This is a genomic window from Aquabacterium fontiphilum, assembly GCF_009909205.1.
Lineage (GTDB): Bacteria > Pseudomonadota > Gammaproteobacteria > Burkholderiales > Burkholderiaceae_C > Aquabacterium > Aquabacterium fontiphilum.
This window is the reverse complement of the sequence record NZ_JAAAPN010000009.1, coordinates 113,398-168,543: the sequence shown is the minus strand read 5'-3', so window position 1 is coordinate 168,543 and position 55,146 is coordinate 113,398. Positions and strand designations below refer to the sequence as shown.

The 55,146-nt window shown below is 67.0% G+C and carries 54 protein-coding genes and 1 pseudogene (2 of these 55 cut by a window edge); 22 read left to right on the top strand and 33 right to left on the bottom strand.

The genetic code is table 11. From position 1 onward, the window contains the following. Both GTZ97_RS12275 and GTZ97_RS12270 read left to right on the top strand, forming a co-directional pair. Window positions 1-1,883 carry the 3' portion of an NADPH-dependent 2,4-dienoyl-CoA reductase gene (locus tag GTZ97_RS12275; protein ID WP_161650927.1) on the top strand. Its footprint begins 139 nt before the window's first position, so 1,883 of the gene's 2,022 nt are visible here — the last part of the coding sequence; its start codon lies beyond the left edge, outside the window; it ends in the stop codon at window positions 1,881-1,883. A 29-nt stretch (window positions 1,884-1,912) separates the two neighbouring features. Next, window positions 1,913-2,755 (top strand): crotonase/enoyl-CoA hydratase family protein, encoded by an 843-nt coding sequence (locus GTZ97_RS12270; RefSeq protein ID WP_201748272.1) that lies wholly within the window; start codon window positions 1,913-1,915, stop codon window positions 2,753-2,755. Between the two features lie 14 nt (window positions 2,756-2,769). Here the strand turns inward: GTZ97_RS12270 and GTZ97_RS12265 are convergent, their stop codons facing one another. After that, window positions 2,770-3,813: an AraC family transcriptional regulator gene (locus GTZ97_RS12265; protein ID WP_161650926.1), complete on the bottom strand. Its 1,044-nt coding sequence runs from the start codon at window positions 3,811-3,813 to the stop codon at window positions 2,770-2,772. Between the two features lie 137 nt (window positions 3,814-3,950). Between GTZ97_RS12265 and GTZ97_RS12260 the strand changes: the two genes are divergently transcribed. Next, window positions 3,951-5,450 (top strand): cytochrome P450, encoded by a 1,500-nt coding sequence (locus GTZ97_RS12260; protein ID WP_161650925.1) that lies wholly within the window; start codon window positions 3,951-3,953, stop codon window positions 5,448-5,450. 7 nt (window positions 5,451-5,457) lie between these two features. Here GTZ97_RS12260 and GTZ97_RS12255 read toward each other — a convergent pair whose 3' ends face one another. Then, window positions 5,458-6,075 (bottom strand): histidine phosphatase family protein, encoded by a 618-nt coding sequence (locus GTZ97_RS12255; protein ID WP_330863606.1) that lies wholly within the window; start codon window positions 6,073-6,075, stop codon window positions 5,458-5,460. A gap of 107 nt (window positions 6,076-6,182) precedes the next feature. Here GTZ97_RS12255 and GTZ97_RS12250 point away from each other — a divergent pair, with 107 nt between their 5' ends. Beyond that, window positions 6,183-7,295: a metal-dependent hydrolase gene (locus GTZ97_RS12250; protein ID WP_161650923.1), complete on the top strand. Its 1,113-nt coding sequence runs from the start codon at window positions 6,183-6,185 to the stop codon at window positions 7,293-7,295. A 41-nt stretch (window positions 7,296-7,336) separates the two neighbouring features. Here the strand turns inward: GTZ97_RS12250 and GTZ97_RS12245 are convergent, their stop codons facing one another. The 19 genes from GTZ97_RS12245 to flgB all read right to left on the bottom strand — a co-directional run bounded on the left by GTZ97_RS12245 (window position 7,337) and on the right by flgB (window position 25,979). Further along, the gene (locus GTZ97_RS12245) at window positions 7,337-7,975 is read right to left on the bottom strand and encodes a class I SAM-dependent methyltransferase (RefSeq protein WP_161650922.1); all 639 of its coding nucleotides are present in this window, start codon (window positions 7,973-7,975) and stop codon (window positions 7,337-7,339) included. A gap of 24 nt (window positions 7,976-7,999) precedes the next feature. Beyond that, a complete protein-coding gene (locus GTZ97_RS12240) occupies window positions 8,000-8,542 on the bottom strand; it encodes an OsmC family protein (protein ID WP_161650921.1) in 543 nt (180 codons plus the stop codon). A gap of 65 nt (window positions 8,543-8,607) precedes the next feature. Then, window positions 8,608-9,954 carry a CmpA/NrtA family ABC transporter substrate-binding protein gene (locus GTZ97_RS12235; RefSeq protein WP_161650920.1) on the bottom strand — a complete coding sequence of 449 codons (1,347 nt, stop codon included), beginning with the start codon at window positions 9,952-9,954 and terminating at the stop codon, window positions 8,608-8,610. A gap of 43 nt (window positions 9,955-9,997) precedes the next feature. Further along, window positions 9,998-11,155 (bottom strand): acyl-CoA dehydrogenase family protein, encoded by a 1,158-nt coding sequence (locus tag GTZ97_RS12230; RefSeq protein WP_201748271.1) that lies wholly within the window; start codon window positions 11,153-11,155, stop codon window positions 9,998-10,000. A 124-nt stretch (window positions 11,156-11,279) separates the two neighbouring features. Beyond that, window positions 11,280-12,917, bottom strand: coding sequence for a sigma-54 interaction domain-containing protein (locus GTZ97_RS12225; RefSeq protein ID WP_161650918.1), 1,638 nt, complete (start codon window positions 12,915-12,917; stop codon window positions 11,280-11,282). A gap of 67 nt (window positions 12,918-12,984) precedes the next feature. After that, on the bottom strand, window positions 12,985-13,434 hold the full coding sequence (locus GTZ97_RS17000) for a flagellar basal body-associated FliL family protein (protein ID WP_161650917.1): 450 nt from the start codon (window positions 13,432-13,434) through the stop codon (window positions 12,985-12,987). A 118-nt stretch (window positions 13,435-13,552) separates the two neighbouring features. Then, window positions 13,553-14,581, bottom strand: a complete 1,029-nt coding sequence (locus tag GTZ97_RS12215; protein WP_161650916.1) for a serine/threonine protein kinase — start codon at window positions 14,579-14,581, stop codon at window positions 13,553-13,555. A gap of 23 nt (window positions 14,582-14,604) precedes the next feature. After that, entirely contained in the window at window positions 14,605-15,813 is a 1,209-nt protein-coding gene (locus tag GTZ97_RS12210; RefSeq protein ID WP_161650915.1) for an EAL and HDOD domain-containing protein, read from the bottom strand. A 20-nt stretch (window positions 15,814-15,833) separates the two neighbouring features. Continuing rightward, window positions 15,834-17,078, bottom strand: coding sequence for a flagellar hook-associated protein FlgL (flgL, locus tag GTZ97_RS12205; protein WP_161650914.1), 1,245 nt, complete (start codon window positions 17,076-17,078; stop codon window positions 15,834-15,836). Window positions 17,079-17,095: 17 nt separating this feature from the next. After that, window positions 17,096-18,802, bottom strand: a complete 1,707-nt coding sequence (gene flgK / locus GTZ97_RS12200; protein WP_161650913.1) for a flagellar hook-associated protein FlgK — start codon at window positions 18,800-18,802, stop codon at window positions 17,096-17,098. A 23-nt stretch (window positions 18,803-18,825) separates the two neighbouring features. After that, window positions 18,826-19,719, bottom strand: a complete 894-nt coding sequence (gene flgJ, locus GTZ97_RS12195) for a flagellar assembly peptidoglycan hydrolase FlgJ (protein ID WP_161650912.1) — start codon at window positions 19,717-19,719, stop codon at window positions 18,826-18,828. Further along, a complete protein-coding gene (locus GTZ97_RS12190; protein WP_161650911.1) occupies window positions 19,719-20,849 on the bottom strand; it encodes a flagellar basal body P-ring protein FlgI in 1,131 nt (376 codons plus the stop codon). Before GTZ97_RS12190 ends, flgJ begins: the two co-directional genes overlap by 1 nt. A 41-nt stretch (window positions 20,850-20,890) precedes the next feature. Continuing rightward, window positions 20,891-21,577, bottom strand: a complete 687-nt coding sequence (locus tag GTZ97_RS12185; protein WP_161650910.1) for a flagellar basal body L-ring protein FlgH — start codon at window positions 21,575-21,577, stop codon at window positions 20,891-20,893. After that, complete coding sequence (gene flgG / locus GTZ97_RS12180) at window positions 21,577-22,359, bottom strand: flagellar basal-body rod protein FlgG (RefSeq protein ID WP_161650909.1); 783 nt, start codon at window positions 22,357-22,359, stop codon at window positions 21,577-21,579. Before flgG ends, GTZ97_RS12185 begins: the two co-directional genes overlap by 1 nt. 36 nt (window positions 22,360-22,395) lie before the next feature. Then, window positions 22,396-23,127, bottom strand: coding sequence for a flagellar basal-body rod protein FlgF (gene flgF / locus GTZ97_RS12175; protein ID WP_161650908.1), 732 nt, complete (start codon window positions 23,125-23,127; stop codon window positions 22,396-22,398). Between the two features lie 34 nt (window positions 23,128-23,161). Further along, window positions 23,162-24,424 (bottom strand): flagellar hook protein FlgE, encoded by a 1,263-nt coding sequence (flgE, locus tag GTZ97_RS12170; RefSeq protein ID WP_161650907.1) that lies wholly within the window; start codon window positions 24,422-24,424, stop codon window positions 23,162-23,164. A 33-nt stretch (window positions 24,425-24,457) separates the two neighbouring features. After that, window positions 24,458-25,102, bottom strand: a complete 645-nt coding sequence (locus tag GTZ97_RS12165) for a flagellar hook assembly protein FlgD (protein WP_161650906.1) — start codon at window positions 25,100-25,102, stop codon at window positions 24,458-24,460. Between the two features lie 11 nt (window positions 25,103-25,113). Further along, entirely contained in the window at window positions 25,114-25,524 is a 411-nt protein-coding gene (gene flgC, locus GTZ97_RS12160) for a flagellar basal body rod protein FlgC (RefSeq protein ID WP_161650905.1), read from the bottom strand. Between the two features lie 20 nt (window positions 25,525-25,544). Continuing rightward, complete coding sequence (gene flgB / locus GTZ97_RS12155; RefSeq protein ID WP_161650904.1) at window positions 25,545-25,979, bottom strand: flagellar basal body rod protein FlgB; 435 nt, start codon at window positions 25,977-25,979, stop codon at window positions 25,545-25,547. A gap of 125 nt (window positions 25,980-26,104) precedes the next feature. Here flgB and flgA point away from each other — a divergent pair, with 125 nt between their 5' ends. The 3 genes from flgA (at window position 26,105) to GTZ97_RS12140 (ending at window position 27,632) form a co-directional block, all read left to right on the top strand. Next, window positions 26,105-26,815 (top strand): flagellar basal body P-ring formation chaperone FlgA, encoded by a 711-nt coding sequence (gene flgA / locus GTZ97_RS12150; protein WP_236651181.1) that lies wholly within the window; start codon window positions 26,105-26,107, stop codon window positions 26,813-26,815. Between the two features lie 129 nt (window positions 26,816-26,944). Further along, window positions 26,945-27,250 (top strand): flagellar biosynthesis anti-sigma factor FlgM, encoded by a 306-nt coding sequence (gene flgM, locus GTZ97_RS12145; RefSeq protein ID WP_161650903.1) that lies wholly within the window; start codon window positions 26,945-26,947, stop codon window positions 27,248-27,250. A 7-nt stretch (window positions 27,251-27,257) separates the two neighbouring features. Then, window positions 27,258-27,632, top strand: a complete 375-nt coding sequence (locus GTZ97_RS12140) for a hypothetical protein (protein ID WP_161650902.1) — start codon at window positions 27,258-27,260, stop codon at window positions 27,630-27,632. 48 nt (window positions 27,633-27,680) lie between these two features. Here GTZ97_RS12140 and recJ read toward each other — a convergent pair whose 3' ends face one another. Together recJ and GTZ97_RS12130 are read right to left on the bottom strand one after the other, a co-directional pair. Then, entirely contained in the window at window positions 27,681-29,399 is a 1,719-nt protein-coding gene (gene recJ / locus GTZ97_RS12135) for a single-stranded-DNA-specific exonuclease RecJ (protein WP_161650901.1), read from the bottom strand. Window positions 29,400-29,440: 41 nt separating this feature from the next. Next, complete coding sequence (locus GTZ97_RS12130; RefSeq protein WP_161650900.1) at window positions 29,441-30,493, bottom strand: hypothetical protein; 1,053 nt, start codon at window positions 30,491-30,493, stop codon at window positions 29,441-29,443. A gap of 36 nt (window positions 30,494-30,529) precedes the next feature. On the opposite strand from GTZ97_RS12130, the gene GTZ97_RS12125 reads away from it, so the two are divergent. The 5 genes from GTZ97_RS12125 to GTZ97_RS12105 are packed head-to-tail and all read left to right on the top strand — an operon-like array spanning window position 30,530 to window position 34,346. Then, a complete protein-coding gene (locus GTZ97_RS12125) occupies window positions 30,530-31,783 on the top strand; it encodes a lipoprotein-releasing ABC transporter permease subunit (RefSeq protein ID WP_161650899.1) in 1,254 nt (417 codons plus the stop codon). After that, window positions 31,776-32,543: a DUF2189 domain-containing protein gene (locus GTZ97_RS12120; RefSeq protein ID WP_161650898.1), complete on the top strand. Its 768-nt coding sequence runs from the start codon at window positions 31,776-31,778 to the stop codon at window positions 32,541-32,543. The genes GTZ97_RS12125 and GTZ97_RS12120 overlap by 8 nt, the downstream gene beginning before the upstream one ends. Before the next feature lies 1 nt (window position 32,544). Then, entirely contained in the window at window positions 32,545-32,754 is a 210-nt protein-coding gene (locus GTZ97_RS12115) for a DUF2788 domain-containing protein (protein ID WP_161650897.1), read from the top strand. 13 nt (window positions 32,755-32,767) lie between these two features. Further along, entirely contained in the window at window positions 32,768-33,448 is a 681-nt protein-coding gene (locus tag GTZ97_RS12110) for an ABC transporter ATP-binding protein (RefSeq protein ID WP_161650896.1), read from the top strand. Window positions 33,449-33,476: 28 nt separating this feature from the next. Beyond that, the gene (locus GTZ97_RS12105; protein WP_161650895.1) at window positions 33,477-34,346 is read left to right on the top strand and encodes a TatD family hydrolase; all 870 of its coding nucleotides are present in this window, start codon (window positions 33,477-33,479) and stop codon (window positions 34,344-34,346) included. Here GTZ97_RS12105 and GTZ97_RS12100 read toward each other — a convergent pair. From GTZ97_RS12100 to GTZ97_RS12090, 3 genes are read right to left on the bottom strand one after another with little or no spacing between them, the layout of a single operon-like run. Next, the gene (locus tag GTZ97_RS12100; RefSeq protein WP_161650894.1) at window positions 34,318-34,701 is read right to left on the bottom strand and encodes a diacylglycerol kinase; all 384 of its coding nucleotides are present in this window, start codon (window positions 34,699-34,701) and stop codon (window positions 34,318-34,320) included. The genes GTZ97_RS12105 and GTZ97_RS12100 overlap by 29 nt on opposite strands. Then, window positions 34,698-35,372, bottom strand: a complete 675-nt coding sequence (locus GTZ97_RS12095; RefSeq protein WP_161650893.1) for a phosphatase PAP2 family protein — start codon at window positions 35,370-35,372, stop codon at window positions 34,698-34,700. Before GTZ97_RS12095 ends, GTZ97_RS12100 begins: the two co-directional genes overlap by 4 nt. Then, the gene (locus GTZ97_RS12090; protein WP_161650892.1) at window positions 35,372-35,941 is read right to left on the bottom strand and encodes a DNA-deoxyinosine glycosylase; all 570 of its coding nucleotides are present in this window, start codon (window positions 35,939-35,941) and stop codon (window positions 35,372-35,374) included. Before GTZ97_RS12090 ends, GTZ97_RS12095 begins: the two co-directional genes overlap by 1 nt. Before the next feature lie 47 nt (window positions 35,942-35,988). On the opposite strand from GTZ97_RS12090, the gene GTZ97_RS12085 reads away from it, so the two are divergent. Together GTZ97_RS12085 and tfpB are read left to right on the top strand one after the other, a co-directional pair. Next, window positions 35,989-36,783: a spermine/spermidine synthase domain-containing protein gene (locus tag GTZ97_RS12085; protein ID WP_161650891.1), complete on the top strand. Its 795-nt coding sequence runs from the start codon at window positions 35,989-35,991 to the stop codon at window positions 36,781-36,783. After that, on the top strand, window positions 36,780-38,603 hold the full coding sequence (gene tfpB / locus GTZ97_RS12080; RefSeq protein ID WP_161650890.1) for a type IV pilus assembly ATPase TfpB: 1,824 nt from the start codon (window positions 36,780-36,782) through the stop codon (window positions 38,601-38,603). Before GTZ97_RS12085 ends, tfpB begins: the two co-directional genes overlap by 4 nt. On the opposite strand, the gene GTZ97_RS12075 is transcribed toward tfpB, so the two are convergent. Both GTZ97_RS12075 and GTZ97_RS12070 read right to left on the bottom strand, forming a co-directional pair. Continuing rightward, window positions 38,588-40,816, bottom strand: coding sequence for a sensor histidine kinase (locus tag GTZ97_RS12075; RefSeq protein ID WP_161650889.1), 2,229 nt, complete (start codon window positions 40,814-40,816; stop codon window positions 38,588-38,590). The two genes, tfpB and GTZ97_RS12075, sit on opposite strands and share 16 nt — an antisense overlap. Window positions 40,817-40,840: 24 nt before the next feature. Continuing rightward, window positions 40,841-41,542, bottom strand: coding sequence for a response regulator transcription factor (locus tag GTZ97_RS12070; RefSeq protein WP_161650888.1), 702 nt, complete (start codon window positions 41,540-41,542; stop codon window positions 40,841-40,843). Between the two features lie 175 nt (window positions 41,543-41,717). Between GTZ97_RS12070 and surE the strand changes: the two genes are divergently transcribed. The 4 genes from surE to rlmD are packed head-to-tail and all read left to right on the top strand — an operon-like array spanning window position 41,718 to window position 45,735. Continuing rightward, window positions 41,718-42,467, top strand: coding sequence for a 5'/3'-nucleotidase SurE (surE, locus tag GTZ97_RS12065; protein WP_161650887.1), 750 nt, complete (start codon window positions 41,718-41,720; stop codon window positions 42,465-42,467). Continuing rightward, entirely contained in the window at window positions 42,464-43,306 is an 843-nt protein-coding gene (locus tag GTZ97_RS12060; protein WP_161650886.1) for a protein-L-isoaspartate O-methyltransferase family protein, read from the top strand. The genes surE and GTZ97_RS12060 overlap by 4 nt, the downstream gene beginning before the upstream one ends. Window positions 43,307-43,347: 41 nt before the next feature. Beyond that, window positions 43,348-44,250: a peptidoglycan DD-metalloendopeptidase family protein gene (locus GTZ97_RS12055; protein WP_161650885.1), complete on the top strand. Its 903-nt coding sequence runs from the start codon at window positions 43,348-43,350 to the stop codon at window positions 44,248-44,250. 30 nt (window positions 44,251-44,280) lie between these two features. Beyond that, complete coding sequence (rlmD, locus tag GTZ97_RS12050; protein ID WP_161650884.1) at window positions 44,281-45,735, top strand: 23S rRNA (uracil(1939)-C(5))-methyltransferase RlmD; 1,455 nt, start codon at window positions 44,281-44,283, stop codon at window positions 45,733-45,735. Here the strand turns inward: rlmD and GTZ97_RS12045 are convergent. From GTZ97_RS12045 to GTZ97_RS12030, 4 genes are all read right to left on the bottom strand, one after another. Beyond that, window positions 45,723-47,009 carry a GGDEF domain-containing protein gene (locus GTZ97_RS12045; protein ID WP_161650883.1) on the bottom strand — a complete coding sequence of 429 codons (1,287 nt, stop codon included), beginning with the start codon at window positions 47,007-47,009 and terminating at the stop codon, window positions 45,723-45,725. The genes rlmD and GTZ97_RS12045 overlap by 13 nt on opposite strands. A gap of 181 nt (window positions 47,010-47,190) precedes the next feature. Then, the gene (locus tag GTZ97_RS12040) at window positions 47,191-48,936 is read right to left on the bottom strand and encodes a PhoH family protein (RefSeq protein WP_161650882.1); all 1,746 of its coding nucleotides are present in this window, start codon (window positions 48,934-48,936) and stop codon (window positions 47,191-47,193) included. Between the two features lie 281 nt (window positions 48,937-49,217). Next, window positions 49,218-49,697, bottom strand: a complete 480-nt coding sequence (locus tag GTZ97_RS12035; RefSeq protein ID WP_161650881.1) for a peroxiredoxin — start codon at window positions 49,695-49,697, stop codon at window positions 49,218-49,220. A 94-nt stretch (window positions 49,698-49,791) separates the two neighbouring features. Then, the gene (locus GTZ97_RS12030) at window positions 49,792-50,169 is read right to left on the bottom strand and encodes an Mth938-like domain-containing protein (RefSeq protein ID WP_161650880.1); all 378 of its coding nucleotides are present in this window, start codon (window positions 50,167-50,169) and stop codon (window positions 49,792-49,794) included. A 104-nt stretch (window positions 50,170-50,273) separates the two neighbouring features. Between GTZ97_RS12030 and GTZ97_RS12025 the strand changes: the two genes are divergently transcribed. From GTZ97_RS12025 to GTZ97_RS12010, 4 genes and pseudogenes are all read left to right on the top strand, one after another. Beyond that, on the top strand, window positions 50,274-51,497 hold the full coding sequence (locus GTZ97_RS12025; RefSeq protein ID WP_161650879.1) for a pyridoxal phosphate-dependent aminotransferase: 1,224 nt from the start codon (window positions 50,274-50,276) through the stop codon (window positions 51,495-51,497). Between the two features lie 136 nt (window positions 51,498-51,633). Beyond that, window positions 51,634-52,950 carry a homoserine dehydrogenase gene (locus GTZ97_RS12020; RefSeq protein ID WP_161650945.1) on the top strand — a complete coding sequence of 439 codons (1,317 nt, stop codon included), beginning with the start codon at window positions 51,634-51,636 and terminating at the stop codon, window positions 52,948-52,950. Beyond that, window positions 52,947-54,368, top strand: a complete 1,422-nt coding sequence (thrC, locus tag GTZ97_RS12015; RefSeq protein WP_161650878.1) for a threonine synthase — start codon at window positions 52,947-52,949, stop codon at window positions 54,366-54,368. The genes GTZ97_RS12020 and thrC overlap by 4 nt, the downstream gene beginning before the upstream one ends. Window positions 54,369-54,477: 109 nt before the next feature. Beyond that, a pseudogene (locus GTZ97_RS12010) lies at window positions 54,478-54,912 on the top strand (putative zinc-binding protein). A 15-nt stretch (window positions 54,913-54,927) separates the two neighbouring features. Here GTZ97_RS12010 and ytfE read toward each other — a convergent pair. Further along, window positions 54,928-55,146, bottom strand: partial view of an iron-sulfur cluster repair protein YtfE gene (ytfE, locus tag GTZ97_RS12005; protein ID WP_161650877.1) — the 3' portion only. Its footprint extends 435 nt past the window's final position; only the last 219 of its 654 coding nucleotides appear in the window; its start codon lies off the right edge, out of view; it ends in the stop codon at window positions 54,928-54,930.

Below are 55,146 nucleotides of genomic sequence, written 5' to 3'. Positions count from 1 at the left end.
AACGGGCCCGGGGTGGCGTGGCGTTGATGGTGACGGGTGGCATCGCCCCCAACGATGCAGGCCGGCCCTACCCGGGCGGTGCGCGCATGGCCACCGAAGAAGAGGCCGCCCAGCACAAGGTGGTGACGGATGCCGTGCACGCCGCCGGCGGCAAGATCGCCATGCAGATCCTGCATTTTGGCCGTTACGCCTATCACCCTGGCCTGGTGGGCCCCAGCCCGATCAAGGCACCGATCGCCCCCATGCCCCCGCGTGAGTTGACGACTGAAGAGGTGTGGCAGACGGTGGAAGACTATGCCCACTGCGCGGCCATGGCCCAGAAGGCCGGCTATGACGGCGTGGAGATCATGGGCTCGGAAGGCTACCTGATCAACGAGTTCATCGCAGCCCGCACCAACCAGCGTACCGACGAGTGGGGTGGTTCGTACGAGAACCGCATGCGCTTCCCGGTCGAGATCGTCAAGCGAGTGCGTGAGCGCGTGGGCCCGAACTTCATCATCATCTACCGCCTGTCCATGCTGGACCTGGTGGAAGGTGGCTCCAGCTTTGAGGAGGTGGTGCAGTTGGGCCAGGCCGTCGAGGCCGTGGGCGCCACGATGATCAACACCGGCATCGGCTGGCACGAGGCCCGCATCCCCACCATCGCCACCAGCGTGCCGCGCGCGGCCTTCGCCTGGGTGACGCAAAAGATGAAGGGCCAGGTCAAGATCCCGCTGATCACGACCAACCGCATCAACACGCCTGAGGTGGGTGAGCAGATCCTGGCCTCCGGTCAGGCCGACATGGTGTCCATGGCCCGCCCGCTGCTGGCCGACCCGGACTTTGTCAACAAGGCCGCCGCTGGCCAGGCCGACCGCATCAACACCTGCATCGGCTGCAACCAGGCCTGTCTGGATCACACCTTCAGCGGCAAGATCACCTCGTGCCTGGTGAACCCGCGCGCCTGCCATGAAACCATTTTGAAGATCGAACCGGCCACCGCGAAGAAGCGCGTGGCGATCGTGGGTGCCGGCCCGGCCGGTCTGGCCGCGGCCACCACCGCCGCCACGCGGGGCCATGACGTGACCCTGTTCGATGCGGCCGACGATGTGGGCGGACAGTTCAACATCGCCAAGCAGATCCCGGGCAAGGAAGAGTTTTACGAGACGCTGCGCTACTTCCGCAACGAGTTGAAGGCCACGGGGGTGACCACGCGCTTCAACACGCGGGTGACCGCCGATGACCTGATCAAGCAGGGCTTTGACGAGGTCATCCTGGCCACCGGTGTGACGCCCCGCACGCCCGCCATCGAGGGCGTGGACCATCCCAAGGTGCTGAGCTACCTGGACGTGCTGCGCGACAAGAAGCCCGTGGGCAAGACCGTGGCCGTGATTGGCGCAGGTGGCATTGGCTTTGACGTGTCGGAGTACCTGACCCACGAAGGCGAGAGCCCCTCGCTGAACCTGGCCAAGTTCAACGAAGAGTGGGGCATTGATTCGGACTACACCGAGCGTGGTGGTATCAAGGCGCCGCACCTGCCTAAGCCCCCGCGTCAGATCTACCTGCTGCAGCGCAAGACCAGCAAGGTGGGCGATGGCCTGGGCAAGACCACTGGCTGGATCCACCGCACGTCGCTGAAGAACCGCAACGTGGAGATGATCGCCGGCGCCACGTACAACAAGATCGACGATGCGGGCCTGCACATCACCGTGGCGGGCAAGGACGTGGTGCTGCCCGTGGACAACGTGGTGTTGTGCGCCGGTCAGGAGCCTTTCCGCGAGCTGCAGGCTGGCCTGGAAGCGGCGGGTATGAAGGTGACCTTGATCGGTGGTGCCGATGTGGCCGCCGAGCTGGACGCCAAGCGCGCCATCAAGCAAGGCACCGAAGTGGCTGCCGCGCTGTGATGGTGACCCCCACCCATTCAGGAGACACCATGAGTACCGTTGCTGACACGAACATTCCGCAGCTGGAGACGCTGAAGATCGACCTGGCTGGCAAGGTGGCCACGGTCACGCTGAACCGCCCGGACAAGGCCAACGCCATGAATTGGGCGATGTGGCAGGACATCCGCAGTGCGATGCAGTGGGCCGACCGCACGCCCGAAGCCCGCGTGGTGGTGCTGCAGGGCGAAGGCAAGCACTTCACCTCGGGCATTGACCTGCAGATGATGATGGGCTTGCAGGCCCAGATCAAGGACGACTGCGATGGCCGCAGCCGTGAAAAGCTGCGCCAGCTGGTGCTGGAGCTGCAAGACACCTTGAGCAGCATCGAGCGCTGCCGCAAGCCTGTGCTGGCCGCCATCCACGGTGGCTGTGTGGGCGGCGGGGTGGACCTCATCAGCTGCACCGACATGCGCTATTGCTCGGCCGATGCCTACTTCACCATCAAGGAGATCGACATCGGCATGGTGGCCGACGTGGGCACGCTGCAGCGCTTGCCCAAGCTGATCGGCAACCAGGGCATCGTGCGCGAGATGGCCTTCACGGGTCGCAAGGTGCTGGCCGACGAGGCTCAGCGCATCGGTCTGGTCAACCAGGTGTTTGACAGCCGTGAGGCGTTGTATGCCGGCGTGCGTGAACTGGCCGAGCTGGTGGCGGCCAAGTCGCCGCTGTCCATCCGCGGCACCAAGGAGATGTTGAACTACACCCGCGACCACTCGGTGGCCGATGGGCTGAACTACATCGCCACCTGGAACGCGGCCATGCTGATGTCAGGCGACCTGATGACGGCCATGATGGCCAACATGAGCAAGCAGACGCCCGAGTTCAAGGACTGATCATCACAGCCTGATCAGCCCACGGCCCCCTGGCGCACCGCCAGGGGCGTCAGGCCCGTCCAGCGCCGCACGGCGCGGTGCATGGAGCTGGGCTCGGCATAGGCCGCGCGGGCGGCCACCTCAGCCAGTGGCAGGCTGGTGTGGCGCAGCTCGTGCAGGACCTGTTCGCGCCGCACCTGTTCGACCAGATCCTTGAAGCTGAGTCGGTGCTCGGCCAGGCGGCGTTGCAGCTGACGCAGCGAGCAGCCCAGGTCGGCTTCCAGGTCGGGCGCAAGGTCTTCGAGCAGCGGCACGCAGCCCGCCTGCAGCCGCGCCGCAATGTGCTGGCGCAACACGGCACCCAGTCGGTGACCATCCTGCGCCAGGCGCGACCATTGCTGGTCGGTCATGGCGCTCATCAGCCTGTGCAGTTGGGCATCGGCATGCGGGTTGGGCAGCGCCAGCCAAGCCGCCGGCCCCTGTTCGCTGGCGTGGGGTGCATCAAAGTGAACCGGACAGCCATACCAGGCGCGCAGCGGCGCGGCATCGCTCGGGGCGGGGCAGGGCAGCCACACGGCATCGGGCACGAGTTGCCTGCCGGCCACCCAGCGCGCAAACGCCAGGCGCGAGGCCATCGTGAAGGTCCACAGCAGGGTGTCGCGCGGCACCTCGCCGAGCGTTTCGAGCCGGCTGACGATGCGATCGCCCTTGAGTTGGTGCACGGCGCGCAGTTGGGTGCACACCAGCGTCTGAAGCCGTTCGAACAATGCCAGACCGTCCTCGAAGCCGGTGCAACTGATCAGCGTATAGCCCAGCGGGCCCATGTTGGCAGGGCGCACGTCCTGGGCAATCTGCAAGGCGGTGTGCGGGTCGTTGCACACCGCGGTGGCCGCGTGCAGCGCGTCGCACAGGCGGGTGGCCGGCACCCAGTGGCCCGCGAGGTCGCCCGCCAGATCCGCTTCACTCAGGCCAAGGGCAGCCAGCACAGGCTGATGGGGCAGGTCGCGCGCGCGCACATGGTCGACCACCAGTCGGGCGTAGCTGGCGGCGAATCCCAGGGAAACGGCAGGGGTGTTCACGGTGGCGATGGTAGGGCATGTTGCCGCGTGGGCGGGGGGCGCGCGGTTCGTGTGCAAGCTGGGCGCTGGCATGCACGGGCAACGTGCTGGCGTCGCGTGTCAATGACGGCCAGCCCTGGCCCGTGCAGCATGCCTGCATGGAACATGCAGCCCCTACCGCTCGCGCATCGTCGCTGTCACCTGCCTCCCCCGCCTCGCCGGGGCTGAGGCGTCTTCGCGAGTTGCCCGGGCCGCGCGGCTGGCCCCTGGTGGGCAACAGCCTGCAAGTGAGGCTGCACCGCATGCACCAGGACCTGGCGGCCTGGGCCGAGCAATACGGCCCGCTGTTCCGGGTGCGCCTGGGCGGCTTCAGGCTGCTGGTGGTGAGCGATGCCGATCTGATCGGCCGCTTGCTGCGCGAGCGCCCCGACACCTTCCGGCGGCCATCGCGCATGCAGGCCATCATGCGCGAGATGGGCATCCACGATGGCGTGTTCATGGCCGAGGGGGAGACGTGGGCGCGCCAGCGGCGCATGGTGATGGCCAGCTTTGCGCCGCAGCAGGTGCGGGCGTATTTTCCCGCGTTGCTGCGGGTGGCGCATGGGCTGCAGGCACGGTGGGACAAGGCTGCCGCAGCCCAGGCCGCTGGCGGCGAGCCGATCGACCTGCAGGCCGATCTGATGCGCTTCACGGTCGACGCGGTGGCCGGCCTGGCCTTCGGCAGCGAAGTCAACACACTGAGCCACGATGGCGACGTGATCCAGCAGCATCTGGACAAGATCTTTCCAGCCATCTGGCGACGCGCCCACGCGGTGTTGCCCTACTGGCAGGTGGTCAAGCTGCCCGCTGACCGCGCGCTGGACGACAGCGTCAAGGCCGTGAATGCCGCGATCCACCGCTTCATCGCCGAGGCGCGCGCGCGGTTGGTCGATCCCGTACGCCGAGCCGCGCCGCCCAATCTGCTGGAAGCCATGCTGGTGGCGGCCGACGAGCCAGGCAGTGGGATGACCGACGACGATGTGGCCGGCAATGTCTTCACCATGCTGCTGGCCGGCGAAGACACCACGGCCACCAGCCTGTCGTGGATGCTGGACCTGCTGTGGCGCCATCCGGCCGCCTTGCGTCGGGCGCGCGAAGAGGTCGATACCGTGCTGGGGCCGCGCGGCGCAATGTCCGACTGGACGCCAGACGACCTGGCCCAGCTCGACTGGCTGGAGGCCTGCATCCACGAGAGCATGCGGCTCAAGCCGGTGGGGCCGTTCAATGTGGTGGAGGCGCTGCGCGACACGGTGGTGGGCGATGTGGCCATCCGGGCACGCACACCGGTCTTGCTGCTCATGCGGCATGACTCCCTGCGCGATGACATCTTTCCCGAGGCGGCGGCGTTCCGGCCCGAGCGCTGGCTGCCGGAGGGTCAGGCGCTGGCGCCGGCTCAGGCCAAACGGGTGTCCATGCCGTTCGGCGGCGGCCCCCGCATCTGCCCGGGCCGTTTCCTGGCGCTGTTGGAGATCAAGCTGGCGGCGGCCATGCTGCTGCGTCACTTTGACATTCTGGGCGTGGACACGCCCGATGGCCTGCCCCCGCCGGAGCACATGGCGCTGACCATGGTGCCCCTGGGCCTGCGCCTGCGCCTGCAACCACGCACGGGCCAGGCGTGAGCGATCCTCAGCGGTGACGCTGTAGCCGCGCGATGACAACAGGCGCTGAGCCGGCGGAATCCGAGGCGGCGCGCAGCACCAGGCCCTCGCCCGATCCTGTGTGCTGCCCGGTCAGGTCCGCCTGGACGAACATGTGGCTCACCCAGACTTCCACGCCACCCGCTGCCGTGGCCGCCTCCAGCGCGTCGCGCAAGGCCTGCAGGGCGCTGACACGGGCCTGAGGGCTCAGGTGGATCGGGGAGCCCAGCGGGGGCCAGGCCTCGCTTTGCCCGAATGCCAGCGAGGCCGTGTCCATGCAGCGGCACCACGGGCTGCTGCGCACCCGCCGCACCGCGATGCCCTGGGTCGCGAACCAGCGCCCGATGGCGCGCGCCTCCTCGCGGCCGGTCTCACTGAGGTTGCGCTGGGTGCCGCAGTCTCCCAGCCGGAAGCCGGGGGGATCGAAGGTGCCAGGGGCTGTGGCGTGGCGCATCAGGATCACGACACCGCGACCCGGCGCCACGTCGTCCGCCCATGCCGGGTGCAGGGCACCATCCGCCGTGACCAGGCCAGCCGGCGCGGCGCGCGCCCAGGCGAGCGCCGGCAGGGCCGTCAGCGTGTCCAGCAAGATGCGGCGTCGGAGCATGGCCATACTGTGCCGCCGCTCGCCAGCGGCATGCATGCGTGACGCCGTTTTGACCCCATCAGGCCGGTGGCCGGCGGGGGCATCCGCCGGGCCGTATGCTTGGCGGCATGGACACCTTGACCCATGCCTTGTCTGGCGCGTTGCTGGCGCGGTTGATCCACACGCGGCCTGCCGCCGCTTCCGTGTCTGCGCCCGGCCGACCGGTCCTCTGGCAGGTGGTCACCGTGGGTGCTGTCGCCGGGGCCTTTCCGGATGTGGACGTGGTGGCCCGTTGGTGGGGCGATGTGGCCTATCTGCTGCATCACCGTGGCATCACGCACTCGCTGCTGCTGGCACCGGCATGGGCGGCTCTGGTCGCCTGGCTGATGGCCTGGGGCTTTGCGACAACGCGCGGACAGCCGGGGGCCTGGCGGCGCTTTTACGTCGTGGCGTTGGGCGGCGTCCTGATCCATGTGGCCGGTGACTGGATCACGCAGTTCGGCACGATGCTGCTCGCGCCGTGGTCGAACACGCGTTACGGTCTGGGCTCGGTGTTCATCATCGACCTGGTCGTCAGCGGCACCCTGGTCGCGGGCCTGTTGGTGGCGGCGTGGCTGCCTCGCCGGCGCTGGCCGGCTGCCTTGGGGCTGGGCCTGACGGTGGCGTGGGTGGGCGTGACCTGGGTGGGGCAGCAGGAAGCGCGCGAGGTGGGCCTGGCCCGTGCCCAGGCTCTGGGGTGGACCGATGCCACCGTGGTGGTCATGCCCCGCCCCGCATCGCCTTTCAACTGGACGGTGGCTGTGCAGCGCGCGGGCCAGTACGAGTTGGCCCATGTGAACACACGCCGCACCGAGCCCCTGCACGCACCGCCGGATGCCGGCTTCCTCACCCGATTGTCGGCCCCCTACCTGCCGGTGGCGCAAGCGCGCTGGCAGGCCCTGCCCCAGTGGGGCGACGCCGGCGATGCCGCCTGGGTTCGGGCCGCATGGGCGCGGCCCGAGTTCGCGTTCTATCGCTGGTTCGCGGAGGTGCCGGCGCTCACACACGCCGAGGTGCAGCGCGTGGCCGACGGCAGCGTGCAGCGCTGCGCCTGGTTTCGCGACCTGCGCTTCGGCTTCCCGGGGCGCGAGGCGGCGCCGTTTCAGTACGGCATCTGCCTGAAAGGCGACGACGTGGCGCGCGCCGCCGCGCAGGTCTTTCGGCTCGCGGCAGGCATCCGCGAGCCGGTCGCCTTGCCCTGATATCTCGCCCTGATGTTTCCCTCTGATGCGGCGATGGAGGGTCAGTCCGGCTGGTAGCGAAACAGCGCGTGGTTGAAGGCCTGCTCGGTGCCGAATGGGGTGGGGTGCAGCGCGCGCTGATGGGCCAGCAGCGTGAAGTCGTCGCCCAGGGTGGCCGCCAGCGCCGGCACGCTGTAGCGGGTCACCGGCAGGCCGCTGCAGCGTTCGGGGCCGTCTTCGGCAAAGGTGGCAATCACCACATGGCCGCCGGAGCGCAGCGCCGCTCGCAAGGCACGAAGGTAGGCGTTGCGGGCTGGCGGCGCGGTCATGAAGTGGAAGACGGCGCGGTCATGCCAGATGTCATACGCCTGCGCAGGCAGGGCCACATCGGTGATGTCGGCGGCCAGCCACTGCACCCCCTCCGCGCGGGGCCCCAGGCGTGCCTGGGAAACCGCGAGCGCGGCTTCGGACAGGTCAAGCACGGTGAGCGCACCCACCCCCTCGGCCAGCAAATCATCCACCAGCGTGGACGCCCCACCGCCGACGTCGATCACCGCCGAGGCGGGCCCCAGCCCCGCCTGGTGCATCAAGGCCAGCGACACAGTGGCATGGGGCGCATACCAGCTCACGCCATCGGGCGCCTTGGTGCGGTAGACCTGTTCCCAGTGGTCGCGGGCAGGGGGCGTGTGTTGCGGCTGCATGGGGCGCATGTGACGTGCCGGACGTCAGGCGTCCAGCAGCCCGATCTCGAACGGGATGGGATTGCGCATCGAGTTGGCCACGGGCGAGAAGTGGTTGGCCCGCTGGACGATGTCGTTGAGCTCTTCGCGTGAGGCCTCACCCTCGATGGCCACTTTCACGCGGATGGCCTGAAAGCCCATCTGGTGGGGCTCGCGTTCGGCGCCACCGGCGCCCCAGGCGGCGGTGTTGCCGATGTCGGCCTCCAGATGGATCTCGAGCTTGGACAGCTTGACCTGGCGCAGCGTGGCCACGGCCGTGATGCCCACGCCCAGGCAGCCGCCCAGCGCCGACAAGACGATCTCGCCCGGGGCCGGGGCCGTGTTCTCGCCAAACAGGTGGAGCGGCTCATCGACCACCACGGGGTTGTGGATGCCGACAAAGCTCCACGAACGGAACTGGCCCTGCATCACGGTCTTGACCTTGTTGGTGCCCTTGCGTTCCGGGTTCTCGCGGCCGGCTTCGGCAAACTTCAGCAGGCCATCGCGGTCAATGGGGCGCAGGTAGGTGGTGACGGTGTCGGTGCTCATGTCGGTGTCCTTGGTTGGGGGCTGAGAGTGAAGCAGAAAGCGTGGGGATGCGAAGGTGTGGCGGTTCAGGTGCGCCGGATGGCGAAGCTGTCGACGTAGGCGTCGGCGCGGGCGGGATCGAACTCCTTGCCCATGACCTTGAACTTGCGGCTGTTTTCTTTGGGTGGGTTCATGTCCAGTGCGGCCATGTGCTTGCGCGCATCGGTCAGCAGGTAGACGCGCTCGGCGATGTCCTTGTAGCGCACCTCGCCTTTGACGTAGCCCCAGCGCTTGAGCTGGCTGAGGATCCAATACGCCATCGAGTACCAGGGGAAGGGGTCGTAGTCGACCCGGCCGGGCTCGTTACGCACATTGCCCAGTCCATCGGCGAAGCGGCCGGTCAGCACCTGCTCGAGCACGGCACGTGGCTGGTTGAGGTATTTGGCCGGCGAGAGCACCTCGGCCATGATGGGCCGGTTCTTGGGGTCGCGCGCCATGGCGGCCGACTTCAGGATGGCGCGGTACAGCGCAGCAAAGGTGTTGGGGTTCTCGCGGATGAAGGTGTTCGGAATGGCAAACGAGCAGCAGGGGTGGCCGTTCCAGATCTCGCGCGACAGGATGTGGATGAAGCCGATCTCGTCGTACACAACCCGCTGGTTGATCGGGTCGGGGCCAAGAAAGCCGTCGATGTTGCCTGCGCGCAGGTTGGCCACCATCTCGGGCGGCGGCACGACGCGCAGCTGCACGTCGCGGTCCGGGTCGAGGCCATGCTCGGCCAGGTAGTAGCGCAGCAGCAGGTTATGGATGGAGTACTCGAAGGGAATGGCGAACTTGAAGCCCTTCCAGTTTTTTGGGTCGCGGTTGGTCTTGTGCTTGTTGGCCAACACGATGGCCTGACCGTTCACGTTCTGAATTGTCATGACATTGGTTTCCTGGGCGGTCGATCCCAGGCCCATCGACATGGCCAGCGGCATGGGCGCGAGCATGTGCGAGGCGTCATATTCCTTGTTGAGCACCTTGTCGCGGATCAGGGCCCAGCCAGCGGTCTTCATGACGCTGACATTCAGCCCTTCCTTGCGGTAAAAGCCCAGCGGTTCGGCCATGATCAGCGGGCTGGCGCAGGTGATGGGGATGAATCCGATCTTGAGGTCAGTCTTTTCCAGACTGCCCCGTTCCTGGGCCATCGCTTCGAGGCTGGCAAAGGGAATGACCGAGGCGATGGCCGCCCAGGCGGTCTGCACGCCCACCGCCGACAGAAAACGCCGTCGCTCGGCATCTTTCGGAAACAGCGCCCGCATCACCGTGGACTGAATCACCCGCTGGTTGAGCTGTTCTTCGGCCGCCAGATCATGGTCGGCTTGGCTGGCGTGATGGCCACAACTGCAGCCGTGGTGGAGCTGGCTGCGCGGGTCGAAGGGGTCTTGCAGTGACATGGGCGCCTTTCGGTTGCGGTTGGATGGAGACAGGGATGGGGCGTCAGGCCGGCTGGGTGTCGGTCTGCGCAGCGCTCAGCCGCGCAATCTCCTTGCGCAGGTGCTTGGTAGCCGGAGTGACGATGCCGACGAAGTAGGCTTCGCGCAGCCGACGCTGTGCGGGGCTGCGCATCAGATAGCCCTTGGCGCCAAGGTGCAGCAAGGCGGCGTGCGCGCTGCGCATGGCCAGCTCGCCGCCGGCCAGCCGCGTCTGCAGGACGGGCAGCACCACATCGGCCATCGGATCCGCATGCAGCGCGGCGGCGAGGGCCTGCGTGCGCGCTTGCGCTTCGGCAAGCAGCGGGGCGAGGTCGTCGACCTGATCGTCGAGGTAGCGGTTGACGTGGCCATGGGTGCGGTTGGCGTCGCGCATCAGCGCAAGGCAGGCCTCGGCCAGGCCCAGCCCCATGCCCATCTGGCCCAGAATCATTCCTGGCTTGATGCGGCGGACGTAGGCGCATGACTCGGCCGGGTGAGCCAGCACCATGTCGTCCGCAATGAAGACGTCCTTGAAGTGGCAGGCCATGGTGCGTGTGCCATCCAGCGCCATGAAGTGGGCGCATTCAACCAGCCGGAAGCCGGGTTGCGCGCAGTCGACGAGCACAAACACCGGCCCTTCGCCGGCCTGCGCGTTCACCACCGGGCAGCCGGTGGCAAAGAGGTGGTCGGCGCCCAGGTTGGAAACCCACGGCAGCACGCCGTTGATCTCGTAGCCCCCTTCGACGCGGCGCGCCGAGAGGCGATACGACTCGATCTGGTCGTACGACTTGATCGTGTTCGACAGCCCGGTGCCCACCAGCTGTTCGCCGCTGAGCACGCGGGGCAGCACACGGGCCTTGAGTGCGGTGTTGCTGGACTGGTCGATGTAGCGTGCGCACGCCGTCTGGCACCACACCAGAAAGCCTGTCGAGACGCATTCGCGCGAGACGGCCGTCATGGTGTCGATGACATGGGGCAGGCCCAGGCCGTTGCCGCCATGGTCCGCGGCGCCTGCGCCACGAAAGGCGCCAGCGCGGCCGAGTGCACGCATCACGTCCTCGGGGTACTGGGCCTGGGCATCGATGGCCGCCACCTGGGGGCGGAGCAATGTGCTGATGACCTGGTCGATGTCGCTCGGATGGTCGCAGGGGTTGGCTGGGGTGGCTTGCAGCACGGCGTTCATGGGCATCTCCATCGGGTGATGCGGGGTGTCACCGCAAGGGCTGTGCCAATGAAAAAGTCCTTTTGAATCAAGGGTTTGTGCAAATTGGCTGTCGCCGCATCTGCGCAAATTGTTGACAATTTGTCTACACTTTGTCTGTCCGCCGGGGTGAGGCAGCCTTGCCGTCCAGACCCAGCAGCTGCAGCCGGTAGTTCAGTTGGCGCAGCGTGAGCCCGAGCGCTTGCGCCGTGCGCGATTTGTTGCCTGCGTGGGCTTGCAGGGCTTGGCGGAGGGTGTCGCGCTCGTCTGCGCGCACATGCTCGTACGGGCGCACCACAGACGGCGCGCGCGGGCCGCGCCCCAGGCGGAGCGGGGCCCCGCCCGCGACGGTGGGCGGCTCGTCTGCGGGGGCGTGCGTGGCCTCGTCACGCAGCACCCAGTCGGCGGTGGCCAGATCTATGCGATCTTCGTGGCTGAGCAGCACCAGCCGCTCCACCACATTGAACAGCTGGCGGATGTTGCCAGGCCATGGATGGGCGACCAACCGGCTGAGCGCCTGCGGCGTGAGCAGGACATTGCGCTGATGGCGCTGGTTCAACTGCGACAGGAAATGCTGTAGCAGCAGCTTGATGTCGCCGCGGCGCTCGCGCAAGGCCGGCAGCCGGATGGGGATGACATTGAGCCGGTAGAACAGGTCGAGCCGGAAACGGCCGGCCTGAACCAGCGCCATCAGGTCGCGGTGCGTGGCTGCCACCACACGAACGTCCACGGGCCGCTCCTGGTGGCTGCCCAGCCGCTCGATCACCCGTTCCTGCAGCACGCGCAGCAGCTTGACCTGCACCGCCGGCGGCAGATCGCCGATCTCGTCGAGGAAGAGGGTGCCACCATGGGCCTGTTCGAAGCGGCCGATGCGTTGTGTCGTGGCGCCGGTGAAGGCGCCTTTTTCATGGCCGAAGAGCTCGGCCTCGAACAGCGATTCCGGGATGGCGGCGCAGTTGACCTTCACGAAGGGCTGGTCGCGGCGCCGGCTGTGCAAATGCAGCGCGCGCGCAAAAAGCTCCTTGCCGGTGCCCGATTCACCCAGCAGCATGACGGTGGCGTCGCTGTGGGCGACCTGCTCCAGCTGGCGCAACGCGGTCATCAGGGCCGGGGCCTCTCCCACGATGCCCCAGGCGGTGGCGGGCGTGGCCTGCTCCTGCAGGGCCGCGCGCAGCTCGCGGTTCTCGGCGGCCAGCGAGGCGGTGCGCTCCTCGATCAGTTGGTGGATGCGAAAGACCTGGCCCATCAACTCGGCCAGCGTGCGCAGCAGCTGCAGGTCGTCACCGAGGGCCCGCCGGCGTGAGCGGATGCGGTGGACACCCAGCACCCCCATGACGCGTTGCTCGACCCGAATGGGCAGCGCAATGTAGGACACCGTGCCTTCAGGCAGCGTGCTGCGCGCGACCGCGCGGGCAAGGTAGCGGGGCTCGTGGTCGATGTCCTGGACGATGAGCGTCTCGCCTGTCTGCATCACCTGGCCGGTGATGCCCTCACCGAGCCGGTAACGGCCGCGCGCCACCTCGTCCCGGGTGAGGCCGTAGGCGTGGCGGATGCAGAGCAGCCCGGTGTCCGGGTCTGGCAGCACCACCCGTCCACGGTTGAGCCCGACCAGTTCGGACAGCAGGTGCAGCATTTCACGCACGGCCACGCCGGGTTCGGCCCCCTGGCTCAGCAGGCGGATGCTCTGGCGCAGCAGCAGCTGTTCGTGTTCGGCGAGGGATTCGTCAGACGGGTGGGTCGGCATGCCGCGGGTGCAAGCAGCATGCATGCCACGCCAGGCCGGGGCAGGCGTGGCGCGCGGCTGGCCCGGCTCAGCGTTCGGGCAGCAGCATCATCTCTTCGAAGAGCACGCGGCGGACCCGTTCGTCGCGACCGCGTTCATGCAGGTAGGCATTGAACGCATCGGTCATGTCCTCTGCCAACGCCTGCAGACCTTGCGGCCCAGCCACATCGGCCTGGGTGAGTTCGGCAGAGATGGTCTGTACCAGGTTCTTGAAAGCCGGCTCATGGGCGGCGAGGTCCATCGGGTCGTCGCCGGGGCGCAGTTGAACCTTGATTTGGATCTGGGCCAGGCGCCCATCCGCGAGCTGTGACATCACTTTGCTGACACCGAACCACACCGGCTTTGGGCGGCTGCGGTCGCCCTGGCCTGTCGCCGCGGTGTAGCCCCACACTGCCAAGAGCAAGGCGAGCACCAGCCCCACCAGCCCGAACACCACGCCCCGATCACTGACACTGCGGCCCATCTGCTGTGTTGCCACGCCCCAAACTCCTGAAGAACTGTAATCGGGTGGAACATAACGCGTCGGCAGGCCGGCGGCGGCATGGCAAAGTCCCCCCATCATGCAATCCTTCACGCCCAGGGCGGGTACGTGGAGGTCAACCCAGAAGCCAAGGCTGGGCCTGCTGCGTCGTCATCAGTTCCACCTGTTGCCACAACAGCGCCACCTGTTCCGACCAATAGGCTTCCGTGCCGAACCAAGGAAAGGCGGCCGGAAAGGCCGGATCGTTCCAGCGGCGGGCCAGCCAGGCGCTGTGGTGGATCATGCGCAGCGTGCGCAGCGGTTCGATCAGCGCCAGCGTGCGCCAGTCGAACTCGGCCATGCTTTCGTAGCCGTCCATCAGCGCGTCCAGCTGCGGACGTCGTTCCTCGGCATCGCCGCTGAGCAACATCCACAGGTCCTGAACGGCCGGGCCCATGCAGGCGTCGTCCAGGTCGACAAAATGCGGTCCTTCAGCCGTCCACAGCAGGTTGCCTGGGTGCATGTCGCCGTGTAGGCGCACGAGGCGCATGTCCGGCAAGCGGGCAAAAGTGGCTGCTGCCAGCGCCAGGGCTGCATCGGCCGCCTGCAGCCAGTGCTGTCGTTGCGTGGGTGGCAAGGCGGTGTCGTCGGTGGCCAACCAGTCGCGCGCGGCGCCGCCATAGCGGGGGGTGTCGAGTGTCAGACGATGTGAGAACGGTGCCTGCGCACCGACAAGATGCAGACGCGCCAGAAAGCGGCCTAGCCAGCGCAACACGTCGGGGTCATCGAGTTCGGCCGGGCGACCGCCGCGCCGTGGCGACACCGAGACCCGGTGGCCCCGCCAGCATCCGAGCGTGTTTTGCGCCCCGAGCACGCGTGCCTCGGGATGCGCGCACTGCAAAGGCAGGGGGGGCACCATCGGCACTTCGGCCGCCTGCAGTGCGTGCGCAAAATCATGTTCTTCAAGAATCTGCGCGTCCTGCCATCGCCCAGGTCGGTAGAACTTGGCCACCACAAAGGTGTCGTCCTCCAGCCCGACCTGGAAGACGCGGTTCTCATATGAATTGAGCGCCATGAGGCGCCCGTCGGGCCGCAGGCCCAGCACCTCGAGCGTGTCGAGCACGGCGTCGGGCGTGAGGTCGGCGTATGGGGCGGATGCGGACATGCCGCATCTTAGCCCGCAGCCGGTCAGTCGAGTTGCGAGGCCGAGGACATGGCGCGCAGCAGGGCGGCGTTGACGTCGTCGAAGCTGAGCATCAGCCCGTCGGCCGCAGCCTTGATGTCGTAGACGATACCGGTTTCGATGGCCTGCACCAACTGGAAGTAGGGCTCATACGGGCCGCTTTGCTCGGCCAGCGCCTGATACACCTGCTCAGGGACGGGGATGGTGCGCAGCAGTTCGCTGAAGGGCTGGCGGAACATGCGGTCCAGCAGCGAGAACACGCCACAGATGAACAGCTCGCTGCGCATCTCGTCGTTGCCGCTGCAGCGGCCCAGTTCTTCCATCAGCAAGCCGCGGCGCACCGAGGCGTACATCACCGGGCGCATGTTCGGATCCTTGCTGGCCGTGGCCAGCAGCAGCGCCAGCCAGCGCTTGAGGCGCTGATAGCCCAGAATCATGATGGCGTGGCGAAAGGAGCTGATCTCGACCGACAGACCGAAGGCCGGCGAATTGATGTAACGCATCAGCTTGTAGGCCAGCGGCGGGTCGCGTTTGATGGTGGCTTCCAGGTCGTCGATGTCGTCCTGACGGTGAACCTGATCGATCAACTGCACAATGACCTGCAGCGCGGGCTGGTCGGCCGGCTTGCTGCCCGCCTCGATCACATTGTCGATCGGCCAGCCCAGCACGGCCACCACGCCCCGACGGAACGCAGCCTCCATGTCCCCCACGCTGGTGACACCACTTTGCACCACCGACACCCCCCGGTATACCGCCGGAGAGCTCGCCGTCGCGGCGGCTGGGTTGCCGCCGTCGGCGCGGCGGTCTTCGCTGAGGTCGATCACGGCATGCTTGAAGCAGGGCAGCACTTCTTTGGGCAACTCCTGCAGGGGCCGGCCCTTGAGCACCAGCGTGCCGCCATTCGCATGCAAGGTACAGATGGCATCGGTGTAACGGGGATCGGCAGCCATGAAGGCCGGCACCTCCATGACCACGTGGGTGCCCGGCTGGGCCAGCAGCAGCTCATGCAGCAGCGCTTCACTCGTCACGTTCAGCCACAGGTCATTGCCGCCGGTTGGCCAGGCTTGACCGATTGCCTCCAGCACCCCTGTGGCAGACAGCGGGGCATCTGGCTGCAGAGGCGACAGCGTCAGACGGGTGGCGATGACACCCCGATTGCGATCAATGACGGGGCTGTAAGCCAGCACGAGCTGGCCGAGGGCGGGGTGGTGCATGGTCGAAAGAGAATGTGTCGTCAGACGTTCAAGTAGTTGAGCAGCGACATCCGCTGCACCGAGGCATAGCTCTTGAGGGCAGCCTCGTAGCCTGCCTGCTGGTTCTGGAAGCGGGAGATCGCCTCGACCATGTCCAGATCTTCCGCGTTGGACCGGTCGGTTTCGGCAGCCAGCTTGAGCGCGCTGATGCGGCTTTCAATGCTTTCCATCCGGTTGAGGGACTCGCCCACCGCCGAGCGCGTGGACTGCACGTTGCCCAGGATGCTGTCGATCTCCGTCATGCCGAGGTTCACCGCCTGGCGCACTTCGCTGCCCGGCGCGTTCTCGGAGTTGAGCGCGAGAATCATGCGGTCGAGGCTGTCGAATACGCTGAGCGTGTTGCTGGCGCCGCCGATGGTGAAACTGTCGCCTTCCGCTGGGGTGCCCGAAACGGTGACCGTCATGCCGCGGCCGGGGATGTCGATGGTCTTCCCGGCCTCGTAGGTCACGCCGGTGGCCAGAGGCGCGCCGTCTTCCAAGACGTCATAGGTCAGGCTGCCCGAAGCCGTGCTGAACTGGATGCTGTATTGCGGTGCGCCCGGGTTGCCCGAGGGATAGGGCAGCTGGGCGGGGTTGCTGACCGCACCTGCATTGATCCAGCCCGTGCCTTGATTGGCCCCGCCATTGATGTTTCCGCCCAAAGCAGTCGTGAACACGCCGTTGCCCGTGCGTGCCTTCAGCCAGGTCTGACGGCCATCGACGGTCAGCGCCAGCCGCTCGCTGGACGACGCCAGGGCTTCGCCGCCCTGGCCGCGGAACTCCACGCCATTGGGCGTGTCGACAAAAGGCGGCGTCGATGAGCCCTGCCCACCGAACACGAAGCCGCCGCCCCCGTCCGGCCGATTGGCCACCGACAGAAGCTGGTTGCGGATTTCGCGCAGCTTCACGGCCAGGGCCTTGCGCTCGCCATCGGTATAGCTGCCGTTGCCGGCCGCGACCAGCGTCTCGCGCGCCGACTGGATCAGCTCGACGGTGTCGCCCAGCGCCGATTCGGTGATGTTCATCACGTTGCGGCTGGCATCCAGCGAGCGCTGGTTGGCCTCGTTGCGCGCGATGGCTGCCAGTGCCCGCTCTGCCCGGGCGGCGGCCGTGGGGTCGTCGCTGGCGGCGTTGACACGCTTGCCCGATGTCAGCTGAACCTGGCTTTGCGACAGCGTCTGCTGACGTTGTTGCAGGTTGAAGATTGTCTGGTCGTAGGCGTAGGAGGTGGCAATGCGCATCGTCATGGATCAAACTCCTTACATCACCGTGCCGTATCCAGCAGCACGTCGAACACCTTCTGGGCCACCTGGAGGATCTTGGCCGCTGCCTGGTAGCTTTGCTGATACTGAATGAGCCGGGCGGCTTCTTCGTCAAGGTTCACCCCGACCTCGGCCTGCAGCAACTGCTCCGAGTTGGCCGCCAGCGTTCGTGACAACTCGGCCGAGGTGCGGCCGCTTTGCACGATCACGCCGAGGCTGCCTACCATCTGCGAATATGCGTCGGTCACCGTCGCTTGGGATGTGCCGTCGAGCGAGACGACTGCACGGTCGCGCAGCGCCAGCATGGCCAGCGCATTGCCGTTGTTGCCCAAGGGATACTGGGTCGGAGAGACGCTGATGGTGTCGCCATCGTAGGTGGCGTCCTGGCCGCGTGGGGTGCCTGCCAGCATGACCTCGTAGCTGGTGCCGTCGGGCAGGGTGACTGCGATCGGCGAGCCCGGGTTCCAGGTGCCGAAGGCAAATGCTGCACCGTTGATGCTCACGGCGTAGTCGACGGTGCCGGGCGTCGCGCCCGGTGCACCGAACTGCACCGTCACGCTGGGCGCGTTGGCGTAGTCGCCGCTGGGCGTGAGCATGCGCAGCGACTCGATCGTCGCCGTGCCGCGGTTTTCGGAGGGCGCCACGGCCACGAAGGGCGAGGCCGCGGCAATGCCCTTGGGCGAGCTCAGCCCCAGGCGAATACCTGCTGCTGTGGCAGTGTTGTCAAAGATGCGTGCGGTGGCCGGGTTGCCATCCGCATCCAGACCCAGCTCCTGTTGTGCGTTCACTGCGTCAGCAAAGGTCGAAACGAACGCGTTCAACCGGTCTCGTGTGGCGATGACGTCGTTGTCCTGGAAGCGCATCAGCCCGTGTAACGAGCCGCCTGTGATCTGAGCCGGATCCAGGATGCGCTCCGCGCCCGTCACCTTGTTGACCAGCGCCACGCGACGCAAGGAGGAGTCGGCCGGGTCGGCCACGACGCTCAGCTTCTGGACATCGGTGCCCAGTACCAGCAGCTGGCCGCCGCCAAGGAAGACGCTGAGGCTGTTGTCGTCGGCTTTTACTGTGGTGACCTGCGTGAGCTCGCTGAGCTGCTTGACCAGCAAGTCCCGGCGGTCGAGCAGGTCGTTGGGCTCATGCCCCACACCTTTGTAGCCGGCAATGGCCTGGTTGGCCTCGCCGATCTGGCGGGTCAGGTTGTTGATGCGTTCGACCGTGGTCTGGATGTCCATGGCCACACCGCGCTGGATCTCATTGATCTGCTGTCCTGCGGAGTTCACGCGGCTGACCCACTCCTGCGCGCGGGCCAGCACGACCTGGCGGGCCGACATGTCCTGCGGCTGGTTGGCCACATCGACAAAGGCGTTGAGCAGCTGGCTGGCCGAGAAGCCCAGGCCGCTTTCGCCCATGGGGAACACCTTCTCGAGCTGGGTGAGTTTGTCGAGCCGGGCCTGGTCGGACGAGGCCGCCGAGGCGTTGCGGTTGACCTCCTGGGTCAGAAAGGCGTTGGTCTGGCGCGAAACCGTGACCACGCGCACACCGCGCCCGAAGAAGCCGGCGCCGGTGAACATGCCGTTCTCGGTGGCCAACTCCACATTCTGGCGGGAGAAGCCAGGGGTGTTGACGTTGGAGATGTTGTGGCCGACCGTGTCGAGCATGGTCTGGCTGGCGAAGATCGCCCGCGTGCCCATCGTGAAGATGCCAGCCATGGTTCTGTTCCTTCAGTGCCGCGTCAGGCCATGGTGCGCTGCACGCGCAGCGCCGTGTTGATCACGCGGGTGAGCTTGTCCGCATAGGCCGGGTCCGTGGCGTAGCCGCCGCGTTGAAGGCCTTGCGCGAAGCCCACAGCGGTGTCGGCCTTGGCAGCCGTCTGACTGTAGCGCGGGCTGTTGCTCAACAGCCGGGCATGGTCCTTGAACGCCTCTTCGTATGAGTCATACGCACGGAAGCGGGCAGTCACCTTGCGGGGCACACCGCCGATGTACTCCGTCGTGGTCACCTCAGCGACCTTGCCTTTCCACGACGAGGTGGCCTTGATGCCGAACAAGTTGTGGCTCGATGAGCCATCGGGCATGCGGATTTCGCGTCGGCCCCAGCCCGACTCGAGCGCAGCCTGGCCGAGAATGTGGTGGGCCGGGATGCCCGTGCTGGCTTCCGCCGCCCGGGCCGCGGCTTCATGCTGTCGCACAAAAGCTTCGGCCGATTGCGGTTGGCCGCTGCGCCGGCTCGCCGCGCTGGCTGCCTGGGCACGGGGTGCGCCGGGCAGGGCTGCAGCAGGCGACGCCCCGTCCTTGCCTTCTCGACTCAGGGCGGCGCCCATCTGGCGTTCCAGCTGGCGCACGATCATGTCGCTCAGGCCACCGGGCAGGCCGGTCATCTGCTGAGACAGCTGGGTGTCGAGCATGCTGGTGCCCAACTCGGTGGCGCCATTGTCGAGCATGCCGGTGGCCATGGTGGTGGCCCGCATGCTCTTCATCAGCTCCTGCATGAACAGGCTTTCCAGCTGTTTGGCAACCTCGCGCACCTGACCGCTGCCGGGCTGGCCGGACGCGCCCTTGAGGCGGTCCAGTGAACGCAGGTCCACGGACAGGCCCTGGACCGTTGACGGGGTGTTGGACACACTCATCAGATCACCTCCAGTTCCGCCTGCAGGGCGCCTGCCGCCTTCATGGCTTGCAGGATCGCCAGCAGGTCCTGCGGTGTGGCGCCCAGCGCGTTCAGCGCCTTGACCACGTCCGTCAGCTTGCTGCCAGCCGGCATCTGGATCAGCGACCCAGGCTGTTGGTTGATCTGGATGTCGGCTTTCTCAGTCACCACCGTCTGGCCTTGCGACAGCGGGGCGGGCTGGCTGATGACCGGTGTCGAGTTGATGGTCACGGACAGGCTGCCGTGCGCCACGGCGCAAGGGCCCAGGGTCACGGCCTGGTTCAGCACGATGGAGCCGGTTCGCGCGTTGATGATGACCTTGGCGGCGGGCGTGCCGCGGTCGATCGAGAGGTTTTCCAGGTCGGCCATGAAGGCCACGCGCTCGCCGGGTGTGGCTGGCAGGCGCACCAGCACGCTGCGGCCGTTCAGCGCTTCGGCTGTGCCGGCGCCCTTGGCCTGGTTGATGGCGTTGGCCACCTGGCGGGCGGTGTTGAAGTCGTCGGCCTGCAGGTCGTACTGGATGTTGGGCAGCTGCAGCCAGGGGGTAGGCACGCCGCGCTCGACGGTGGCACCGCTGGGGATGCGGCCGGCGCTGAGGTGGTTGATCTGCACCTTGGAGCCGCCCGCCGAGGCGCCTGCGCCGCCGACCAGCAGGTTGCCCTGCGCCATGGCGTAGATCTGGCCGTCGGCACCCTTGAGCGGCGTGGCGATCAGCGTGCCGCCGCGCAACGATTTGGCATTGCCCAGCGACGAGACGCTCACGTCGATGGCTTGACCTGGCTGGGCGAACGGGGGCAGGTTGGCCGTGACCAGCACGGCCGCCACGTTCTTGAGCTGCATGGCCGTGCCGGGCGGCACGGTGATGCCCATCTGCTGCAGCATGGCGCTGACGCTCTGGGCCGTGAACGGGGTTTGGGTGGTCTGGTCGCCGGTGCCGTCGAGGCCGACGACGAGGCCGTAGCCCATCAGCTGGTTGCTGCGTACCCCCTGCACGGAGGCGATTTCCTTGAGCCGGACCGCCTGGGCCTCGATGGGCCACCACAGCGCGGCCGAGGCGGCCAGGAAGGCCAGGCCAATCAGCAGTTTGAGGAGGCGATCACTGGGGGTCATGGGCCGAATTCCTGAGGGGTTCGGCTCCATTGTTCGCTTCTTTAGAAGGGCGCAAGACTCAAAAAGAACCGCGCTACCCACCCTATTCCCTGTGCTTCGGCCTGCGCCCCGCGGCCCACCTGGGCCACACGCACATTGGCCACCTGGGAGGAGGCAACGGTGTTGCCCGGCTGGATGGTGACCGGATCAACCTGGCCCGAGAAGCGCAGGACGTCGACGTTCTGGCCCACACCGATCTGCTTTTCCCCCGAGACAATGAGGTGGCCGTTGGGCAGCACCTCGATCACGGTGGCGGTGATGGAGCCGTTGAAGTTGCCCGTGCTCTGGGTGGTGCCCTTGCCGTCGAACTTGTTGTTGCTGCTGCCCGAGGCGCCCAGGCGCGCCAGCTTGGTGCTGTTGATGAGCGGGACGGCCTCGATCTCGCTGGAGACGTTGCCCTTCTTCTCGATCGAGCTGGTGGTTTCCTGCTTGGCTGCCACGTTCTCGCTGATGCGGATGGTGATGGTGTCGCCCACCATGCGCGCGCGGTGTGTCTCGTACAGCGGTCGGTAGCCTACGGCCTGGAAGATGGCGCCGTTGGCCTGAGGTGGCGGCGCCACGGGGACGGGGCGGGCCTGCGTCGGCTCGACCACATCGACCTTGGGCGCCGTGGCCATGCAGCCGGCGAGCACGCTGGCGCAGGCCGCCAGCAGGGGCAGGCGGATTACGAGACGGGGCAAGGTCAGCATCACAGTTGTCCCAGCTTCTGCAGCATCTGATCCGAGGTCTGGATGGCCTTGGAGTTGAGTTCGTAGGCGCGCTGGGTCTGGATCATGGTGACCAGCTCCTGCACGACGTTGACGTTGGATGTCTCGACAAAACCCTGCGCGATCGAGCCCATGCTGTCCTCGTTGGGGTTGCCGGTGACCGGCGGGCCGGATGCGGCGGTTTCGGCAAAGATGTTCTGGCCCTTCGGATCCAGTCCGCCTGGATTGACGAAGTCGGCCAGCTCAATGCGTTGCAGCACCTCGGGCGCGGTCTGAGGCGGGCGCACGAAGCTCACCGTGCCGTCCTGGCCAATGGTCACATTGGTGGCTTCAGCCGGAAACTGGAAGCCGGGCAGTACGCGGTAGCCGTTGTTGGTCACCAGATTGCCCTGGTTGTCCAGCTTGAAGGCGCCGTCGCGCGTGTAGCCGATGGTGCCGTCGGGCATCTCGACCTGAAAGAAGCCTTTGCCCTGGATGGCCACGTCCAAGTGGTTCGAGGTTTGTTGCAGGTTGCCCTGGCTGAACTGCCTCGAGGTGGCCACCGAGCGCACGCCCAGGCCCACTTGCAGGCCCGTGGGCAACTGCGTGCCTTCAGCCGTGTTGGCGCCGCTCTGGCGCAGGTTCTGGTACATCAGGTCTTCGAACACCGCGTGGGCCTGCTTGAAGCCGTTGGTGCCGCTGTTGGCCAGGTTGTGCGAGATGTGGTCCAGCTGCATTTGCTGGGCTTCCATGCCGGATTTGGCAATCCACAGTGAACGCATCATGGTCTTACTCCTTGGGGCTGTGCCCCGTCAGTCGGCTCAGCCGTTGTTCGACAGCAGTTGCGCGGCCGTGCGCTCTTTGGTCTCGGCCGTCTGCATCAGCTTGATCTGGGTCTCGTACTGCCTGGCGGCGGCAATCATCGCGACCATGGTTTCAATCGGGTTGACGTTGGAGCCTTCCAGCGCGCCGTCCTGCACCCTCGCCGTGGCATCGGCCGGCAAGTCGGCGCCATCGGCGCCGCGGAAAAGACCGTCTTCCCCTCGCACCAGCTTGGCTTCAGGCGTGACCAGCTTGAGCCGGCCGACCGCCTGAATGGTGCCGTTGGCCTGCTTGACGCTGACCGTGCCGTCGGCCGCGATGCTGGGCTGCGTGTTGGCCGGGATGGCGATCGGGCCGCCATCGCCGATCACGGGCAGGCCATTGGCCGTCATCAAGGTGCCGTCCGGGCCGATCTGGAGTGCGCCCGAGCGGGTGTAGGCCTCGGTGCCATCCAGCGATTGAACCGACAGCCATGAGCGACCCTGAACCGCCACGTCCAGCGGGCGGCCGGTGAACTGAACGGGCCCAGCCGTGTCGTCGTAGCCTACGGTGGTTTCGAGAGAGTAGACACGGGTGGTGGCGCCGTCGCCGCGTACGGGCACGGCGCGCACCGCCTGCAACTCGGCCCGAAAGCCCGTGGTGCTCACGTTGGCCAGGTTGTGCGACAGCACTTCCTGCTGCTGCATGTTGGTCTTGGCGCCCATCATGCTCAGGTAGATCATGCGGTCCATGGCGGCCTCCGGTCGATGTCAGCGTGGCAGGGCATCAGCGCAGGTTCACCAGCGTCTGCAGCACCTGGTCCTCGGTCTTGATGGTCTGCGCGTTGGCCTGGTAAGCCCGCTGCGCCACGATCATGTTGACGAGTTCACCCGTGAGGTCGACGTTGGACTCTTCCAGCGCGCCGCCTTGCAGAAAGCCAAAGCGGCCGCTGCCCGGGGCATCAATCTGGGGTGGCCCGGACGCGGCCGTAACAGCCCACTCGTTGCCGCCGACCGGCTGCAGACCTTGCGCATTGTTGAAGCGGGCCAGCACCAGTTGGGCTTCGGTCACGGTCTGGCCGTTGGTATAGCGCACCAAGATGGCGCCGGTGGCGTCCACGTTGAAGCTGGAGAACTCGCCCTTGGGAAAGCCGTCCTGCATCAGCGCGTTGACGTTGGACTTGCCGGCGTACTGGGTGATCTGGCTGAAGTCGACCGAGAAGTTGATCTCCGACTGGGTAGCCGACGCGGTGCCCGCCGGGATGGTCGGGAAAGGCACAGTGCGGAAGTCCGTGATCGGATTGCCGCCCGCGTCAAACATGGCCGAGGGCTTGCTGGTGGCCGGGTCAAAGACGATGGTGGCAGATGGCACGCCTTCGGCGGGCAGCGGGGAGTTGCCCACGTAGGAGTAGATCTCCCAAGAGTCGATGTCGCTCTTGCGGAAGTAATACTCCAGTGCGACCGGCTCGCCGGAGACGTCGTACACGGTCTGCGTGGTGCTGAATGAGTACCAGTCGGTGGCGGTGGCCGAGAAGGGCGGATCGGTGATCTCTGCGGCGTTGAGGTTGATATTGGCCGTCACGCGTTGCGTCGGATTGGCCGAGCCGCCAGTGAGGTTCAGCTGAATCGGGCGGTTGCCTTCGCCCAGCACCTTGCGGCCCTGGTTGGTGACGATGTAGCCGTTGTTGTCGACCTTGAACTGGCCGTTACGGGTGTACAGCGTCTCACCCGCTGGCGCCAGTGCGTCCGAGCCATTGACCGGATCCCAGCGCTGGACCTGGAAGAAGCCATCGCCATTGATGGCCAGATCCAGGTTGTTGGCGGTGGTCGAGATGTTGCCTTGCGTGAACTGCTGGGCGACCGCACTGATGCGCGCACCGATGCCGATGCCGTTGTTGCCGGCGCCGCCCAAAGAGGCCGCGTACATGTCGGAGAACTCGGCGCGGGACGACTTGAAGCCGAAGGTGTTGGCGTTGGCGACGTTGTTGCCGATCACCTCCAGGTTCTTGCTGGAGATGTTCAGCCCGGAAAGCCCTTGTTGGAAGCCCATGGTGATGTTCCTTTCGTTGACTGCGCCGAATAATCAGGAAATCGCCCTGACCTGGTTGTAGGGCATCTGCTTGCCACTGGAGAGCTCGAGCGTCAGCGTGCCGCCCGTGGTGTTGATGGCTGTGACCGAATCAAAGGTCAGCGGCTTGGCCGCTACCGTTGTACCGCCTGTGTTGGCCGTCACGCGGAATGTCAGGCCGTTGGTCGACATGCCCTCGGGCGCCTTCCATTCGAAGCCTTGACGGCCTGTTGCCTTGTCTGTCTGGTTGATGGTGTCGACCACCACACCGGCCGCGTTGACCACCTCGATCCGCACGCCTGAGGCCGCACTGGACAATTCGTAGCCGCCGTAGGCCTTGCCATCGTTGCCCACAATGAGGTTGTTGCCATCCAGCAGCACGGAGCGGCCCACCAGGCTGGCGCCTTGCAGCATCTGCATCTGGCCGAAGCCAGCGTTCATCGCCTGCATCGTGGTGTTGAGCTTGTCGATGCCGGCCACCGTGTTGATTTGAGCCATCTGGCTCGTCATCTCGGCGTTTTCCATCGGGTTGAGCGGGTCCTGGTTCTTCAGCTGGGTCACCAGCAGCTTCAAGAAGCGGTCCGACATCTCGGCGGCGCTCGTGAGCTGAACGGGCGAGGCGCTGCCCGATGTGGCGGAGGTTCCGGTGATCGTGGTCATGCGTCAGTCCTTCAGTTGCCTTGGCCCATCTGCAGGGTCTTCATCAGCAGGCTCTTGGTGGTGTTCATCACTTCGACGTTGTTCTGGTACGAGCGCGAGGCCGAGATCATGTTGACCATCTCCTCGACGGAGTTCACGTTGCTGTAGGTGATGTAGCCCTCGCCGTCGGCTTGGGGGTGCTTGGGGTCGTACACACGTCGGCCGGGGGTGTTGTCTTCCACGACCTGGGTCACGGCCACGCCCGTGGCGCCCGTGCCGCCCATGGCCTGGGCGGTGAACACCACCTGGCGCGCCTTGTACGACTGCCCGTCCGGGCCGGCCACGGTGTCGGCGTTGGCCAGGTTGGATGCCACGACGTTGAGCCGCTGCGACTGCGCACTGACCGCGCTGCCCGAGATGTTGAAGATGTTGAACATCGACATGCCGATACTCCTTCAGCGCGTCACTGACCGGTGATGGCCGTGTTCAGCGTGCGCAACTGCGAGTTGATGAAGCGCAGCGACGCCTCGTAGCGCACGGTGTTGTCGGCGAAGTTCGCCCGCTCGCGGTCCATGTCCACCGTGTTCTGGTCGAGGTTGGTCTGGGCCGCGGTGGCGTAGTTCAGTTCGGGCTCGAGCGTCCCGCCGGCCGGGCGCCCATTGCGTGTCAGGTGGGCGGGGCTGGAGGCTGCCATGGCCAGGCGCGGTGCGGCCAGGCCCTGGGCCTGCGACTGTCGGCCGGTGGCCTGCGACAGGGCAGAGGCGAAATCGAAGTCGCGCGCCACATAGCCCGGCGTGTCGGCGTTGGCGATGTTGCTGGCGATCAGGCGCTGACGCTCCGAACGCAGGCGCAGCGCTTCGGTATTGAAGTTCAGCGAGTCGGTGATGCGGTTCAGCATGATGGGTACTCCGGCGGTTAGGTGGCATGTTGAATCGACAGGGCGTCAAACATGAGCCGGAATAGCAAGCCAAAGGGGCGCCATTTCGCGCCCATGTGCCGCTGGCATCTGCCTACATTGGCGACATGCCGCGTGCCTTGCTCATCTTTGTCTGCGCCATGCTGCTTGCGCCCCTGAGGCTGCAGGCAGCCGACGCCATGTCGCTCCAGCAGGAGCTGCAGAACTGGCTGAATCAGCAAAACGCGCAAACCCAGCAACCCGCGCAGGGTGGTGTCCGCGCACCGCGCATCGAGATCATTCTGGGCGAACTGGATCCGCGTCTGAAGCTGGCACCGTGTGCCAAGGTCTCGGCCTACGTACCCAGGGGCAGCGCGCTGTGGGGTCGCACCCGCGTGGGTCTGCGTTGCGAGCAGGGCGCGCGCTGGAACATTTTCTGGCCCGTGACCGTCAAGGTCTGGGGGCAGGCGCTGGTCGCAGCGCGATCGCTGACCGCCGGTGAAGTGCTCGAGGCAACCGATGTGGCCGTGGCCGAGGTCGACCTGGCAGCCGAGTTCTCGCCTGCCATCACCGATGTTCAGGCACTGGTGGGTCGGTCGCTGGCGCGGCCGCTTCAGGCTGGTCAAGGCGTGCGCGAGGCGGACCTGCGCCTGCGTCGCTGGTTCTCTGCAGGCGACCCTGTCCGTCTGGTCGTGCGTGGTACCGGCTTCCAGGCGGCGGCCACAGGCACGGCCCTTGCTCATGGCGACGAAGGCCGGTGTGCGCGTGTCCGGGTCGATTCCGGTCGTGTGTTGTGTGCCCAGCCTGTGGGCGAGCGTCTGGCGGAGTTAAGCTTGTAAACCCGGCTTGTTCTGCGGATTGATCCCCCTGCTTGCGGGGGATCATGCGCTTGAGATTAAAGTCCGCAAGGGCCGCGTCGATATCGCGGATGTGACCACCCGGACTGTTCCGGGATCAAGGAGTGCATCATGAAAATTGGCAACCCACTGGACAAGGCCATCGGCGGGCTCAGCCAGCCGACCGAGGGTGCCACGTCGACCCGCACCCCGGGCAAGACATCTTCCCTGGACGGCGGCGTGTCGCAAAGTGCGAAAGTCACGCTCTCGTCTGCGGCAGCCGGCATGGTGGAGTCGCCGCAGGGCGAGTTCGACGCCGACAAGGTGTCCCGCGTGAAGCAGGCGATCGACGACGGCAGCTACCAGGTCAATGCCGAGGTGATCGCCGACAAGCTGATCGCCAACGCCAAGGAACTGCTGCAGGGCCGTGCGGCCTGAGCACGCGATGACCGCGCCGCTGCAGACCGTGGACGCTTGTGTGGCCCGCATCGAGGCTGACCTCGATGCGCTGGACCATGCGCTGGCCGGGACGGACCCGGCGGCGATCACGCAATGCAGCCAGGCGCTGCAGCAAGGTCTGACCGAGGCCGTGGCCTGCATCCGGCAGGCTGCGCAGCGTGGCCAAGCACCTCTGGCGCCGCAGCTTCAAGCCCGGCTGGCGCTCGCGCAGACGCGCGTCCAGCAGCAATGGGCCGCCGCACACCGCGCCACCGTGTCGGTGGACCGTGTGCTGGGCATTCTGTTGCCTCGCGAAGAGGCTGATACCTACACCGGGCTGGCGGCCACGCCAGTCAACAAGGCGCTCAACGCCTACCGCTGAGTCTGGTTGCTGAGTGCGGCTGCGTCCGTCGCGCCTTCGCCGCGGCCATCATGCCTCTGCGCCTTCCACCACCAGCTGGATGCGCTGCCGACCCTGATACTCATCCAAGGCAATCCGATACGCGAGTTGCGTCTCGGCCGACAGCGGCTCGGTGCGCCCGAACCAGATCCCGTCGCGCACTTCGCCGCCCAGTTTCAGGCTGAGCTTGAGGTGGCGCTCGCCCACCAGTCGCTGCCCCAGCACCTGCACCCGATCTGAAAAAACCGGCGCATCAAAGCCGGGGCCCCAGACCGCCTGATCCAGCAGGCGCACCGTTTCGGGCGTGAACCACTGAGGGGCCAGCGGCCCGTCGCTGAGCAGTTGGCGGTGCAACAGGCTGGCATCCAACCCCGCTTCGGCGACCTCGCGCAGTGCGGCATCGAACACCGGGAAGTCGGCCTCGGCAATGGTGCAGCCGGCCGCCATGGCGTGTCCGCCGAACTTGCGCAGCAAGCCAGGGTGACGCTTGCCCATCAGATCCAGGGCGTCGCGCAGGTGAAAGCCGGCGATCGAGCGGCCGGAGCCCTTGAGCAGGCCATCCTGACCGCGGGCGAACACAAAGGTGGGACGGTGCAGACGGTCTTTCAGGCGCGAGGCCACGATGCCCACCACACCTTCATGAAACGCCGGGTCGAACAGCGCCAGGGCCGCTGGCGGCTCGCCCTGCGGCATGACGTCATCCAGCAGCAGTTCGGCCTGCTCACGCATGCCGGATTCCAACTCGCGGCGTTCGCGGTTGATGGCGTCGAGCTGTCGGGCCAGGGCGTCGGCGCGCACGGGGTCGTCTGTGATCAGGCACTCGATGCCCAGGCCCATCTCGGCCAGCCGGCCCGCGGCGTTCACGCGTGGGCCAAGGGCGAAGCCGAAATCCATGCTGGTGGCCCTGGCGGGGTCGCGTCCGGCAGCGGCGAACAGCGCGGCCACGCCGGGCTGCATGCGGCCCGCGCGGATGCGCTTGAGCCCGAGCGCCACCAGGCGGCGATTGTTGTCGTCCAGGCGGCCCACATCGGCAATCGTGCCCAGCGCCACCAGGTCGAGCAGGGCGTCGACGCGTGGCTGGCTGGTGGCATCGAAGCGGCCACGCTGGCGCCACTCTGCCCGTAGCGCCAGCAGGATGTAGAACATCACGCCCACGCCCACCAGCGCCTTGCTCGGGAAGCCGCAGTCAGGTTGGTTGGGGTTCACGATCACATCCGCCTCGGGCAGGCTGACCTGCCCCTGGGCGTCGACGGCTGGCAAGTGGTGGTCGGTGATGAGCACCCGCATGCCGCGCGCCCGGGCGAGCCGCACGGCCTCGTGGCTGGCCATGCCGTTGTCCACCGTGATCAGCACCTGGGCACCCTGCTCGGCGACCAGCTCCACGATGGGCGGCGTCAGCCCGTAGCCATGCAGCGCGCGATCGGGCACCACATAGCCCACTTGATCCGGTGCGGCGCCGAGCATCCGCAGGCCGCGAAGGCCCACGGCACAGGCCGTGGCGCCATCGCAGTCGTAATCGGCCACGATGCACAGCCGCTGCCCCTGTGTGATGGCATCGGCCAGCAGGCGCGCCGCTTCAGCCGCGCCTTTGAGCGCGTCGGGCGTCAGCAGGCGCCCAGGGTGGTCGTCGAGCTCGTCAGCACTGCGGATGCCGCGCGCGGCATACAGGCGCGCCAGCAGGGGGTGGATGCCGGCCTGCTCCAGGCTCCAGGCCAGGCGGGGCGGGACGTCGCGGTCAATGATCTGCATGGGCACCAATTGAAAGAAAGACAGGATCGACGGCGACGGGCTCACAGCCCCGCCAGCGTGTCGCGCAGGGGGGCGCCGGGGCCAGCGCCCGTCAGACGCTGCCAGCCCCGGGCCAGCTGTGCGCGCCAGCCGGCTGGGGGGGCGTTGCGGTAGCTGACGGCATGGCGCTCGCCGCACAGCGTCAGCTGCACCGGTTCGCCCTGGCGGGCGCGGGCCAGCAGATCGGCCAGCAGCGTGCGGTCGAGGGCGTCCCATGCGGCCAGCCAGCCCGCCATGTCATCGGCCATCAGGGGCGCGCGCAGCGTGTCGACACAAAGTGGCGACTTGCCCGGCGGCATCGGGGCCCCGGCGCTGGCCCCGCTCAGCCAGAACGAGTTCACCGTCAGCTCGCCTGAGGCGGTGCGGGCATCGTTGATCGGGTGTTGGTACAGCAGCATCTGCACCTCGCTTTGCAGCCGCCGCACGCCCCGCGCTTCGGGGTGGTCGGTCAGCCAGACATCGGGGTTGCGCCCCACGACACGGTCAAGCGAGGCGGTGGGCAAGCGGGCCAGCGCAGGGTGCGAGGCATACCAGCGGTGTGCGCTGCCCCAGATCACCTGCCAGCCGTCATCTTCGAACAATGGGCGCACCGCCTCGAGCAACGCGCGCGAGTCGACGTCGCGCAAGCCCAGGCCAGCCGGGTCGATGACCGTCAGGTGGTCGCGCCCCATCAGCCAGTGACCGGGGCTCAGCAGGGCCCAGGGGCGGTCGGCAGCCAAGGCCACGCCGTCGTGTGCCGCCCACCAGGCAGCCCAGGGAATGCGGCCGTCCTCGGCTGGCCAGCCCCAGGCCCGCGCCAGCAGGCGCTCGTGCGGCATGGACAGGGCAAACTCGTCGCCCTCCTGGCGCTCGGTCGCCTGGAGCAGGCCAAGCAGGGCCCTCAGGTTGGGCAGTCGGGCCTCGCCCGCAGCCCCTGTGCCGTCCAGCTGGCCAAGCGCCGCGGCGCACGGCTCGGACAGGCTGCTGGCGTACGGGATCACCCAATGCGCCTCGGCTGAGGGCGAGGGCGGCGGGGGGGAAGGGAACGAAGGCGCGGGCGCGAAGTCGGACGACATGGGACCACATTATCGAATGGGTACACTTCCCGCACCATGAACCTGCCTTACGAATGGCGCATTGGGTGGCGTTACACCCGCGCCGGCCGATCCGCACGCCGCAACGGCTTCATTTCCTTCATCTCCGGCGTGTCCGTATTGGGCATCACCCTCGGGGTGGCGGCGCTGATCATCGTGTTGTCGGTGATGAACGGCTTCCAGAAGGAAGTGCGCGACCGCATGCTCTCGGTCATTGCCCATGTGGAGCTGCACGACCGCTGGGGCGGCGCCTTGCTCAACTGGGAGCAACTGGCCGAACGCGCCCGTCAGCAGCCCCAGGTGTTGGGCGCGGCCCCCTTTGTGCCGGCGCAGGCCCTGATCGCGCGCGGCGAAGACATGCGTGGCGCCATGGTGCGCGGCATCGAGCCCACCGCCGAGGCCGACGTCACCCCGATGGCCGCCGCCATGCGCGAGGTGTTTGCGCGCCTGGAGCCGGGTGGATGGGGTGTGCTCATCGGCGGCGAGCTGGCGCGCAACCTGGGTGTTCGAGAAGGCGACAGCATCACGCTGGTGGCCCCCAGCGGCCAGGTCACCCCGGCCGGCGTGGTGCCGCGCCTCAAGCAGGTCACCGTCAAGGGGGTGTTCCAGGCGGGCCATTACGAGTACGACAGCGGCCTGGTGCTGATGCACGTGGAAGACGCCGCCCGCCTGTTCCGCACGGGTGGACCGACGGCTGTGCAGCTCAAGCTGCGCGACGCGCAACAGGCCAGGGCAGTGGCGCAGCAGTTGGCCGTCGATCTGGGCCCCGAGGTGCTGGTGCGTGACTGGACCCAGACCAATCGCAACTGGTTCGACGCCGTCCAGATCGAAAAGCGCATGATGTTCATCATCCTGACGCTCATCGTGGCCGTGGCGGCCTTCAACCTCGTGTCCACCCTGGTGATGACCGTCACCGACAAGCAGGCCGACATCGCCATCCTGCGCACGCTGGGCGCCAGCCCCGGCTCCATCATGGGCATCTTCATGGTGCAGGGCGCGCTCTCGGGCGTGCTGGGCACGCTCGGGGGCCTGGCGCTGGGGTTGCTGGTGGCCTTCAACGTCGACGTGATCGTGCCTTTCATCGAGCGCCTGCTCGGTGTCGACTTTCTGCCGGGCAGCATCTATTTCATCAGCACCATGCCATCGGATCCCCAATGGTCGGACATCGTCCCGATCGGGGTGATCTCGCTGGTACTGGCCTTGCTGGCCACCGTCTATCCCAGCTGGCGCGCCAGCCGCGTGCAGCCCGCCGAGGCCCTTCGCTATGAGTGATGTGACTGTTCCTCGCTCCTTGCGCGTGCGCAAGGTCCATTCGCTGCGCACCTTTCTGTGGCTGCGCCTGGGCTGGCGGGATTTCACCGCCTCGCCGGGCGTGGGGCTGGCCCACGGCGCCGTCATGGGCGTGTTTGGCGCGCTGATGCTGGCGCTGGCCTGGGACCGTTTCTGGGTGCTGGCCGGTGCGCTGTCGGGCTTTCTTCTGGTGGCGCCGATCCTGTCCACCGGGCTGTACGCGGTCAGCCGGGCGCTGCTGCGGGGGGAGCCGGCCGGCTTTGCTGCCGTCTGGCGGGTGTGGTCGTCGCTGGACGGCCGGCTGGTGCGCTTTGGCGTGCTGCTGATGGCCATGGGCACAGCCTGGGTGGTGACCTCGGCGGCGCTGATCACGCTGGGCATCAAGCCGCCCGTCACCACGCCGGACGACTTCCTGCGGCGGGTGGTGCTCTCGGCCGACCCGGGCCTGTTCGAGCTGTGGCTGGCACTCGGCGGCGCCATGGCTGCGCCCGTGTTTGCGTCCAGCGTGGTGGCCATCCCGCTGCTGGTGGACCGCAAGGTCACCGTCATGCAGGCCATCCGCACCAGCTGGCGGGCTGTGGCAGCCAACCCGGTCTGCATGAGCCTGTGGGCGTTTCTGGTCATGTCCCTGACCCTGCTGGGTCTGGGCGCCCTGATGTTTGGTTTGATGCTCGTGATCCCGGTTCTGGGCCATGCCACCTGGCATGCCTACCGTGACCTGGTCGTGCGGGAAACGGTGTGACATGGACGGCTTCACCGAGGAACAGATTGCCCAGTGGGGGCTGACATTCGGCGTAGGGGGCTTCATCCTCTACATGGTGTTCATCATCGTGCAGCTGGCGCGCGAGTCGAAGGCTGGCAAGTTCGGCACCTTCGTGCTCTTTCTCGTGCTGGGCTTTGGCATGCTGGGCTATGTGGCCAAGCAGGTCATTGCCTGGTTGCTCAACATCTGAAGGCGCCGCACGCATGAGCGACCTGATTCTGGAAGCCCGCGGGCTGGTCAAACGCTTTCACGAGGCGGCTGCGCTGGATGTGACCGTGCTGTCGGGCGTGGACCTGCTCGTTGGCCGGGGCGACACCGTGGCCATCGTCGGCGCGTCGGGCTCGGGCAAGAGTACGCTGCTGCACCTGCTCGGCGGGCTGGATGCGCCCACACAGGGCAGCGTGCGGCTGATGGGGCGCGACTTCGCAGGCATGGGCGCGGCCGAGCAGGGTGCCTGGCGCAACGCCCATCTTGGCTTCATCTACCAGTTCCACCATTTGCTGCCCGAATTCTCGGCGCTCGACAATGTGGCCATGCCGCTGATGATCCGCCGCCAGCCCCTGGAGCAGGCGCGTGAACAGGCGGCCCAGTGGCTGCAGCAGGTGGGGCTCGCGCACCGCCTGGCCCATCGGCCGGCGGAACTCTCGGGCGGCGAGCGGCAGCGCGTGGCCGTGGCCCGCGCGCTGGTGACGCGGCCGGCCTGCGTGCTGGCCGACGAGCCGACGGGCAACCTCGATCGCCAGACGGCCGACACGGTCTTTGATCTGATGCTGCAATTGGCCGCACAGCAGGGCACCGCGCTCATCATGGTCACGCATGACACCGACCTCGCGGCGCGTTGCGCACGGGCCCACCGGCTGGTGGGCGGGCACTTCGAATCCTGAATCCTGACACGCCTTGGGCGGGGGCGGCATGGCCACCTGGATCGACACGCATTGCCACCTCGACGCGCCCGAGTTCGATGACGACCGCCAGGCGGTGATCGACCGCGCTGCGGCCGCGGGGGTGTCCATGATGGTCGTGCCAGCCGTGATGCCCGCGACCTTTCAGGCTGCCCGTGATGCGGCACACCAGGCCCGGGGGGCCTATGCGTTGGGCACCCATCCCTTGTTCGTGCAGCAGGCGGGGGCGGATGCCGCGCAGGCGCTCGATGTTCAACTGGCGCGGTGGGCCGACGACCCCAGGCTGGTGGCAGTGGGCGAGATCGGCCTGGATGCCTTTGTGCCCGACAGCCGCGATGGCGCCGCCTGGTCCGCCCAGGTGCGCTGTTATGAGGCCCAGCTGGCGCTGGCCAGCGCCCACGGCTTGCCAGCCATCCTGCATGTGCGGCGCAGCGCCGATCCGCTGCTCAAGGCCCTGCGGGCCTTGCGCGACCAGGGGCGGCCGGTACCGGGTGGCATCGCGCATGCCTTCAACGGCAGCGCGCAGCAGGCCGAGGCCTTCATCGGTCTGGGCTTCAAGCTCGGCTTTGGCGGCGCCATGACCTTCGAGCGCGCGCTGCAGATCCGTCGGCTGGCGCAGACGCTGCCCGCCGAGGCCATCGTGCTGGAGACCGATGCCCCCGACATCCCGCCCCAGTGGCTGTACCGTACGGCCGCCGAGCGCGCGGCCGGGGCGCGCAGCCGCAACGAGCCTGGCGAGTTGCCCCGCATCGCTGCCACATTGGCGGCCTTGCGCGGTTGGACGATCGACGAGACCCGCTCCATCACCACTGCCAACGCGCTGGCGGCACTGCCCCGCCTGGGCGCCTTGCTCAGCGCAGTGCCGCCCAGGTGCGCATGATGGGCCAGAGCTGGTCGACCGCGAAGGCCACGCCGACCGCCAGCGCCCCGACAGACGACAGCAGCACGGCGGCCGCCGCCACGTCCTTGGTCATCTTGATGGCGGGATGACGTTGCGGGTGCAGATGGTCGCACAGCGCCTCGAGGGCGGTGTTCATGAGCTCGCAGGCGAAGACCATGGCCACCGTGACGGCCATCACGGCCCACCAGACAGGGGGCGAGCCGGCCCACACCAAGCTGACCCCCACCACCGCTGCGGCGGCCACATGCGTCTTCATGCTGGGCTCGCGAGCCACGGCCGCGCGCAGCCCATCCCGGGCGTGCCCCAGGCGCGTGAGAAACGACGCCCCCTTCATGTGCTGTCGCCTCGACCGAGCCGCATGTGCTCGGCACCCAGCCAGCACATCAATGCCCAGGCTGTCCCGGCTGCCCAGCCTGCAGCCACATCCGATGCCCAATGCACGCCGAGGTACACGCGCGACAGTCCCACCAGTCCGCTGGCCATCAGCGCCACGCCCACGGCGTACAGCCGCAGCCGCGTGCTGGGCAGCAGGCGGGCCACCAGCGCAGCCAGCGTCAGGAAGACCACGGTGGACATCATGGCGTGCCCGCTTGGAAAGCTGTAGCCCATCACCACGGTGGCGTGATAGACCTCGTCCGGACGCGCCCGCGAGAAGCCCCATTTCAAGGTCAGACTCAGGAGGCTTCCACCGGCGGAGGCGACGAGCGCCAGCCAGGCCATGCGCCATTGGCCGGCCAGCGCCAGAAGCCCCCACACCGCCAGCACGCACAGGCTCAACACCACCGGGCTGCCCAGCGCGGTGATGTCGCGCATGGCCTCTTGAAACCACATTGGGCCGACCGGGATGTCGGGTTGACCGTTGACGCGACACAGCGAGAGGATCCAGGCGTCGATGCGGTGCGCGTCCCCCTCAAGGACCTCCTCGGTCACCTCCATGAATCCCCAGCCCGCCGTGGCCAGCAGCAAGAAGGGCCAGAGCAGCCGCAGTTCGACATGGCGTCGCATCACGTTTCTCCACAGGGGGTTGGTGCTTCGGCCGCCACATGCACCCCGGCCGCCGCAAAGGCCGCACGCCAGGCCGCCAGCTTGCGTGTGAAGGACCACGACGCGTTTGCCGGGCTGGTCGAGGGCAGTCGCACCACAGGCAACCCCAGCGCGCCGGTCAAACGCATGTGCCGCGCCGATTCGCCGCCATTGTGCGCAATCATGGTCAGATGCGGGCTGCGCGCCACGAGGCCGGGCAGGTCATTGAGCTCGGCTTGCCGGATGGCGCTGTCCAGGCTGCCAGGCCGCACGCAGCCGGCATAGACATCCCAGATGGCCACGCCATGGGCACGCACCACGTCCAGGCGGGCTTCATAGGGCATCGTGGCCAATGGGCATGCGAGTCGGTCAGCCCACAGCGCAGACAGAATGGGCCAGAAGTGGTTGCGAGGGTGGGCGTAGTACTGTTGCGCCTGCAGTGAGGCCTCGCCCGGAAAGCTGCCCAGGACGAGCAATCGGGCGGTCGGTGACCAGACGGGCGCCAGCCCCACATGGCGCGGTAGGGCAGGATCAGGGTGCAGGACGGGCATGTCTCGGGCAGAACAGGTCCACACCCGACTGTGCCACACTCGCGCCCGTGAAACGCAGCAAAGCCACCTCCCGCCGGACAGGGGCGCCGGCCCTGGCCGAAGTCAGCCTTTCGGAAGCCGATGGCGTTCGTTATCTCCACCTGGGCACACCGTGGATTCAGGGTGCCATGCGCATCCGCAAACCGCTCAAGCTCGAACTGGACTACATCCAGCGCATGATGGCCTGGCTGCTGCTGCGTGATCCGGCCACCCTGGCCGACACCCGTACGCTGCAGCTCGGCCTCGGGGCCGCCGCCATCACCAAGTACTGCCACGCCGTGCTCAAGCTGCCTACCGTGGCGGTGGAGCTCAACCCCCAGGTCATCCACGTCTGCCGTCAGTGGTTTCATCTGCCCGATGACGACGGGCGCCTGCAGGTGGTGCAGGGCGATGCCGCCGCCTATATGACCGATGAGGCGCATGTGGGCTCGGCCGATGCGCTGTGTGTCGACCTGTACGACCACGAGGCGGCCAGCCCGGTGCTGGACGACGAGGATTTTTACCGTGCGTGCTGGCGCGTGCTGGACGACGGCGGCGTCATGAGCGTCAACCTCTTCGGGCGTGATGCCAGCTTCGCGCGCAGCGCGGCGCGCATCGCCGCAGCCTTTGGCGAGGACCACATGGCGCGCCTCAAGCCCACACCCGAGGGCAACACCGTGGTGCTGGCGTGGAAGGGGTTTGCGCTGCCCGGGCGCGAAGTGCTGCAGCAACGTGCGGAAACCCTGAAGGCGCGTTACGAGCTTCCGGCGCCAAAATGGGTCAAACTGCTGTCTGCCTTCCAAAAGCCCGCTGCCCCGACATGAGTGCCGTGCCCGCCAGTCCGTCTGCCCCATCCGCCGCGGGGCGGCGTGCCCATTCGTCCAGTCTGCCCAAGGGGCCACTGGACTGGCGCCTGCTGCTGGCCTGGTTGACCGAAGACAAGCTGCTGTCTGTCAAAGATGGCGAAACCGTGGCGCAGCGCTTTGCGGCCGGCAACAGTGCCCAGCACCCGCTGGTGCGCCTGGCTGGCCTGGGTCTGACCCGTGCCGATACCGGCGCCGTGCTTGAGCTCGAACCGCTGACAGAATGGCTGGCGCAGCGTGTGGGCCTGCCCTACCTGCGCATCGACCCGCTCAAGGTGGATGTGGGCCGGGTGGCCGAGGTCATGTCCATCAACTATGCTGAGCGGCGCAAGGTGCTGCCGGTGCAGGTCGGCCTGAACGACATCACCATCGCCACCTGCGAACCGTTGGACACCGACTGGGTGGCCGAGATCCTGGGCCACACCAAGAAGACGGTGCGCCTGGTCGTGGCCAGCCCGCTCGATCTGCAACGCTACCGCACCGAGTTCTACACCTTGGCCAAATCGGTCAAGGATGCCAACAAGAAGGCCGGCGACAGCAACACGGCCAACAGCTTCGAGCAACTGGTCGAGCTCGGCCGCAGCAACCGCCAGCTCGACGCGAACGACCAGGGCATCATCCAGGTGGTCGACTGGCTGTGGCAGTACGCCTTCGACCAGCGCGCCTCGGACATCCATCTGGAGCCCCGTCGCGAGATGGGCGCCATCCGCTTCCGCATCGACGGCGTGCTGCACACCGTCTACCAGGTGCCCCAGTCGGTGATGCAGGCCATGACCGCGCGCATTAAGCTGCTGGGGCGCATGGACGTGGTCGAGCGCCGCCGCCCGCTGGACGGGCGGATCAAGACGCGCAACCCGGCCGGCGACGAGGTCGAGATGCGCCTGTCGACCATGCCCACCGCCTTCGGCGAGAAGCTGGTTATGCGCATCTTCGATCCGGACAACACGGTCAAGTCGTTCGAGGCGCTGGGCTTCGCGCCCAGCGAGATCGCGCAGTGGGAGCAGATGGTGGCCCGTCCGCACGGCATCATCCTGGTCACCGGCCCCACCGGCTCGGGCAAGACCACCACGCTGTATTCCACCCTCAAGCGTCTGGCCACCGACGAGGTCAACGTCTGCACGGTCGAGGACCCGATCGAGATGATCGAGCCGGCCTTCAACCAGACCCAGGTGCAGCCGGCCATCGACCTGGGCTTTGCAGAGGGCCTGCGCGCGCTGATGCGGCAGGATCCGGACATCATCATGGTCGGTGAGATCCGCGACCTGGAGACGGCCGAGATGGCGATTCAGGCCGCGCTGACCGGCCATCTGGTGTTCTCGACGCTGCACACCAACGACGCGGCTTCGGCCATCACCCGGCTGACCGACCTGGGTGTGCCGCCATACCTGATCAGCGCGACCCTGATCGGCGTGCTGGCTCAGCGGCTGGCGCGCACGCTGTGCCCGCATTGCAAGCAGCCCGACGATGCGCTGCAGCTCGACACGCTGGCCGATGCCATCAAACCGTGGCGCATGAGCGGAAAAGGGCAGCCCTACAAGCCCGTCGGCTGCCTGGACTGCCGCATGACCGGCTACAAGGGACGAGTCGGCCTGTACGAGTTGCTGCCAGTGTCCGAGGCCGTCCGCGGTGCGCTGCACCCGACGGTCGACATGGCCGGGCTGCGCCGCGTCGTGGCCAAGGAGGGGCTGCGCCCCCTGCGCTTGTCGGGCGTGATGAAGGTGGCAGAAGGCCTGACCACGCTCGACGAGGTGTTGCGTAACACGCCTCAGTGGGAGAGCTGAGCGGCCGACAGGTTGGGCACCGTCACGTGACACACGATGCCGCGGGGCGTGTTCGCCTCCCAGACCACCGACCCACCCAGTTGCCGCACCCGTTTGCGCACCCCGCCGAGACCCAGGCCGTGCGCCCAAGTCTGCGGGTCGCCGCCGCGCCCGTTGTCTGCCACGCTGAGCTGCAGGCGTTGTTCCTGCAGGCACAGCGTCACGCAGACCTGTGTGGCGTGCGCATGGGCCAGGGCATTGCTCACCAGCTCGCGCAGGATGCGCGTCAGCGCCGACCACTGCACCATCGTCAGCAGCAGGTCTTCGTCCCACGTGGCCTTCCAGTCCAGTTCGCATCGGGCCACGCCCACGCGGTGTCCGAGGTCTCGCTTCCACTCGCTGACCGCCTGGCTGAACGGATGCGCTGAAGCCGCCAGCCCGCGCGTCAGTGTCTTCAGGTCCTGCAGCGTGTGGCGCACGTAGTCTTCCACGTCGGGCGTGGGCGCCTGGTACATCAAGGTCAACAGGCGGGCGCCGATGTCGTCGTGCAGGTCCTGCGCGATGCGCTGCCGCTCCTCACAGCGCCCGCGCTCCACCGCCCTGTCCACGTCCAGTACACGCTCCAGCTGCGCGAGAATGTGCATCACCAGCTGTGCGTCGGCCTGGCTGAAAAGCTGCTGTCCCCGATGGGCATGGCGCAGCACCAGGCAGGCCTCGCCGGTCGTTCCCGGCGGCTGGGGTGTCGGCAAGGCCATCACCATCACCGTGCCGTGACCTTTGAGGGCGACCTGCTCGCCTTCGAGCCGGCTGGGGGTCAGGTCGATCGACAGCGGCTCGAACAGTTCGCGCATGAGCCGCCGCAGTCCGTCGGCCAGCAGCTCGGGGTGGCGTTCGACCTCTCGGGCCAGCCGGTACAGCCGCTCGAACAGCACCTCGCGTGACACCTGCTGTCCCACAGGCAGCTGACTCAGCACGCCGTGGCGGAGGCTGAGATAGACGCCGAACGCGAGAAACAGCGACAGCGTCATCGAACTAAACACGCCAAGAGAAAACACTGCGACGAACAACAGGTCCAGCGAGGCGGCCACAGCACTGGATGCGGCCAGCCACGAGAACGCCAGAAAGACATGCCGCGAGCGGGACAGAAAAGGCACCATCACGGTCAACGAGGCGGCCAGCAACTGCCAGGCCAGCACACCATAGCGTGCCAGAGGCTGTTGCAGGTCGGGCCGGCTCTGGCCAAGGCCCAGAGCCAGGCTCAGCAGCACCCAGGTGCCCAGCACCACGGCGATACAGTCGCGGATCACACGGTACATGGGGTGCGGCGCATGACGATGCGCCGCGTGCAATTGCCAGCCCAGGCCGGCAAGAAGCGCCGCCCCGCCAGCCTGCCACGCCCACCAGGGTAGCTGCCAGGTCGCCGCCGCGCCGGCCAGCGCCAGCAGCGTGCACGCGGTGACCAGCGCGGCGACGTGGCTGCGCCGCCCGGCAATGCGGCAACTCAGATAGGCCAGCGCGGCCAGCGACAGGCTTTCGATCGCTTGTCGCACGGGCAGGTCGGCTTCGAGCCACCAGGGAGGGGCCATCCAGCCCCACTCGTGTTGAGTGGCCGCCCATGCCAGGCCTGCCGCCTGGGCTTGGACCAGGGCGCCGTAGGCCAGGCCGTTCCAGCGTGTGGCGCTCAGGGCCACACTGGCGCCCACGATGGAGGTCACCACTGCCGCGGCCATGGTCAGCCAGTACATCGTGCCCAGGCCAAGCCAGCCCCTGGTCAGCAGCGTCAAGCCCTCGTGCTCGCCGGGTGAGGCGCGCACCCACAGGGTGCCGTCAGGTCCGACCGCGTCCAGCACATCGCTGATGGCGTCCCGTTGCAGGTGGTGCTCGGCGCGCTGGGCCGGGTTGGTCAGCCACCGGGGCGAGTCATGCAGCGCAAGCGCGTGCGGTCTGGCCTCGGATTGCGCATCCGGGGTGGCCGATAGACCGGTCAGTCGGTGGCCGTCCAAGTGGCGCGCCTGTGCGCTGCCATCCCGGATGATGATCTGGCCATCTTCACCTGCCTGGAGCTGCAATGGCAGCGTGGGGGCCTGGCCCAGCCACCGCGCCTGAAAAAAGACACCGACGCAGATGAGCAGCGACCACGCAGCCAGCACGCGCCATCGCCAGCCCATGGTGGCGGGCAGCCGAGCCAGGGCCCGAAGGGCTTCGTCCAGCCTGTCGGCGCTGCCGGCTGCCATGGTGCGGTCGGGGCAGCGCGCGGGTCAGACCAGCCCGTGCTTGCTGGCCAGCACGGCCGCCTCAGCCCGGCTGGACACATTCAGCTTGCGGTAGATCGACTTGATGTGGTCGTTCACCGTGAACCACTTGATGCCCATGAGTCCGGCGATCTCCTTGATCGTGAAGCCCTTGCTCAGGTAAGTGAGCACCTCACTTTCGCGCGGGGTGAGCCGTTCATGGTCTGCGGGTGGGGGCGTCGCGGGGGCGGCCGGGCTGGCCGGTGGGAGCGTGGCGTCGCCGGTGCGGAAGTGCGTCAGCAGCCTGCGCGCAATGGCCGGCGACAGCGGCGGCTGGCCTCGCACGATCTTCTGCAGCTCTTCCACCAGCACCTCGAAGCGGTCTTCCTTCAGCAGATAGCCGTCTGCCCCGCACTGCAGGGCAGGGAACAGGTGCTCGTCGTCGGAATAAAGCGTGGTGACAATGCGTGTGGCCGGATACTGGCTCAGCTCGGTGAGCAATTCCAGGCCGCTGCCGTCCGGCAGCTCCAGGTCTACCAAGATGAGCTGGAACGGCGCGCCACATGGCGCCGCCCGGCCGCCAGCAGCATGGCCGAGCAGGCGGCGCGCGGCGTCCAGGTCGCTGACCTCGACAATCTCGCCAACGTCGCTGAAGCTCTCGCGCACGACGCGGCACAGGAACCCGCGCGCCACCGGGTTGTCTTCCAGCACCAAAACCTTGACGGACATGTTTGTTCTCCCGATGCGAGGCCTGGCCCGTCGGGCTTGCCGGCGCCCGCTGGGGCAAGGTGCCGTGCGGGATGCATCGCTTTGGATTATCGGTCAACCCGCGCATCGATCGATTCAACTCGCGGTCTGATGCAGAGTTTAGCCAGCACAGCCGTTGCGCTTCTACAATCGCCCTATGCGTATCCTCATTGCCAATGACGACGGCTATCTGGCCCCTGGCATCGCCGCCCTGGTCCAGGCCTGTCAGGGTTTGGGCGAAATCGATGTCTTCGCGCCCGAGCGCAACGCCAGTGGCACCTCCAACGCCCTGACGTTGCACCAGCCGCTGAGCCTGCACACAGCGCCTTCAGGTTTCCGCTATGTCAACGGTACACCATCCGATTGCGTGCATCTGGCTCTCACCGCAGGGGTGATTCCGCGGCCAGATCTGGTGCTGTCCGGCATCAACAACGGTGCCAACATGGGCGATGACACCCTCTACTCCGGCACGGTGGCGGCCGCGACCGAGGGTTTTCTCTTCGGTGTGCCCGCCATCGCGTTTTCGCTGGTTGACAAGGGATGGCAGCACCTGGATGCCGCAGCCCGGGTGGCCCGGCGCATTGTCGAGCATGTGCTCGCCCATCCGCCAGCTGCCTCGCCCTGGCTGCTCAACGTCAACATGCCCAGCACCGAAGGGCTGGAGCAGGCCGACTGGCAGTTGACCCGGCTCGGCCGGCGGCACGCCAGTTTCCCGGCGGTCGCGCAGCACAACCCGCGGGGCGATTTGTTCTACTGGATCGGCCCTGCTGGCGAGGCGCGTGAAGACGGCGACGGCACGGATTTCCACGCCGTGCGCCAGGGACACGTGTCCATCACCCCGCTGCAGGTCGACATGACCGATCACGCGCGCCTGCCGCAGTGGCGCAACTGGTTGAGCCAGCCATGAGCCGCTCCGACGCCCGTCCGCGGCGCTTTCCGCTGGGGCTGGACAAGGTGGCCTCCGCCCAGCCCGCCGCGGACAAGTTGCTGCGCCCCCAGGCGCACATGCAGCTGATCGAGCGCGAGCGGCGGCACCAAGGGGCCCCTCAGGGCCTCGGGCTGGACTCGCCCCGGGTTCGTGCGCGCATGGTGGCGCGCCTGCGCACCGACGGCATTGGCCACGAGGGCGTGCTGGCGGCGTTCGAGCGCGTTCCCAGACATGTGTTCGTGGATACGGCACTGGTCAACCAGGCTTACGAGGACACCAGTCTGCCCATCGGTCTGGGACAGACCATCTCCAAGCCCTCGGTGGTCGCAGCCATGATGCAGTTGCTGTGCGCCCGCCCGGGGCTGTCGGCCGAGGCCCGTCAAGGCACGCGGCCGCTGGGCGCGTGCCTGGAGATCGGCACAGGATGCGGCTATCAGGCGGCACTGCTGGCCTGCCTGTCAGCCCGTGTTGTCTCGATCGAGCGGCTGCGCGAGCTTCACCTGAAGGCCCGTCGCCATCTTGACCAGCTCAATGGGCTGATCTCGCCCTGGGCCGATATCCGGCTCGTCCACGGTGATGGCATGCTGGGCCACGGGCCACAGGCGCCTTATGACACCATCATTGCCGCAGCGGGCGGGGAGGCCCTGCCTGCTGCCTGGACGGACCAGTTGGCGCCGGGCGGCCGTCTCGTGGCGCCGGTGGCCGGCGCGGCGGGCGCACAGGTGCTCACCATCGTGGACCGTCTGCCCGATGGCACTCTGAAACACACCCATTCGGGTGCGGTGCTGTTCGTCCCCCTAAAATCAGGCCTCGCATAAGGTCTACCGGCTGCCCTGCGGCCGCATGTTGGTTGAAGCCCATGACGTTTTTCTCAAGGTTGGTCGTTCCTTCTGCTGTGGTGCTGTTGATGGCCGGTTGCGCCACCCAGACCCATCGCGCGCCCGTCGAGCAGCGCACCTCGCCCTCGTCGTCCGATTCGGGCGGTACACAGGCGCCTCCGCGGCTGCCGCCAGGACACGAGAACGCCGGCAAGCCGGGCTACTACACCGTCAAGCCCGGTGACACGCTGATCCGCATCAGCCTGGATACCGGCCAGAACTGGCGCGACATTGCCGCTTGGAACAAGCTCGAGAATCCCAACCTCATCGAGGTGGGGCAGGTACTGCGCGTGGTGCCGCCTGGCGAGTCGGCGGACACGGCGGTGGTGGCGGCGCGCCCCATCGTCAGCCCGCGCATTGAAACCCGCGGCCTGGACGCAGCGCGGCCAGGTGCCACACCCCCGTCGGCCCCAGGGTCCACCCCGCCGCCCTCGCAGGCACCCGGTGCGTCACGCCCGGCTGCCGCCGCGCCTGCGCCTGCCACACCGGCGCCTGGCGAGGCCGCCCGCCCTGCAGACGATCAGGCATGGATGTGGCCAGCAGCCGGCCCAGTCCTGGGTGCGTTCGAAGAAGGCCGGCGCAAGGGCGTGGCCATCGGTGGCAAGGCCGGTGACCCGGTGGTGGCGGCAGCCGATGGTCGAGTCGTCTACGCCGGATCCGGGCTACGCGGCTACGGCAACCTGGTCATCATCAAGCACAGCGGCGATTTCCTGACGGCCTACGCCCACAATCAGAGTCTGCTGGTGAAGGAAGACCAGGTGGTACGCCGCGGGCAGAAGATCGCCGAGATGGGCTCGACCGACGCTGACCGCGTGCAACTGCACTTCGAGCTGCGCAAGCAGGGCAAGCCGATCGACCCGACTCGTCAGCTGCCACCGCGCTGAGGCGGCCAGCAGTCCTGAGACAATCGGGGGATGAGCGCATCATCCCCCGTTTCTGTTTCTGACGCCGCCGCGCCCACCCACCAGGCGCATGCGGAGCCCGTGCCGCCCCACCTTGAGTGGCTCACAGTCGAATCACTGGATCTCGAAGCCCAGGGCGTGGCCCACCGTGCTGACGGCAAGGTTGTGTTCATCGAGGACGCCTTGCCCGGCGAGCAAGTACGCGTGCAGGTCACCCGACGCAAGAACAACTGGGAGCAGGCCACGCTCACCGAGATGCGTCGCGAAAGCGCCCAGCGCGTCACGCCAGGCTGCACCTATTTCGGCCTGTGTGGTGGCTGCAAGATGCAGCACTTCCACCCTGCCGCCCAGGTGGCCGTCAAGCAGCGTGTGCTGGAAGACAACCTCTGGCACCTCGGGAAGGTCAAGCCCGAGATGTTGCTGCGCCCGATCGAGGGGCCCACTTGGGGCTACCGCTACCGCGCGCGCCTGTCGGTGCGCTACGTGGCCAAGAAAGGCACCGTCCTCGTCGGCTTTCACGAGCGCAAGTCACGTTATGTGGCGGACATGCAGACCTGCGAGATCCTGCCTGCCCATGTGAGCCGGCTGCTGATGCCGCTGCGTGCGCTCATCGGCAGCATGGATCAGCGCGAGCGCATTCCGCAGATCGAGGTGGCCGTGGGCACCCAGGTGACCGTGCTGGTGCTGCGCCACCTGGAGCCCCTCAGCGCCGCCGATACCGCCCGTCTCCACGCCTTTGCCACGCAGCACAGTCCCGCCGAAGGCGGCCAGCAGCGCATTTCGTGGTGGTTGCAGCCCAAGGGCCCGGACACGGTCCATGCGCTCGATCCGTCGGCGCCCGGGCTGGATTACACCTTGCCTGAGTTCGGCATCACCATGCCGTTCAAGCCGACCGACTTCACCCAGGTCAATCACGCCATCAACCAGGTGCTGGTGGGCCGGGCCTTGCGCCTGCTCGAAGCCCGTGCGCACGAGCGCGTGATCGACTGGTTCTGCGGCCTGGGCAACTTCACGCTGCCCTTGGCCACGCAGGCGCGCGAGGTGCTGGGCATCGAGGGCAGCGAGACGCTGGTGGCGCGTTCGCGCGAGAACGCCAAGGCCAATGGGGTGGCAGAAAAGACCGCCTTTGTGGCACGCAACCTGTTCGAGATCACGCCTGAGGAGCTGGTGTCGTACGGCGCAGCCGACAAGTGGCTGGTCGACCCGCCTCGCGAAGGGGCGTTTGCATTGGCCAAGGCCGTGGCCGACCTGCATCAGGCCCCCGAGCGCATGCCGCCAGGCTGGCAGCTGCCAGCGCGCATCGTCTACGTGAGTTGCAACCCGGCCACGCTCGCGCGCGATGCGGGGCTGCTGGTGCATCAGGGGGGCTACCGCTGCACGGCCGCCGGTGTGGTCAACATGTTCCCCCATACCGCCCACGTCGAGAGCATGGCCGTGTTCGAGCGCGACGCGCCTCAGTCCTGCTGAGCGGGCAGCGAGGCCACGCAGACGCGGTTGCGGCCCGCCGCCTTGGCGGCGTACAGCGCCGTGTCTGCCAGCGTGATGCTGTGTTCCAGACTGTCATCGGATGCCAGCGCAGCCACGCCGGCCGAGAAGGTCACGCGCAGGCCGGCCGGGAACGTTGCGGCTTGCGTCAGCTGTTGCTGGATGCGCTGGAGCACCGCCATGGCGTCTTGAGGCGTGGTGTCGGGGAAGAGCATCAGAAACTCCTCGCCGCCCCAGCGCGCCAGCGTGTCGGATTCGCGCAGGCCCTTTTGCATGACCCCGGACAGCGCCCTCAGCACTTCATCGCCCACGCCGTGTCCGTGGCGGTCATTGATGGTTTTGAAGTGATCCACATCGACCAGTGCGACGGATGTGACCCCGCCGTGGCGGCGTTGCCGGGTCTGGGCCTGTGACAGGCGCTCCAGCATGTGGCGGCGGTTTGGCAGGCCGGTCAGTTCGTCCTGCGTGGCCAGTTCCTGGATGCGCTGCAGCGCCTTGGCCAGTTCCACTCGACGAGAACGCGCGGTCTCCCTCAGTCGGGCCAGTTGTCCGACCAGCAGGCTCACGCTGACGAGCATCAGCATCAACATCAGAAAGTAGACGAGCTGCATCTCCGGCCCGTGCAGGATGTGCCGCTGCTCGTCGGCGACCTGCCACATGACCCAGCCGAACGCGACGGCCGCCAGGGCGCTCGCCCGCCACAGGTCGCGGGTGGTGCTGGTGAAGATGCTGAACATCAGGATCACGAACAACAACAGCAGGGCAACCGGCCTGCCAGGCCCGCCGATCAGGTAGCCCCAAGCCAGGAAAACCACGCTGAGCGCAGTGGCCACGCCGCCCATGCTCGGGTCAGCCAGGCGCTGGTTCAAGCCCGTTCGGAATACGGCGTACAAAATGACGATCACCGCCATGGCAGCCTGGGTGAGCAACACGCAGCGGTGTGGATCGATCACCCCTTGCCAAGTGCCATAGTTCAGCGCCAGCAGGCCGGCCAGGCAGTTGGCCACACCGATCGCGAAACGGCGCCCGAGGATTTGCTGCTCCGGATCGGCCGAGAACAACAAGACGTCGAGTCGGCGGGTCCACAGTGCGTTCGGCCACCAGCGTGCTTCGAAGAAGGGCCGATGGTGCGACCGTTCGCGCCAGCCCGCCAACACCACCACCACGATCAGGATGAGCAGGCTGAACAGCACCGTGAAGGTGAGGGTCTGCGTCCAGGCGGCTTCGCCGGACAACAACAACGGGGCGGACTGCATGGCGGACATCGTGCAACCATTTTCTGGCGCAAGATGACCCGTCTGGGCGGGAGTTGATCCCTTCGGCGTGAGCACTTCACGGTGCCAACCCCCTCGACCGCGGGGCGCCCAACAAAAAGCCGGGTGTGAAAATCCGGCTTTTTTACATCATGAAGCGACTCGGCGTCGCACGCGAGAGGCGTCAGAGCACGTCCGATGCGTAATCCGCCAGGCGTGAGCGCTCGCCGCGGGCCAGGGTGACATGGCCACTGTGCGGCCACCCCTTGAAGCGGTCGACCGCATAAGTCAGGCCCGACGAGCCCTCGGTCAGGTAGGGCGTGTCGATCTGGGCCAGGTTGCCCAGGCAGACGATCTTCGTGCCCGGGCCGGCGCGCGTAATCAGCGTCTTCATCTGCTTGGGCGTCAGGTTCTGCGCCTCATCGATGATCACGAACTTGTTCAGGAAGGTGCGCCCGCGCATGAAGTTCAGGCTCTTGATCTTGATCTTGCTGCGCACCAGTTCCTGGGTTGCCGCGCGGCCCCATTCACCCGCGCTGTTGTCGCTGCGCGCCAGCACCTCGAGATTGTCGTCCAGCGCGCCCATCCAGGGCGACATCTTCTCTTCCTCAGTGCCGGGCAGGAAACCGATGTCCTCGCCCACTGGCACGGTCACACGGGTGACGATGATCTCGGTGTAGCGCCGCTCATCGAGCACCTGCGACAAGGCCGAGGCCAGCGTCATCAGCGTCTTGCCCGTGCCGGCCGAGCCGGTCAGCGTGACGAAGTCGCATTCCGGATCCATCAGCAGGTTGAGGGCGAAGTTCTGCTCCCGGTTGCGCGCTGCCACACCCCAGACTGCGTGCTTCTGGTGCGTGTAGTCCTTGAGCGTGCGCAGCACCGCCGTCTTGCCCGTGATCTCGGTGACCTTGCCGTACCAGGGGCTGGCGCCGGGCGTTTCGAGGTAGACGAACTGGTTGACCAGGAAGGCCGGCACCATCGGGCCGCTCAGGCGGTAATAGGTGACGCCGCCTTGCTGCCAGCTTTCCATGCCCTTGGCATGGCGCTCCCAGAAATCGGTCGGCAGTGGCAGCACGCCGGTGTAGAGCAGGTCGCCGTCTTCCAGCGCCTTGTCGTTGAAGTAGTCCTCAGCCGGCAGCCCCAGGGCGCGGGCCTTGATGCGCATGTTGATGTCCTTGGACACCAGCACGACTTCGCGCTGCCCCTTGTGCTGATCGCGCAGCGCCTGCACCACACCGAGGATCTGGTTGTCGGCCTTGCCCTGAGGCAGGCCGGTGGGCAGCGAGACGGCCATGCCCATGGTCTGGAAGAAGAGCCGGCCCAGTGCCTCGACGTGGCCGGTCTTGGCCAGGGGAATGCCGGCGTCGGGCTGACCCGGTTGGCCTGCGCCCATGTCGGCGGCCAGTGCATCCAGATCCCGGCTCACCTGGCGGGCGTTGCGCGCCACCTCGGTCATGCCCTTCTTGTGCCCGTCCAGCTCTTCGAGCGTGATCATGGGCAGGTAGATGTCGTGCTCGGCAAAGCGGAACAGCGAGGTCGGGTCGTGCAACAGCACGTTGGTGTCGAGCACGAACAGCTTGGGCGGGCCGTCGTCCTGCATTGTCTTACGCCGGCTGCGGCCGGTGGACGGGGTGGGGGCCTGGCCTCGCGCCTTGCTGGGGGCGCCGGTGGCGGGGCGGGGCGCACCGGGGGCGCGGGCCTCCACCGGCGGAGGGGTCACGCGGGCGGTCGGGGTAACGGCTTCAGCGGCAGGTCGCGCGGGCTTGACCAGTTCCAGCACGGCAGCCGAGGGGGCCGCCGGTGTGGCAGGCAGCGTGGCAGAAGGTGCCTGTTTCAGCTTGCTCGGCCGCTTGGCCGCCTTGGGCTGGCTGCGGATTTCCTCTTCGGTGAGCATGTCGGCGCGTTTGGCAGGCGGCTTGGGCAGAGGCATCTTGGCGTTCCGTCAGTGAGAGGACAAAGGGCAAGAAAAAAGGCCGCACAACTGGGTGTGCGGCCTTGCTTCGGCAGCTTGAGCGGCATGGGCCGGATGGGACAAGCTCAAATGCATGCGTCTGATTATGCACATCCCACCGCCGTGTCCAACTCCCGGGAGACGATGTGATGGGGGCGCAACAAAGCCGATCCGGTTGCCGTCGCTTCTGTCAGACTGAGCGGCTGAGCTGGAAGCACGGGGCCGGCCGGCCCAGAGTGCGAATGTGCGTATGAGGGGGATCAGGCCGCTTCGCGCTGCAGGTCCTGCACCGTGCGCAGCACCTCGTCCACGTGGCCAGCGACCTTGATGCCGCGCCATTCGCCGCGCAGCACGCCGTCGGGGCCGATCAGGAAGGTCGAGCGCTCGATGCCCTTGACCTTCTTGCCGTACATGATCTTGTTCTTCACCACACCGAACATGTGGCAGAGCTTTTCTTCGGTGTCGGCGATCAACTCGAAGGGCAGATCGAGGTTCTGCTTGAACTTGTCGTGCGAAGCCAGGTTGTCACGCGAGACGCCAAACACCACGGCGCCCGCCTTGGCGAATTCCTTGTGCTTGTCGCGGAACTGCATGGCCTCGGTCGTGCAGCCCGGGGTGTGATCCTTGGGGTAGAAATACAGCACCACGGTCTGACCCTGGAAGGCCTGGGGCGTGAACTTCACGCCGCCAGTGGCGATCGCTTCGAATTCCGGCAACGGTTTGTTGAGGGCGGGTGTCATGTTGTCGTGATCAGCAGCCTGCGTGAATAGCCCACGATTATAAAGTGCTTCGACAAATGCAATCGTCGAAGGGATACCCGCCAAAGAGCGAGCCTCAGACGCGAGGCAGCAGGATGGCCCCCATCACGCGCCGTCCCTCGCCCACGAGGAAGTTGAAGGTGCGGCATGCGGCTGCCGAATCCATGGTCTCGATGCCGATGCGCGCCTCGATCAGCGGGCGCAGCAAAGCAGGTTTCACGAAGCGCAAGCGCGCCCCGCTGCCGAACACCACAAGCTCGGGCCGGGCCTGCGCGATGTGGGCGAAATGCACCTCGGTCAGCGCTTCCCAGCTGGCGGCGTCCCAGGGCAGCACCTCGCCCGTGTGCGGTACCAGCACGGCATGGGGGTGGGCCGTGCCATTGACCGAGATCGAGTCGGCCGTGTAGGCGTGGATGACGTTGACGCCTTCGGCGCGGTCGGGTTGCAGTTTCATGTCGGCATGGGCGCCCCGCACCACCATTGGCGGGGCTGCCGGCTCTGGCGGGGTGTGGTTAAATTCTAGCTTCGCCCCAAATCCCCCCGCTGCCGGAGCCCGTTTTGAAACCGATCGCCAAATCCAGCAAACTCGCCAGTGTCTGTTACGACATCCGTGGGCCCGTGCTGGAAAAGGCGCGGCAGATGGAAGAAGACGGCCACAAGATCATCAAGCTCAACATCGGCAACCTCGCCGTGTTCGGGCTGGAGCCGCCCGACGAGATCGTGCAGGACATGATCCGAAACCTGTCGGGCGCAGCGGGCTACACCGACAGCAAGGGCCTGTTCGCGCCGCGCAAGTCGGTGGTGCACTACTGCCAGGAAAAGGGCATCAAGGGCGTCACGGTCGACGATGTCTACCTGGGTAACGGCGCCTCCGAGCTCATCGTCATGGCCATCAATGCCCTGTGCAACGAGGGCGACGAGGTGCTGCTGCCGGCGCCCGATTACCCGCTGTACACCGCTGCTGTGGCGCTGTCGGGCGGCCGCCCGGTGCACTACATCTGCGACGAGCAACAGGACTGGTATCCCGACATCGCCGACATCCGCGCCAAGATCACGCCGCGCACCAAGGCCATCGTCGTCATCAACCCGAACAACCCGACAGGCGCGCTCTATCCCGAGAGCCTGCTCAAGGAGATCATCGAGGTCGCGCGCGAGCACCAGCTCATCGTGATGGCCGACGAGATCTACGACAAGACGCTGTACGACGGACACACCCACACCTCGATCGCCTCGCTGGCCGACGATGTGCTGTTCCTGACCTTCAACGGCCTGAGCAAGAACTACCGCTCATGCGGCTACCGCGCCGGCTGGATGGTGGTTTCGGGCGAGAAGCGCCACGCGCGGGACTACATCGAGGGGCTCAACATGCTGGCCTCGATGCGCCTGTGCGCCAACACGCCCGGCCAGCTGGCCATTCAGACAGCGCTGGGCGGCTATCAGAGCATCAAGGACCTGGTGCAGCCCGGTGGCCGCCTGTGCAAGCAGCGCGACCTGGCCTACGACATGCTCACCCAGATTCCGGGCGTCAGCGTGGTCAAGCCCAAAGGGGCGTTGTACATGTTCCCGAGGCTGGACCCGAAGCTCTACCCCATTGCCGACGACCAGCAGTTTGCGTACGAACTGCTCGCCGAAGAGAAGGTGTTGATCGTGCAGGGCACGGGCTTCAACTGGGCCCATCCCGACCACTTCCGTCTGGTCTTCCTGCCCAACAGCGACGACCTGACCGACGCGATCAACCGCATTGCGCGCTTCCTGGACGGCTACCGCAAGCGCCACGCCTGAGGCCGCGGCGAACGCTGGCCCTCAACGGGGCACCATGTGGCCGCCACATGACTGCCCCATCACCTGCGATTTGAACCCGCGGGCATCCACAAGGTGCCCGCAGTTGACACGAGACGAGATCATGAGCCAAGAACAACTGCGCCCCGTGCGCGTCGGCCTGCTGGGCATCGGCACCGTCGGCAGCGGCACCTTCACCGTGCTGAAGCGCAACCAGGAAGAAATCCGCCGCCGCGCCGGCCGTGGCATCGAGATCGCCATGGTGGCTGACCTGAATACCGAGCGCGCCAAGGAAGTCGTGGGCGACGCCGCCCAGGTCGTGGCCGACGCCCGCGCCGTGATCGCCAACCCCGATATCGACGTGGTGGTCGAGCTGATCGGAGGCTACGGCATCGCCAAGGCCCTGGTGCTCGAAGCCATCGCTGCCGGCAAGCACGTGGTCACGGCCAACAAGGCGCTGCTGGCCGTGCACGGCACCGAGATCTTTGCCGCCGCCCGCGACAAGGGCGTGATCGTGGCGTTTGAAGCGGCCGTGGCCGGTGGCATCCCCATCATCAAGGCGCTGCGCGAAGGCCTGACGGCCAACCAGGTTCAGTGGGTGGCCGGCATCATCAACGGCACGACCAACTTCATCCTGTCCGAGATGCGCGACAAGGGCCTGGACTTCGACGTGGTGCTGAAAGAAGCCCAGCGCCTGGGCTACGCCGAGGCCGACCCCACCTTCGACATCGAAGGCGTGGACGCCGCGCACAAGGCCACGCTGCTGAGCGCGATCGCCTTCGGCATCCCGGTGCAGTTCGACAAGGCCCACGTGGAAGGCATCACCAAGCTGTCGGCCACCGACATCAAGTACGCCGAGCAACTGGGCTACCGCATCAAGCTGTTGGGCATCGCGCGCCGACGCGACGCAGGCATTGAGCTGCGCACCCACCCGACCCTGGTGCCCATGAAGCGTCTGATCGCCAATGTGGAGGGCGCCATGAATGCCGTGCTGGTGCAGGGCGATGCCGTGGGCACGACCATGTACTACGGCAAGGGGGCCGGCTCCGAGCCCACTGCCTCGGCCGTGGTGGCCGACCTGGTGGACATCGCCCGCCTGATCGACGCCGCGCCCGCTGCACGCGTGCCGTCGCTGGCCTTCCAGCCTGACGCCATGTCGGCGTTGCCCATCCTGCCCCTGGAACAGGTGGTCACCTCGTTCTACCTGCGTCTGCGCGTGGCAGACAAGGCCGGTGTGCTGGCCAAGATCACGGGCATTCTGGCCGACCAAGGCATCAGCATCGACGCGGTCATCCAGCGCGAGGCAGACGAAGTCAGCGAAGGCAGTCAGACTGACCTCATCATCCTGACCCACGACACGACCGAAGGCGGCATGAGCCAGGCCCTCGCGGCCATGCAGGCCTTGCCGACGGTGCTGGCCCCGATCGTGCGCTTGCGCAAAGAGGAACTTGCATGAAGTACATCTCCACGCGTGGCGACCAGAAGCAGCGCGGCTTCTCCGAGATCCTGCTCGAAGGCCTGGCGCCGGATGGTGGGCTGTACCTGCCCGTGTCCTACCCGAAGGTGGACGACGCCACGCTCACCCGGTGGCGTGGCCTGTCGTATGCCGAGCTGGCGTTCGAGATCCTGTCGCTGTACATCGACGACATCCCGGCGGCCGACCTGAAGGCGCTGACCGCCAAGACCTACACCAAGGCGGTGTACGGGTTTGACGAGATCACGCCCCTGAAGCACCTGGAGCCGGGCCTGTGCCTGGAAGCCCTGTCCAACGGCCCAACGCTGGCCTTCAAGGACATGGCCATGCAGTTGCTGGGCAACCTGTTCGAGTACGAACTGGGCCGCCGTGGCGAGCAATTGAACATCCTGGGCGCCACCTCGGGCGACACGGGCAGTGCGGCCGAGTACGCCATGCGTGGCAAGAAGGGCGTGCGCGTGTTCATGTTGTCGCCGCATGGCCGCATGAGCCCCTTCCAGCAGGCCCAGATGTTCAGCCTGCAGGATCCCAACATCCACAACATCGCCGTCGAAGGCGTGTTCGACGACTGCCAGGACATCGTCAAGGCCGTCTCCAACGACCTCGAATTCAAGCGCAAGTACAAGATCGGCACGGTCAACTCGATCAACTGGGCGCGCCTGCTGGCCCAGGTGGTGTACTACTTCGCTGGTTACTTCTACGCCACCAAGTCGAACACCGAGAAGGTGAGCTTCACGGTGCCCTCGGGCAACTTCGGCAACGTCTGCGCCGGCCATGTCGCGCGCATGATGGGCCTGCCGATTGATCAACTGATCGTGGCCACCAACGAGAACAACGTTCTGGACGAGTTCTTCCGCACCGGCACCTACCGTGTGCGCGGCTCGGCCGAAACGTACGAGACCTCGTCGCCGTCGATGGACATCTCCAAGGCGTCGAACTTCGAGCGCTTCGTGTTCGACTTGCTGGGCCGCGATGGCGCCGCCTGCAAGGCCTTGTTCAAGGATGCGGTCGAGAAGGAGGGCGGCTTCCAGTTGCCGGCCGAGACCTTTGCCAAGGTGGGCGGCTATGGCTTTGCCTCGGGCACCAGCACCCACGCCAACCGCCTGGAGACGATCCGCGACACCTTCGAGAAGGACGGCACGCTGATCGACACCCACACGGCCGACGGCCTGAAGGTGGCCAAGGAGCACATGAAGCCCGGCGTCACGATGATCGTGCTCGAGACGGCTCTGCCCGCCAAGTTCGAAGAGACCATCATCGAAGCCACAGGCCAGCGCCCGGCGCGCCCGCACTGGATCCAGGGTCTCGACGGGCTGGAGGCGCTGCCCAAGCGCTTCGTGGTGTGCCCCAACAGCGCGCAGTGGGTGAAGAACTACATTGTTGAGCACTGCGCAAACTGATGGCCGCAGGGCCTGTCTGACGACGTGACACGGGGCCCGCCATGTTGCGGGCCTTTCCATTGCGGTGAGTCAAAGCACATGCGACGCAGAGGCGCGAGCATGCCGAACGATGAGCCACACCACCGATGTACCGTCTGCCCCACCGCGCAGGGATCTGCCACTGGTGTATGCCTGCTCAGGCTGCTCCAACGCGGCATAACTGGCCAACCATGCCGCTGTCCGGCTGGACCGTGAGCATCTCGCCGAAATGTCTTGCATCGCTGGTGTAGGCGGCGATGTGCCGGCGCTGGTGCGGGTGGCCACCGATGCCGCAGCGCGGCATCGGCCCATCCTGGCCATCGACGGGTGCGTCTTGAACTGTGTGAGAAGCGCGCTCGCGCGGCATGGTGTTCAGCCAACGCGGCATCTGGCCTTGGCCGACCTCGGTGTGCGCAAGCGCCAGCACGCGGACTTCGCCCCCGATGAGGCGCAGGCCGTGCTCGTGCACTGCCGCATGCTGGTGCAGGAGCTGATGGCAGCCTCGGGCGACGTGGCCGCCGCGTGAGTCCGGGGCGCGCGCTCAGCCGCGCTCGAACAACACGTTGTTCTCGAGGTGGATGTGGGCCATCAGGTCCTCCTTGAGTGTTTGCAGGCCCAGGTACAGCGCGCGCCAGGTGTTGCATGCGCCGCGGGGCAGGGTGATGCCGTTGGTCAGCGCCTCCAGCTTGGCCAGCTCCTCCCCATGGTGGTCGTGTTCCATGCGCATCATCTGCACAGGGGGCAGTGAGGGGTGGGCCAT

Bases quoted from the DNA above. Each gene is read 5' to 3' on its own strand.
- GTZ97_RS12035 (WP_161650881.1), bottom strand. From the start codon at position 49,697: ATGACACCCGCCCTCAACAAACCGTTGCCGGAATTCGAAGCGATCGCC.
- GTZ97_RS12260 (WP_161650925.1), top strand. From the start codon at position 3,951: ATGGAACATGCAGCCCCTACCGCTCGCGCATCGTCGCTGTCACCTGCC.
- GTZ97_RS12165 (WP_161650906.1), bottom strand. From the start codon at position 25,102: ATGACCACGATCACCGGAACCTCCGCCACATCGGGCAGCGCCTCGCCC.
- recJ (WP_161650901.1), bottom strand. From the start codon at position 29,399: ATGCAGATCATTGACCGCGACGTCCCGCCCCGCCTGGCCTGGAGCCTG.
- GTZ97_RS12045 (WP_161650883.1), bottom strand. From the start codon at position 47,009: ATGCAGTCCGCCCCGTTGTTGTTGTCCGGCGAAGCCGCCTGGACGCAG.
- GTZ97_RS12215 (WP_161650916.1), bottom strand. From the start codon at position 14,581: ATGTCCGCATCCGCCCCATACGCCGACCTCACGCCCGACGCCGTGCTC.
- GTZ97_RS12245 (WP_161650922.1), bottom strand. From the start codon at position 7,975: ATGCAGCCGCAACACACGCCCCCTGCCCGCGACCACTGGGAACAGGTC.
- surE (WP_161650887.1), top strand. From the start codon at position 41,718: ATGCGTATCCTCATTGCCAATGACGACGGCTATCTGGCCCCTGGCATC.
- flgM (WP_161650903.1), top strand. From the start codon at position 26,945: ATGAAAATTGGCAACCCACTGGACAAGGCCATCGGCGGGCTCAGCCAG.
- GTZ97_RS12125 (WP_161650899.1), top strand. From the start codon at position 30,530: ATGAACCTGCCTTACGAATGGCGCATTGGGTGGCGTTACACCCGCGCC.
- GTZ97_RS12140 (WP_161650902.1), top strand. From the start codon at position 27,258: ATGACCGCGCCGCTGCAGACCGTGGACGCTTGTGTGGCCCGCATCGAG.
- GTZ97_RS12190 (WP_161650911.1), bottom strand. From the start codon at position 20,849: ATGACCCCCAGTGATCGCCTCCTCAAACTGCTGATTGGCCTGGCCTTC.
- GTZ97_RS12105 (WP_161650895.1), top strand. From the start codon at position 33,477: ATGGCCACCTGGATCGACACGCATTGCCACCTCGACGCGCCCGAGTTC.
- GTZ97_RS12055 (WP_161650885.1), top strand. From the start codon at position 43,348: ATGACGTTTTTCTCAAGGTTGGTCGTTCCTTCTGCTGTGGTGCTGTTG.
- GTZ97_RS12210 (WP_161650915.1), bottom strand. From the start codon at position 15,813: ATGCACCACCCCGCCCTCGGCCAGCTCGTGCTGGCTTACAGCCCCGTC.
- flgK (WP_161650913.1), bottom strand. From the start codon at position 18,802: ATGGCTGGCATCTTCACGATGGGCACGCGGGCGATCTTCGCCAGCCAG.
- GTZ97_RS12240 (WP_161650921.1), bottom strand. From the start codon at position 8,542: ATGAGCACCGACACCGTCACCACCTACCTGCGCCCCATTGACCGCGAT.
- GTZ97_RS12115 (WP_161650897.1), top strand. From the start codon at position 32,545: ATGGACGGCTTCACCGAGGAACAGATTGCCCAGTGGGGGCTGACATTC.
- GTZ97_RS12120 (WP_161650898.1), top strand. From the start codon at position 31,776: ATGAGTGATGTGACTGTTCCTCGCTCCTTGCGCGTGCGCAAGGTCCAT.
- GTZ97_RS12255 (WP_330863606.1), bottom strand. From the start codon at position 6,075: ATGCTCCGACGCCGCATCTTGCTGGACACGCTGACGGCCCTGCCGGCG.
- flgA (WP_236651181.1), top strand. From the start codon at position 26,105: ATGCCGCGTGCCTTGCTCATCTTTGTCTGCGCCATGCTGCTTGCGCCC.
- flgF (WP_161650908.1), bottom strand. From the start codon at position 23,127: ATGGACCGCATGATCTACCTGAGCATGATGGGCGCCAAGACCAACATG.
- GTZ97_RS12110 (WP_161650896.1), top strand. From the start codon at position 32,768: ATGAGCGACCTGATTCTGGAAGCCCGCGGGCTGGTCAAACGCTTTCAC.
- GTZ97_RS12090 (WP_161650892.1), bottom strand. From the start codon at position 35,941: ATGCCCGTCCTGCACCCTGATCCTGCCCTACCGCGCCATGTGGGGCTG.
- flgG (WP_161650909.1), bottom strand. From the start codon at position 22,359: ATGATGCGTTCACTGTGGATTGCCAAATCCGGCATGGAAGCCCAGCAA.
- flgL (WP_161650914.1), bottom strand. From the start codon at position 17,078: ATGACGATGCGCATTGCCACCTCCTACGCCTACGACCAGACAATCTTC.
- GTZ97_RS12270 (WP_201748272.1), top strand. From the start codon at position 1,913: ATGAGTACCGTTGCTGACACGAACATTCCGCAGCTGGAGACGCTGAAG.
- flgB (WP_161650904.1), bottom strand. From the start codon at position 25,979: ATGCTGAACCGCATCACCGACTCGCTGAACTTCAATACCGAAGCGCTG.
- GTZ97_RS12100 (WP_161650894.1), bottom strand. From the start codon at position 34,701: ATGAAGGGGGCGTCGTTTCTCACGCGCCTGGGGCACGCCCGGGATGGG.
- rlmD (WP_161650884.1), top strand. From the start codon at position 44,281: ATGAGCGCATCATCCCCCGTTTCTGTTTCTGACGCCGCCGCGCCCACC.
- thrC (WP_161650878.1), top strand. From the start codon at position 52,947: ATGAAGTACATCTCCACGCGTGGCGACCAGAAGCAGCGCGGCTTCTCC.
- GTZ97_RS12040 (WP_161650882.1), bottom strand. From the start codon at position 48,936: ATGCCTCTGCCCAAGCCGCCTGCCAAACGCGCCGACATGCTCACCGAA.
- GTZ97_RS12030 (WP_161650880.1), bottom strand. From the start codon at position 50,169: ATGAAACTGCAACCCGACCGCGCCGAAGGCGTCAACGTCATCCACGCC.
- GTZ97_RS12225 (WP_161650918.1), bottom strand. From the start codon at position 12,917: ATGCCGACCCACCCGTCTGACGAATCCCTCGCCGAACACGAACAGCTG.
- flgJ (WP_161650912.1), bottom strand. From the start codon at position 19,719: ATGAGTGTGTCCAACACCCCGTCAACGGTCCAGGGCCTGTCCGTGGAC.
- GTZ97_RS12185 (WP_161650910.1), bottom strand. From the start codon at position 21,577: ATGCTGACCTTGCCCCGTCTCGTAATCCGCCTGCCCCTGCTGGCGGCC.
- GTZ97_RS12075 (WP_161650889.1), bottom strand. From the start codon at position 40,816: ATGGCAGCCGGCAGCGCCGACAGGCTGGACGAAGCCCTTCGGGCCCTG.
- GTZ97_RS12235 (WP_161650920.1), bottom strand. From the start codon at position 9,954: ATGTCACTGCAAGACCCCTTCGACCCGCGCAGCCAGCTCCACCACGGC.
- GTZ97_RS12095 (WP_161650893.1), bottom strand. From the start codon at position 35,372: ATGCGACGCCATGTCGAACTGCGGCTGCTCTGGCCCTTCTTGCTGCTG.
- flgE (WP_161650907.1), bottom strand. From the start codon at position 24,424: ATGGGCTTCCAACAAGGGCTTTCCGGGCTGAACATCTCCAGCAAGAAC.
- GTZ97_RS12230 (WP_201748271.1), bottom strand. From the start codon at position 11,155: ATGAACGCCGTGCTGCAAGCCACCCCAGCCAACCCCTGCGACCATCCG.
- tfpB (WP_161650890.1), top strand. From the start codon at position 36,780: ATGAGTGCCGTGCCCGCCAGTCCGTCTGCCCCATCCGCCGCGGGGCGG.
- flgC (WP_161650905.1), bottom strand. From the start codon at position 25,524: ATGTCGATGTTCAACATCTTCAACATCTCGGGCAGCGCGGTCAGTGCG.
- GTZ97_RS12250 (WP_161650923.1), top strand. From the start codon at position 6,183: ATGGACACCTTGACCCATGCCTTGTCTGGCGCGTTGCTGGCGCGGTTG.
- GTZ97_RS12060 (WP_161650886.1), top strand. From the start codon at position 42,464: ATGAGCCGCTCCGACGCCCGTCCGCGGCGCTTTCCGCTGGGGCTGGAC.
- GTZ97_RS12130 (WP_161650900.1), bottom strand. From the start codon at position 30,493: ATGTCGTCCGACTTCGCGCCCGCGCCTTCGTTCCCTTCCCCCCCGCCG.
- GTZ97_RS12070 (WP_161650888.1), bottom strand. From the start codon at position 41,542: ATGTCCGTCAAGGTTTTGGTGCTGGAAGACAACCCGGTGGCGCGCGGG.